At 69.3% G+C, this 56,913-nt stretch carries 49 protein-coding genes and 1 other RNA gene (2 of these 50 running past the window's edge); 28 read left to right on the top strand and 22 right to left on the bottom strand.

Annotated features, from left to right (window positions below; all coding sequences use genetic code 11):
* A protein-coding gene (locus D7Y04_RS39350) for a hypothetical protein (RefSeq protein WP_121762657.1) crosses the window boundary here: on the top strand, positions 1-3,789 show its 3' portion. Its footprint begins 645 nt before the window's first position; 3,789 of the gene's 4,434 nt are visible here — the last part of the coding sequence; its start codon lies beyond the left edge, outside the window; it ends in the stop codon at positions 3,787-3,789.
* 69 nt (positions 3,790-3,858) lie between these two features.
* On the opposite strand, the gene D7Y04_RS39345 is transcribed toward D7Y04_RS39350, so the two are convergent.
* Entirely contained in the window at positions 3,859-6,675 is a 2,817-nt protein-coding gene (locus D7Y04_RS39345; protein ID WP_121762656.1) for a vitamin B12-dependent ribonucleotide reductase, read from the bottom strand.
* A 582-nt stretch (positions 6,676-7,257) separates the two neighbouring features.
* On the opposite strand from D7Y04_RS39345, the gene D7Y04_RS39340 reads away from it, so the two are divergent.
* The gene (locus D7Y04_RS39340) at positions 7,258-7,593 is read left to right on the top strand and encodes a ferredoxin (protein ID WP_120558865.1); all 336 of its coding nucleotides are present in this window, start codon (positions 7,258-7,260) and stop codon (positions 7,591-7,593) included.
* A 53-nt stretch (positions 7,594-7,646) separates the two neighbouring features.
* On the opposite strand, the gene D7Y04_RS39335 is transcribed toward D7Y04_RS39340, so the two are convergent.
* Positions 7,647-8,363, bottom strand: a complete 717-nt coding sequence (locus tag D7Y04_RS39335) for a Bax inhibitor-1/YccA family protein (RefSeq protein WP_121762655.1) — start codon at positions 8,361-8,363, stop codon at positions 7,647-7,649.
* Positions 8,364-8,437: 74 nt separating this feature from the next.
* Positions 8,438-9,895 carry a hypothetical protein gene (locus D7Y04_RS39330; protein ID WP_216669447.1) on the bottom strand — a complete coding sequence of 486 codons (1,458 nt, stop codon included), beginning with the start codon at positions 9,893-9,895 and terminating at the stop codon, positions 8,438-8,440.
* 181 nt (positions 9,896-10,076) lie between these two features.
* On the opposite strand from D7Y04_RS39330, the gene D7Y04_RS39325 reads away from it, so the two are divergent.
* The 5 genes from D7Y04_RS39325 (at position 10,077) to D7Y04_RS39305 (ending at position 14,315) form a co-directional block, all read left to right on the top strand.
* Positions 10,077-10,517: a hypothetical protein gene (locus D7Y04_RS39325; protein ID WP_233601791.1), complete on the top strand. Its 441-nt coding sequence runs from the start codon at positions 10,077-10,079 to the stop codon at positions 10,515-10,517.
* A 279-nt stretch (positions 10,518-10,796) separates the two neighbouring features.
* The gene (locus D7Y04_RS39320; RefSeq protein ID WP_120596795.1) at positions 10,797-11,288 is read left to right on the top strand and encodes a hypothetical protein; all 492 of its coding nucleotides are present in this window, start codon (positions 10,797-10,799) and stop codon (positions 11,286-11,288) included.
* Between the two features lie 40 nt (positions 11,289-11,328).
* The gene (locus D7Y04_RS39315) at positions 11,329-11,940 is read left to right on the top strand and encodes a hypothetical protein (RefSeq protein WP_121762653.1); all 612 of its coding nucleotides are present in this window, start codon (positions 11,329-11,331) and stop codon (positions 11,938-11,940) included.
* A gap of 10 nt (positions 11,941-11,950) precedes the next feature.
* Positions 11,951-13,693 (top strand): hypothetical protein, encoded by a 1,743-nt coding sequence (locus D7Y04_RS39310; RefSeq protein ID WP_121762669.1) that lies wholly within the window; start codon positions 11,951-11,953, stop codon positions 13,691-13,693.
* A 73-nt stretch (positions 13,694-13,766) separates the two neighbouring features.
* Complete coding sequence (locus tag D7Y04_RS39305; RefSeq protein ID WP_120578130.1) at positions 13,767-14,315, top strand: isochorismatase family protein; 549 nt, start codon at positions 13,767-13,769, stop codon at positions 14,313-14,315.
* A gap of 31 nt (positions 14,316-14,346) precedes the next feature.
* Here D7Y04_RS39305 and D7Y04_RS39300 read toward each other — a convergent pair whose 3' ends face one another.
* The 6 genes from D7Y04_RS39300 to D7Y04_RS39275 all read right to left on the bottom strand — a co-directional run bounded on the left by D7Y04_RS39300 (position 14,347) and on the right by D7Y04_RS39275 (position 19,695).
* Positions 14,347-15,219 (bottom strand): metal ABC transporter permease, encoded by an 873-nt coding sequence (locus tag D7Y04_RS39300; protein ID WP_120596781.1) that lies wholly within the window; start codon positions 15,217-15,219, stop codon positions 14,347-14,349.
* Complete coding sequence (locus D7Y04_RS39295) at positions 15,200-16,018, bottom strand: metal ABC transporter ATP-binding protein (RefSeq protein WP_169820902.1); 819 nt, start codon at positions 16,016-16,018, stop codon at positions 15,200-15,202. Before D7Y04_RS39295 ends, D7Y04_RS39300 begins: the two co-directional genes overlap by 20 nt.
* Positions 16,005-16,865 (bottom strand): hypothetical protein, encoded by an 861-nt coding sequence (locus D7Y04_RS39290; RefSeq protein WP_121762652.1) that lies wholly within the window; start codon positions 16,863-16,865, stop codon positions 16,005-16,007. Before D7Y04_RS39290 ends, D7Y04_RS39295 begins: the two co-directional genes overlap by 14 nt.
* A gap of 4 nt (positions 16,866-16,869) precedes the next feature.
* Entirely contained in the window at positions 16,870-17,793 is a 924-nt protein-coding gene (locus tag D7Y04_RS39285; RefSeq protein WP_121762668.1) for a metal ABC transporter substrate-binding protein, read from the bottom strand.
* Positions 17,794-17,815: 22 nt separating this feature from the next.
* Positions 17,816-19,174 (bottom strand): zinc-regulated TonB-dependent outer membrane receptor, encoded by a 1,359-nt coding sequence (locus tag D7Y04_RS39280; RefSeq protein ID WP_121762651.1) that lies wholly within the window; start codon positions 19,172-19,174, stop codon positions 17,816-17,818.
* 101 nt (positions 19,175-19,275) lie between these two features.
* A complete protein-coding gene (locus D7Y04_RS39275) occupies positions 19,276-19,695 on the bottom strand; it encodes a hypothetical protein (protein ID WP_120596778.1) in 420 nt (139 codons plus the stop codon).
* Positions 19,696-19,953: 258 nt separating this feature from the next.
* Here D7Y04_RS39275 and folE point away from each other — a divergent pair, with 258 nt between their 5' ends.
* The 5 genes from folE to D7Y04_RS39250 all read left to right on the top strand — a co-directional run bounded on the left by folE (position 19,954) and on the right by D7Y04_RS39250 (position 25,671).
* Positions 19,954-20,523: a GTP cyclohydrolase I gene (gene folE / locus D7Y04_RS39270; protein ID WP_126935947.1), complete on the top strand. Its 570-nt coding sequence runs from the start codon at positions 19,954-19,956 to the stop codon at positions 20,521-20,523.
* Complete coding sequence (locus D7Y04_RS39265; protein WP_121762649.1) at positions 20,520-21,947, top strand: FAD-binding oxidoreductase; 1,428 nt, start codon at positions 20,520-20,522, stop codon at positions 21,945-21,947. Before folE ends, D7Y04_RS39265 begins: the two co-directional genes overlap by 4 nt.
* A 230-nt stretch (positions 21,948-22,177) precedes the next feature.
* Entirely contained in the window at positions 22,178-22,918 is a 741-nt protein-coding gene (locus D7Y04_RS39260; RefSeq protein WP_120565939.1) for an RNA polymerase sigma factor RpoD/SigA, read from the top strand.
* 147 nt (positions 22,919-23,065) lie between these two features.
* Positions 23,066-23,806 carry a tetratricopeptide repeat protein gene (locus D7Y04_RS39255; RefSeq protein ID WP_121762648.1) on the top strand — a complete coding sequence of 247 codons (741 nt, stop codon included), beginning with the start codon at positions 23,066-23,068 and terminating at the stop codon, positions 23,804-23,806.
* Positions 23,803-25,671, top strand: a complete 1,869-nt coding sequence (locus tag D7Y04_RS39250) for a long-chain fatty acid--CoA ligase (RefSeq protein WP_120595045.1) — start codon at positions 23,803-23,805, stop codon at positions 25,669-25,671. The genes D7Y04_RS39255 and D7Y04_RS39250 overlap by 4 nt, the downstream gene beginning before the upstream one ends.
* A gap of 132 nt (positions 25,672-25,803) precedes the next feature.
* Here the strand turns inward: D7Y04_RS39250 and D7Y04_RS39245 are convergent, their stop codons facing one another.
* Both D7Y04_RS39245 and D7Y04_RS39240 read right to left on the bottom strand, forming a co-directional pair.
* Positions 25,804-26,040, bottom strand: a complete 237-nt coding sequence (locus D7Y04_RS39245) for a twin-arginine translocase TatA/TatE family subunit (RefSeq protein WP_120595044.1) — start codon at positions 26,038-26,040, stop codon at positions 25,804-25,806.
* A 78-nt stretch (positions 26,041-26,118) separates the two neighbouring features.
* Entirely contained in the window at positions 26,119-27,168 is a 1,050-nt protein-coding gene (locus tag D7Y04_RS39240; RefSeq protein WP_120595043.1) for a sensor histidine kinase KdpD, read from the bottom strand.
* Positions 27,169-27,376: 208 nt separating this feature from the next.
* On the opposite strand from D7Y04_RS39240, the gene D7Y04_RS39235 reads away from it, so the two are divergent.
* The 9 genes from D7Y04_RS39235 (at position 27,377) to D7Y04_RS39195 (ending at position 34,404) form a co-directional block, all read left to right on the top strand.
* Entirely contained in the window at positions 27,377-27,751 is a 375-nt protein-coding gene (locus D7Y04_RS39235) for a response regulator (protein ID WP_120576077.1), read from the top strand.
* A 100-nt stretch (positions 27,752-27,851) separates the two neighbouring features.
* Positions 27,852-28,181: an SCP2 sterol-binding domain-containing protein gene (locus D7Y04_RS39230; protein WP_120576076.1), complete on the top strand. Its 330-nt coding sequence runs from the start codon at positions 27,852-27,854 to the stop codon at positions 28,179-28,181.
* 90 nt (positions 28,182-28,271) lie between these two features.
* On the top strand, positions 28,272-29,450 hold the full coding sequence (locus D7Y04_RS39225; protein ID WP_121762647.1) for a CaiB/BaiF CoA-transferase family protein: 1,179 nt from the start codon (positions 28,272-28,274) through the stop codon (positions 29,448-29,450).
* A gap of 147 nt (positions 29,451-29,597) precedes the next feature.
* Complete coding sequence (locus D7Y04_RS39220; protein ID WP_120565947.1) at positions 29,598-29,894, top strand: hypothetical protein; 297 nt, start codon at positions 29,598-29,600, stop codon at positions 29,892-29,894.
* Positions 29,891-30,850, top strand: coding sequence for a ferritin-like domain-containing protein (locus D7Y04_RS39215; protein ID WP_121762646.1), 960 nt, complete (start codon positions 29,891-29,893; stop codon positions 30,848-30,850). Before D7Y04_RS39220 ends, D7Y04_RS39215 begins: the two co-directional genes overlap by 4 nt.
* On the top strand, positions 30,850-31,215 hold the full coding sequence (locus D7Y04_RS39210) for a holo-ACP synthase (protein ID WP_121762645.1): 366 nt from the start codon (positions 30,850-30,852) through the stop codon (positions 31,213-31,215). Before D7Y04_RS39215 ends, D7Y04_RS39210 begins: the two co-directional genes overlap by 1 nt.
* Positions 31,216-31,255: 40 nt before the next feature.
* On the top strand, positions 31,256-31,702 hold the full coding sequence (locus D7Y04_RS39205; RefSeq protein WP_120595039.1) for a thioesterase family protein: 447 nt from the start codon (positions 31,256-31,258) through the stop codon (positions 31,700-31,702).
* Entirely contained in the window at positions 31,699-32,616 is a 918-nt protein-coding gene (locus tag D7Y04_RS39200; RefSeq protein WP_120595038.1) for an alpha/beta fold hydrolase, read from the top strand. Before D7Y04_RS39205 ends, D7Y04_RS39200 begins: the two co-directional genes overlap by 4 nt.
* 36 nt (positions 32,617-32,652) lie before the next feature.
* Positions 32,653-34,404, top strand: a complete 1,752-nt coding sequence (locus D7Y04_RS39195; protein ID WP_121762644.1) for an AMP-binding protein — start codon at positions 32,653-32,655, stop codon at positions 34,402-34,404.
* Between the two features lie 21 nt (positions 34,405-34,425).
* Here D7Y04_RS39195 and D7Y04_RS39190 read toward each other — a convergent pair whose 3' ends face one another.
* Genes D7Y04_RS39190 through D7Y04_RS39175 form a run of 4 tightly spaced genes read right to left on the bottom strand, consistent with a single transcriptional unit; the run spans position 34,426 to position 40,437 of the window.
* The gene (locus tag D7Y04_RS39190) at positions 34,426-35,535 is read right to left on the bottom strand and encodes a hypothetical protein (RefSeq protein ID WP_121762643.1); all 1,110 of its coding nucleotides are present in this window, start codon (positions 35,533-35,535) and stop codon (positions 34,426-34,428) included.
* Positions 35,536-35,587: 52 nt separating this feature from the next.
* Positions 35,588-36,151, bottom strand: coding sequence for a MarR family winged helix-turn-helix transcriptional regulator (locus D7Y04_RS39185; protein ID WP_121762642.1), 564 nt, complete (start codon positions 36,149-36,151; stop codon positions 35,588-35,590).
* Complete coding sequence (locus D7Y04_RS39180; protein WP_121762641.1) at positions 36,151-39,300, bottom strand: efflux RND transporter permease subunit; 3,150 nt, start codon at positions 39,298-39,300, stop codon at positions 36,151-36,153. Before D7Y04_RS39180 ends, D7Y04_RS39185 begins: the two co-directional genes overlap by 1 nt.
* 36 nt (positions 39,301-39,336) lie before the next feature.
* Positions 39,337-40,437: an efflux RND transporter periplasmic adaptor subunit gene (locus D7Y04_RS39175; protein WP_121762640.1), complete on the bottom strand. Its 1,101-nt coding sequence runs from the start codon at positions 40,435-40,437 to the stop codon at positions 39,337-39,339.
* 332 nt (positions 40,438-40,769) lie between these two features.
* Between D7Y04_RS39175 and D7Y04_RS39170 the strand changes: the two genes are divergently transcribed.
* Positions 40,770-41,909: an acyl-CoA dehydrogenase family protein gene (locus tag D7Y04_RS39170; protein WP_121762639.1), complete on the top strand. Its 1,140-nt coding sequence runs from the start codon at positions 40,770-40,772 to the stop codon at positions 41,907-41,909.
* Here the strand turns inward: D7Y04_RS39170 and D7Y04_RS39165 are convergent, their stop codons facing one another.
* Positions 41,910-42,197 carry a hypothetical protein gene (locus D7Y04_RS39165; protein WP_120576063.1) on the bottom strand — a complete coding sequence of 96 codons (288 nt, stop codon included), beginning with the start codon at positions 42,195-42,197 and terminating at the stop codon, positions 41,910-41,912. It abuts the gene before it with no gap.
* Between the two features lie 51 nt (positions 42,198-42,248).
* On the bottom strand, positions 42,249-42,656 hold the full coding sequence (locus tag D7Y04_RS39160; RefSeq protein ID WP_120595031.1) for a hypothetical protein: 408 nt from the start codon (positions 42,654-42,656) through the stop codon (positions 42,249-42,251).
* An 80-nt stretch (positions 42,657-42,736) separates the two neighbouring features.
* Here D7Y04_RS39160 and D7Y04_RS39155 point away from each other — a divergent pair, with 80 nt between their 5' ends.
* Positions 42,737-43,378, top strand: a complete 642-nt coding sequence (locus D7Y04_RS39155) for an RlmE family RNA methyltransferase (protein ID WP_120576061.1) — start codon at positions 42,737-42,739, stop codon at positions 43,376-43,378.
* Positions 43,379-43,429: 51 nt separating this feature from the next.
* The gene (locus tag D7Y04_RS39150; RefSeq protein ID WP_121762638.1) at positions 43,430-49,489 is read left to right on the top strand and encodes an alpha-2-macroglobulin; all 6,060 of its coding nucleotides are present in this window, start codon (positions 43,430-43,432) and stop codon (positions 49,487-49,489) included.
* 45 nt (positions 49,490-49,534) lie between these two features.
* Here D7Y04_RS39150 and D7Y04_RS39145 read toward each other — a convergent pair whose 3' ends face one another.
* On the bottom strand, positions 49,535-50,701 hold the full coding sequence (locus tag D7Y04_RS39145; protein WP_121762637.1) for an EndoU domain-containing protein: 1,167 nt from the start codon (positions 50,699-50,701) through the stop codon (positions 49,535-49,537).
* An 85-nt stretch (positions 50,702-50,786) separates the two neighbouring features.
* Here D7Y04_RS39145 and D7Y04_RS39140 point away from each other — a divergent pair, with 85 nt between their 5' ends.
* Complete coding sequence (locus tag D7Y04_RS39140) at positions 50,787-51,611, top strand: SDR family oxidoreductase (protein ID WP_120595027.1); 825 nt, start codon at positions 50,787-50,789, stop codon at positions 51,609-51,611.
* A gap of 31 nt (positions 51,612-51,642) precedes the next feature.
* Here D7Y04_RS39140 and tyrS read toward each other — a convergent pair whose 3' ends face one another.
* From tyrS to ssrS, 3 genes are all read right to left on the bottom strand, one after another.
* A complete protein-coding gene (tyrS, locus tag D7Y04_RS39135) occupies positions 51,643-52,905 on the bottom strand; it encodes a tyrosine--tRNA ligase (RefSeq protein WP_120595026.1) in 1,263 nt (420 codons plus the stop codon).
* A 104-nt stretch (positions 52,906-53,009) separates the two neighbouring features.
* Positions 53,010-53,642: a 5-formyltetrahydrofolate cyclo-ligase gene (locus D7Y04_RS39130; RefSeq protein ID WP_169825797.1), complete on the bottom strand. Its 633-nt coding sequence runs from the start codon at positions 53,640-53,642 to the stop codon at positions 53,010-53,012.
* 19 nt (positions 53,643-53,661) lie between these two features.
* A non-coding RNA gene (gene ssrS, locus D7Y04_RS39125) (6S RNA) lies at positions 53,662-53,854 on the bottom strand.
* A gap of 236 nt (positions 53,855-54,090) precedes the next feature.
* On the opposite strand from ssrS, the gene D7Y04_RS39120 reads away from it, so the two are divergent.
* From D7Y04_RS39120 to D7Y04_RS45300, 3 genes are all read left to right on the top strand, one after another.
* Positions 54,091-55,011: a hypothetical protein gene (locus D7Y04_RS39120; protein WP_121762636.1), complete on the top strand. Its 921-nt coding sequence runs from the start codon at positions 54,091-54,093 to the stop codon at positions 55,009-55,011.
* Positions 55,008-56,000 carry a serine/threonine-protein kinase gene (locus tag D7Y04_RS39115; protein WP_121762635.1) on the top strand — a complete coding sequence of 331 codons (993 nt, stop codon included), beginning with the start codon at positions 55,008-55,010 and terminating at the stop codon, positions 55,998-56,000. Before D7Y04_RS39120 ends, D7Y04_RS39115 begins: the two co-directional genes overlap by 4 nt.
* Positions 56,001-56,108: 108 nt before the next feature.
* Positions 56,109-56,282 (top strand): hypothetical protein, encoded by a 174-nt coding sequence (locus D7Y04_RS45300; RefSeq protein WP_167548636.1) that lies wholly within the window; start codon positions 56,109-56,111, stop codon positions 56,280-56,282.
* Between the two features lie 59 nt (positions 56,283-56,341).
* Here D7Y04_RS45300 and D7Y04_RS39105 read toward each other — a convergent pair whose 3' ends face one another.
* A protein-coding gene (locus tag D7Y04_RS39105) for a cysteine desulfurase family protein (RefSeq protein WP_121762634.1) crosses the window boundary here: on the bottom strand, positions 56,342-56,913 show its final stretch. It continues 574 nt past the right edge of the window; 572 of the gene's 1,146 nt are visible here — the last part of the coding sequence; its start codon lies beyond the right edge, outside the window — the gene reads right to left on this strand; its stop codon occupies positions 56,342-56,344.

Here is a 56,913-nt window from a genome sequence, read left to right as displayed (position 1 = left end):
GAGGATTCGGAGTCCGACGCGGACATCGCCGACGCGGCCATCATCGGCGAGGAGCTTCCGGACATCGTGATGGGCGAGCCGGTGCGGGCTCCGCCTGTCATTGAGGCGGCTCGGCCCGGTGGGAGTCCTCCGGCCGCGCCGCCGCGATTGGCGGCACAGCCTCCGGGCTTGGTGGCCCGGCAGGGTGCGGCGGGTGGGCTTCCGTCCGCGGCTCCGGGGCTGCCGGCGGCTCCGGGAGTTGCTCCGCCTGGGGCTGCGCCGATGGGCGTTGTGCCTGGAGCGGTTCCGCCGGGTGCGGGAATGCCTCCGCGTGCGGCGCCTCCGCCGGGAGTTCAGCCACCCGGGATGATTGGACGGGGCGGGCCCGTGCCTCCGGCGGCTCGGCCTTCCGCGACGGGAATCCCCGCTGTGCCGAAGACGCCGCCTCCGGGTATGCGTCCCGCCGCTCCTGGAGTGCCGGGGCCGCGACCCGTGGGGCCTCCGGGCGCACCGATGCCACCGGGGATGGTCCGCGCGGGGCCTCCGCCGGGAGCTCCGGGCATGCCGCCGGGAGCGGCGCCTCGGCCTCCGCCGGGCATGCCCGCGCCGGTGATGATGGCTCCAGGTGGCGCGGGGCCTGTTCCTCCGGGGCAGCGTCCTCCGCCCGCGCCTGGGGTTCCCGGTGTCGGGGCTCCTCCGGGTGCGCGCCCGATGGGGCCTCCTGGCGCCATGCCGCCGAATGCCGTGCAGGGACGTCCCGTCCAGCCACCTCCTCCGGGTGCGCCGCCGCGGCAGGGGCCTCCCTCTGGAGTCGTGCCTTCGGTGGCTGCTGGCGCACCAGGTGTCGCCGTGCCTCCTCCTGGTGCTCCGGCGTTCGTTCCGCCGCCTCGTCCAGGTGCTGTCGCCGTACCTCCGGCCGCGATGGCCCAGGGCGCGACGAATGTGCTGTCTCCCGCGACGGCTCACGGGATGTCTGGTCCGGCGAATGGAACCCAAGGCCTGTCTGGGGCAGCGATTGCCGCTCAAGGCAGTGTGCCTGCCATTGCGCCTCAAGGGCTGTCTGGGGAGGCGAGTGTCTCCGTGGGCCTCGCTCCTGCGGGTGCGCGAACGGCCCAGGCTTCGCCAGTTGCGGGGGCTGCGCTGGCAGGGATTCCCCAGGACGTGGCGGGTGCCTCAATTCCTGTCATGGAACGGTCTTCCGGTGGAGCCCAGCCCCCAGCGGCTCGACGTCCTTCCGGAGTGACTCGAACCATCACGGCGGCCGTGGCTCCCGTGGTGGCCTCCGTCGAGGAAGTCCCGGCAGCCAGTGATTCGGTGCCGGACCTCGGAGGTGAGTGGGGCGATGCATTCACTGCTGCCGCTCCCGCGAAGCAGGTGGCTGCGGACGTCGCGGATGCACCGTTGAATGCGAAGGCAGACGCCGCCATCGCCACGCCCGCCCCGAGTTCGTCGTTGTCTGAGCTGGTGCTGGACGCAGAGCTTCTCGCCGACGCCGACGTCACTCCGAGTCCCGAGCTGCTCGACGCCGCACCTATCGCGGCCACTTCCGAGAAGGTGTCTGAGTCCGCGGCGGTCCTGACCGGGGATGATCTCTCCGACGATGACATCCTCGAAGACGTGGACGCCGTGTCCGCGGAGCTGCCCGCCGCGATCGCTGCGGAGGCTGCGGACATCCTCGACGTCGAGGACGTGATTTCCGCCGAGCCACACGAGGCGCTGGTTGCCGAAGCTGCGGACGTGCTCGAAGTCGAAGCGGTGATGGCCGCCGAGCCACAGAAGGCCCAGGCCACCGAAGCCACGGACATCCTCGAAGTCGAAGATGTGATTTCCGCTGAGCCGCGCGCCGCCGAAGCCACGGACGTCCTCGAAGTCGAAGATGTGGTTTCCGCCGCGCCGCACGCCGCCGATGCCACGGACGTTCTCGAAGTCGAAGATGTGGTTTCCGCCGCGCCGCACGCCGCCGATGCCACGGACGTTCTCGAAGTCGAGGACGTGATTGCCGCTGAGCCGCACGCGCCTCAGGCCGCCGAAGCCACGGACGTCCTCGAAGTCGAAGCGGTGATGGCCGCCGAGCCACACGAGGCGCCGGTCGCCGAAGCCACAGGCGTGCTCGAAGTCGAAGCGGTGATTTCCGCCGAGCCACACGAGGCGCCGGCCGCCGAAGCCACAGGCGTGCTCGAAGTCGAAGCGGTGATTTCCGCCGAGCCACACGAGGCGCCGGCCGCCGAAGCCACAGGCGTGCTCGATGTCGAAGCGGTGATTTCCGCCGAGCCCCAAAGGGCCCAGGCCGCCGAAGCCACGGGCGTGCTCGAAGTCGAAGAGGTGGTGTCCGCCGAGCCGCAGGCGCCTCAGGCCACCGAAGCCACGGGCGTGCTCGAAGTCGCAGGCGTGATGGCCGCCGAGCCGCACGAGCCCCAGCCCATTCCCGAGGCAGAACCCGTCTGGGACGCCGCGCCTGACGCAGCCACGGCTGGCGCGAAGGACGCACCCGCGCAGGAATCCCTCGCCACGCCTGCCGCCCCGAAGAATGGCGGACTGTTGGAGGCGACGGAGTTCGCGGCCGTTCCGGAAGCGCCCGTCGCCCTCGAAGCCTCGAAGCCGGAGAGCCTCCCCTCGGAGGCGTCCACCTCCACGGAGCCTTCGCCTGAAGCGAACGTTCCGGAGGCGTTTGTCATTGCCTCTGCCGCGCAGGACGCTGAATCCGACGCGCTCGAGTTCAGCCTGGCGGGAGACTCGCAGAAGCCCTCCGCGTCTTCGGAGGCCGAGTCCTGGCAGGTCGCCGCCGCACCGAAGTCCGACTCCGTGAGCACCGATCCTCCGGCGGAGGCCCCCAGCCCCGCGCCCACCGAGGAGCATCAAGCCGAAGTCCCCCCGGAGTTCGAGGTCGCCCTCGTCTCCCACGCGGAAGTGGCACCCGAACCCGTCGCCACGCCGCCGCCCGCCGAAGAGCCCGTGGCCCTGCCGAAGCCGCGCCTCGTGGCCGCGTCTCCAGCGCCCGTCCGCGACCGGACGCCCATCGCGCTCGATGACCTGCCCACCTCCTCCGAGGAACCCATGCAGCTCGCCTCCACGTGGGAGTTCGTGGGTTGGCAGGGCGGCGGGGAAGGGGAGGGCTCCGTGGGCCACAACCCGGAGACCACCTGGGCGGACCGCGTCGTCGACCTGGACGTCCCCGCCGCCGCGCCCGCTGCGTCCGAGGACGGCGTGGCCCTGGCCTCCGCATGGGAGTTCATGCAGCAGCCGTGGCAGCCGCAGGCCTCCGAGCAGGTCGATCCCGCCCAGGCCCTGCTCGCCGCCGCCAGCGCGTCCACCGACACGCCGACGCACGGTCCCGCCGTCTCCGCGGAACAGGTCCTCTCCGCGCTCGACACGGCGGACTCACAGGGCATGGTCGGCAAGGTGCTGTTGGCCTACAGCGCGGGCCGCTTCCGCCGGGCGTTCCTCCTGGGTGACAGCTTCGGGCTCGCGCGCGTGGGCCGTGCCTGGGGGCCTGGCAGCGATCGTCCGGAGGTCACCGCGCTCAAGGTGGACCTGGACGCGCCGTCCCTCTTCACCTCCGCCCTGAACGGCCCCAGCCCCAGCGTCTTCAGCGCCCCGCAAGTGCCTCAGGACGAGGCCATCTTCTCCGCGCTGTGCGGCGAGTCCGAGTCCCACCTGCTCGTCTTCCCGCTCCACTCGCGCGGCCAGCCCGTGGCCTTCTTCGTCGCGGAGCACGGCCCCTCGCCCCTGGAGGTCGCCATGCTGGAAGAGCTGGGCCGCATCGCGGACAGGGCCGTGGAGATCTGCACCCGCCTCCATCGCTTCCCCTGAAACACGAAGGGCTCCGGAGCTTGAAGCCCCGGAGCCCTATCTCACTTCAGCTCAAGACCGACGCGGCGCTCAGCTGCAGCCCGTCGTCGTGCCGCAGTTCGTGCACTTGTAGCAGGCGCCGCTGCGCACGGTGATGGCGCCGCACTGGTGGCAGGGCGGGGCGTCCGCCTGGTTCAGGTACGTGCTGCGCGAGTTCATCGCGGACAGCTGCAGCGTCCCCACCTGGGCCGGCACCGCCGCCTGCGTCACCGGCTCCGGACGGGCCTCCTCCACCGGCGTCACCTCCACGTCGTCCGCGCGGGGCTCCGTGGGCAGGAACTTCAGCGACAGCCACCGGAAGATGTAGTCGGTGATGGACTTGGCGATGGGGATGGCCGGGTTGCCCGTGAAGCCGCTCGGCTCGTAGCGGGTGTGGCAGAACTTGTCCGCCAGCACCTGCAGCGGCACGCCGTACTGGAGCGCCAACGACACGCTGGTGGCGAAGCTGTCCATCAGGCCGCTCACCACCGAGCCCTCCTTCGCCATCACGACGAAGAGCTCGCCCGGCTTGCCGTCCTCGTACATGCCCACCGTCAGGTAGCCCTCGTGGCCACCGATGGAGAACTTGTGCGTGATGGACTGCCGCTCATCCGGCAGCCGGCGGCGCAGCGCCTTGGGCTCCGGCGTCGCGGCGGGGGCGGGCTCCGCCACCACGCGGCGGGATTCCGGAGCCTTCTCGGGGGCCTTGTCCTGCGACGTGTTGAGCGGCTGCGTGCGCTTGCACCCGTCGCGGTACACCGCCACGGCCTTCAGCCCGCTGCGCCACGCCTCGATGTATGCCTTCTCGATGTCCTCCACCGAAGCGTCATTCGGCAGGTTCACCGTCTTGGAGATGGCGCCGGAGAGGAACGGCTGCGCCGCGGACATCATCTCGATGTGGCCCATCCAGTGGATGCTGCGCTGGCCCTTGGACGGCTTGAACGCGCAGTCGAACACCGGCAGGTGCTCCGGCTTCAGGTGCGGAGCGCCCTCGATGGTGTCGTGCTTGTCCAGGTACGCGATGATGTCCTGCGACTGCGTCTGCGGGTAGCCCAGCTTCTCCAGCGCCAGCGGCACCGTCTGGTTGACGATCTTCAGCATGCCGCCGCCGACCAGCTTCTTGTATTTGATCAGCGCGATGTCCGGCTCGATGCCCGTGGTGTCGCAGTCCATCATGAAGCCGATGGTCCCCGTGGGCGCCAGCACCGTCACCTGGCTGTTGCGGTAGCCGTGCTCCGTTCCGCGCGCCAGCGCGTCGTCCCACGCCTCCTTCTGCGCTGCGTGCAGCTCCGCGCTCACGCCGTCCACGGGCAGCTGGTACGCCGCCTTGCGGTGCTTGCGGATGACGCCGAGCATGGGCTCCGCGTTGTTGCCGTAGCCCGCGAACGCGCCCTGCTTCTCCGCGATGCGCGCGCTCATCGCGTACGCCTCGCCGCACATGAGCGAGGTAATCGCCCCCGCCAGGTTGCGGCCAGCAGAGGAGTCGTAGGGCAGGCCGGACGCCATCAGCAGCGCGCCCAGGTTGGCGTAGCCCAGGCCCAGCGGACGGTAGTCGTGGCTGTTCTTCGCGATGCGCTCGGTGGGGTAGCGGCTGAAGCCGACGATGATCTCCTGCGCCAGCAGCACCACGTTCACCGCGTGCTTGAAGGCGGCCACGTCGAAGCCACCCTCCAGCGTGCGGAAGTGCATCAGGTTCAGCGACGCCAGGTTGCAGGCCGAGTCATCCAGGAACATGTACTCGGAGCAGGGGTTGGACGCGTTGATGCGCGCCGTGCCGGAGCACGTGTGCCACGCGTTCACCGTGGTGTCGTACTGGAGGCCCGGATCGCCGCACAGGTGCGCCGCCTCCGCGATTTCGCGGAACAGCTCACGGGCCTTGTAGGTCTCCATCACCTGGCCGTCGCGCACCGCGCGCGTCTGCCACGGGCCGTCGTTCACCACCGCCTTCATGAAGTCGTCGGTGACGCGCACGGAGTTGTTGGAGTTCTGGAAGTACACCGACCCGTAGGCCTCGCCGTTGAAGGACGGGTCGTAGCCCGCCTCAATCAGCGCCCAGGCCTTCTTCTCCTCGTTCGACTTGCAGCGGATGAACTCGAGGATGTCCGGGTGACCGGCGTTGAGGATGACCATCTTCGCCGCGCGCCGCGTCTTGCCGCCGCTCTTGATGACGCCCGCGAACGCGTCGAAGCCGCGCATGAACGACACCGGGCCGGACGCGGTGCCGCCGCCCGCCAGGAACTCCTTGCTGCCGCGGATGCTGGACAGGTTGGAGCCCGTGCCGCTGCCGTACTTGAAGAGCATGCCCTCCGTACGCGCCAGCCCCAGGATGGACTCCATGTTGTCGTCCACGCTGTTGATGAAGCACGCCGAACACTGCGGGTGCTCCTCCACGCCCACGTTGAACCAGACGGGCGAATTGAACGCCGCCTTCTGGCGCAGGAGCAGGTGCGTCAGCTCCGCGTGGAACGCCTCGCGGTCCACCGCCGACGCGAAGTAGTGCCCGTCCTCGCCCCAGCGGGTGAGGGTGTCCACCACGCGCGCCACCAGCTTGCGCACGCTCGTCTCACGCTCGGGCGTGCCGGGCGTGCCCCGGAAGTACTTCGACGCCACGACGTTCGTCGCCAGCATCGACCAGGAGCGGGGGACCTCGATGTCCTTCTGATCGAAGACGACCTTGCCGTCCTCGCCCTTGATGCTCGCGCTGCGGTGCTCCCACGCCAGCTCGTCCGCCGGATCCACCCCGGGCGTCGTGAAGAAGCGCTCCACGCTCAGCCCCGTGGAGGCCACCGCGGCCTTGCCCTTCGCACGGCCGCCGCGCCGCGGCTCCCTGCCCCCCACCACCGGCTTCCCACTCAGTTCCTTCTCCATGACGCCCGCCTCCAGATTCACTGAGAGTGCTGATGCAAAATTTGCGAAATAGCCAACGCCGCGAGATCCCAGGGGATCCGATGATCACTTCCAGGTACGGGGACGGCAGCGTTGGGATGGTCCGGGATGGGCAGAAGCCAGAGGGGCCACCACTGGAATCCGGGCCCGGGCCTGACTGCCCACCCGCCGGGCGGGCGGATCAATATGATCGCTGGTGGGGTCCGTCAACATCGCCCATTCCCCTATACCTAGTATCAGGCCCTCGCATACACACTGTATTTGGTGTGGGTGCTGGGTGACTGAACAGCTACCTCAAGTTGGATCTAGGAACCCCGCCTGTGACTCGCAACGCCTGTTGTGGCTGGCAATGTATGGCCATGACCATGCGAAATCGGACAGGCGGGGAAGGGCGCCTGTCCAAGCGCTTGTGATCACTGACGGATGTTTGCTGGCAGTCCGTGCGCCGAGCGGAGGGGCGCTCCGGAGGCCCCGCGACATCAGGACCGGGTGGGGTGGGCCTGGACGGTTGCCTGCCGAACGGCGGCGTCGATTTTGACGCCCAGGCGCGTTAGGAGGCGGACCATGCCGCCTCCCTTCGAACGCCACGTCTTTGTCTGCACCAACCGTCGTCCGGACGGCAACCCCAAGGGGTGCTGCGCCACCAAGGGAGGCGAGGAGGTGCGGGCGGCCTTCAAGGAGGAGCTCGACAAGCGCGGGCTCAAGCGCAGCATGCGCGCCAACGCGGCGGGCTGCGTGGACACGTGCGCCTTCGGCGTCTCCGTGGTCGTCTACCCGGAAGGCACCTGGTACGGCGGCGTGAAGGTGGAGGACGTGCCCACCATCGTGGAGGAGCACCTGGTGCAGGGCCGCCCCGTGGAGCGGCTCCTGATGCCCTTCAACAAGAAGGCGGAGCGCTGAAGGCGGTGACCCGCCTCGCGCCCCGCCCTGGGGAACCGCGTTGAATCCTGGAGCTAGTCGCGGCGGTTGCCCAGCAGGCGCAGCAGCGACAGGAACAGGTTGATGAAGTCCAGGTAGAGGGTGAGCGCGCCCACGATGGCCACCGTGGCCGTGCTCTTGAAGCCCGTGCCCGCATGGTACTCGCGCAGCTTCTGCACGTCGTAGGCGGTGAGGCCCGCGAACACGAGCACGCCCGCGCAGGCCGTCACGAACGACACGGCGCTGCTCTTGATGAAGAAGTTCACCACGCTGGCGATGACGATGCCGATGAGCCCCATGAAGAGGAACGTGCCCCAGCCGCTCAGGTCCTTCTTCGTGACGGTGCCGTAGACGGCCATCGCGCCGTAGGTCGCGGCGGTGATGAAGAACACCTGGCCGATGGAGCTGGCCGTGTAGATGAGGAAGATGACCGACATCGTCACGCCGGTGAGCGCCGCGTAGCCCGCGAACATGACCGCGGCCACCGGGCCGGACAGCTTGGGCGCCAGGATGGACAGGCCGAACACCACGCCCAACTGCACCAGGAACAGGGCCATCCGGTTCTGCACCGCCACGCGGAGCAGCGCCTCATTGGCCAGCGTCACCATCGCCATCACGCCGGTGAGCGCCAGGCCCGCGAACATCCAGCCGTGCACGCGCGACATGAACGCGCGCTGCGACTCCTGCACCAGGACGTCGTCCACCACGCCTGCCTGCCCGCCCTGCCAGCCACCTGAAGATTCCCACGCCATGTGTTCCGTTTCCTTTCGGGCCGGGGACCGCTTCAGTCCCGGCCTCTCTTTAACGAGGACCCTTGGAGGACGCCTTAAAGGGCCTTCCAGGCCAGCAAAAGCTTTGAAGCGACTTCCGTCGTGATGAGGGGCAGCACGCCACCGCCACCCACGATGTTGACGATTTCCGACATGGACCCACGGCACACCCCGCCCCACGCGGGCTGCTTCGCGAGCCCAACAGACGCATACGCCGAGTAATCCACGAAGAAGGACGTGGGCAGCACCTGGTTCGTCCCGCAGAGCAGGTGCTCCTCCGGCTGCGTGTCCACCACCTCCTGCACCACGAAGCCGCCGCCCTGCGCATCCGTCGCGGCGCGCTCGCACAGCTGTTCCCAGGTCTTGGACTCGCCGTAGGCGCCCTTCACGCGCTCCTCGTAGGGCACGGTGCCCACGGAGCGGCCCAGGAAGACGGCCTTGCCGCCGTAGTCCCACGAGCGCTTGAGCACGAAGCGCGCGGGCTCCCGGGCCACGCGGGCCACGATGTCGTCCACCTGTGTGCCGTCCGGATCCACGCCGGGGCCGTGGCGGAAGGGGCGCGTCCACGGCACCGACTCGCGCACCGCTTCCAGCTCCTCCGGCGTGAGGCCCGCGCGCTCCGCGAGCGCCGCGTCCGTCACTGCCTGCGACAGGAGCGCGAACGTCGCCTTCACCTCCACCTGCGAGGCGGGCGGGTTCAAGAACACGGCCTTCTTTCCCGGGACGACGGAGAGGAAGTCCTCCACCCAGGGGGCGGGGTTCTGCTCCAGTCGGCGCACGAAGAGGTGGCGGTAGACCAGGTCGTACTTCTTGCCGTTCACCGTGAAGGCGTCGTCGCCGGACACGTCCTCCGGATGCACCACGTCCGCGTCCGCGCCGAACTCGCGGAAGCGCTCGCACAGCCAGCGCAGCTCCGTGATCTGCGCGTCGTTCTTGCGGCAGAGCAGCGCCACCGTGTCGGGCATCTGGCCGTTGCGCTCGGCCGCGTAGCCGTCCAGCAGCGCGCGGTAGAGCGCCAGCGCGTTGTTGCCGTTGAGCGTGAGCAGCGACGCGAGCGCCTTCTCCGGATAGCGCACGTGCCGCGCCACCACTTCGATGAAGGTGCGCGCCGCGATGTCCGAATAGCCCTGCATGGCCGGGATGGTGGCGTTCACCTCCAGCGCCCAGGGCCGGCCTCCGGACACGAAGTAGTCCACGCGCGTGGTGGCGAGCTTGCGGCTCGCCTCCCAGGTGCCTTGCGCCAGGGTGCGCTCCAGCGGCGACAGCGCGCCCAGCAGCAGCTCCGCGTCCGGGCCGCCGAGGATGCCGCGCGCCATCTTCATCGTGGCGGAGGCCAGCTTCGCGGACAGGAGCGAGCGGCGTTTGATCTCCTCGGCGTCCAGGATGACTGGCGTGGCGGTGATGGGGATGGGCTGGGTGCTGCCATCCTGCTTCGTCACCGCGAGGCCGCGCTGGTAGGCGGTCTTCGCCAGCTCCGGTCCGAAATAGTGTGCCTGCCTGCGCAGGACATCCATGAGCTCGTGCACGGCGCGGAACCTACGACCCCAGGGGCTCGTGGGTCCACAACCCGCGGGTCCCGTCGCGGTTCCCGGTGTCCGCCACCTCGCCCTCCGGCCCGGGCCAGGGCATCCCGGCTTGCACCGGGCAGGGAGGTCGCTTAAAAACAACTGAGTTGCTTTTCGAGACCGAGTCGACGTGAGCCGCCTCCGACGCCACCTCAGCACGAGTCGCTCCCTGCCGCGCCTGTTGGCGCTGCCGTGGGTGCTCGTGTGCGTGCTGGTGTATGTGGGCAGCGTGCTCCACTTCGCGCTCGTGCAGCACACCACGTGCCTGGAGCACGGGGACGTGATGCACGTGAGCGACGCGTCGTCCCACGGCGGCCCGTTGGAGGAGGAGCTCTCCTTCGACGACGCGCGTGTGGCCCGGGCGCCGGTGTCGAAGGCCACGCCCCACGGTGGTGAGGCTCACTGCCACCACGCCTTCCTCCGCCGTGAGGCACCGCCTCCGGCCGAGTCCGCGCCCGTCATGGCCGCGGTCTCCACGCGCTCCAGCCCCGCGCTGGCGGTGTTCCGCTTCCACGCGGCACCCGTCGCGCTGTTGAGGCTCGCGCCCAAGTCGTCGCCGCCGCGCGCTTAAGTCTCCGCCGCCGTAGCCCGCCGTCCTGGCCCCCCGTGTCTTCATGGGCCGGGGTGTGCCGTGGCCGCCGGAGTCCAGGGCGTGCGCGTTCCCGTTCGCTGAACGGATCCGCCGCATGCGCATGGAACCTCCGGCCATGTGCACGGGCGCGCGCTTCGTGCCGCGGTCCCTCCTTCCAGTCCCGTCCGGTCCTTCGCGTTCGCGCCTCTTGAGGCGCGGTGCGCGTGCGGCCCGTGCGGCTGGAGTTCCCGCAGTCCATCCCGTGTCCCTGGAGTCCCCATCATGAAGAACCTTCTGTCCGCCCTGCTGCTGTCCACCGCCCTCCTCGCCGCCGGTTGCGGTGGTGATGAAGAGGAAGCCCACGTCGACGAGGAGGGCTGCGAGCACCTGCAGGAAGGCCCCGCCGCCGCCGTCACCGCCGCCGTCAGCGGCACGGGCCCGGCCGTGAGCAATGACCACAAGCGCTACGACATCGCGCTGGTGGACATCGCTGGCGGCAAGGGCGGCGCGGTGTCCTTCGCCGTCTCCGAGGCCACCGACTACGTCCTCTACATGAGCGCCCCGGTCCCGGTGACGGTCACCAACAGCAGTGGCGCGGCCGTGGAGTTCGAGGAGAGCGCCACCAGCTCCTCGCTCTGCACGGACATCAAGGGCCGCCACGTCGTGCCGCTCACCGTGGGCACGCACACGCTCACCTTCGGGCCTTCGACGCTGTCCTCGGTGTCGCTCGTCATCGAGGAGTCGGGCGAGCACGACCACGCCCACGACTGACCCCCGGTTCCTCTCTTTCCAATGAAGCCCGAGGCGCCCCATGTCCAAGGTCTCTTCTGGAAGTGCCGGTTCCCTGCTTCCCTGCGACGTGCGCCGCGACGGCGACCGTTTGTTCGACGTGGCCATGTGGTGCCTGGGCCAGGACGTGCGTTGCCCGGACGGCAACGTGCTGCTCCGGCGCGGGCTGGTACGCGAAGCGCGTCCGCTGGGCGTGGAGGGACAGAGCGCGTACCAGGGGCAGCTCTTGGACGGGGGGCGCCTCACGCTGTGGGGCTTCGGCGCGCTGTGCGAGTCGTGCGGCGCCGCCATCTTCGTGCCGCGTGATGGCTTCGTTCCCCGGTGGGTGGACGAAGCGCGCGGCACGGCCTTCCGGGTGGAGGACGTGGGCGTCCGGCGCGACGCGACCACAGGGCTGGAGCGCAGGGCGGCGCGGGCGGGACTCGCGCGGCTGGCGGACTGGCTCGCGGAGTACGAGGCGTGGGTGGCCCGCGACGTGGGCCTGGCCTGGCGGCGCGAGTGCCTGGCGGCGCGGCGCAAGGCGTCTCCCATCCCCGCCGAAGAGTTGTCGACCGCCTGGAGGCGGCTGGCCGCGCGAGTGCGCGCGACCGATGCCTCCGTGCAACACCATGCCGCTCCGATGTCCGGAGCGTGAGGAGGACACCATGCTGGCACGTCTGTTCCGAGCCGATGCCCCGTCGGTCCACTCCCACGTCGCGTGGGAGGACCTGCCGGACGAAGCCCTTCCCACGCCGCCGCTCCAGGACGGATTGGGAGACACACACCTCCAGGTGACGACGCAGGTCCCCCTGGCGCAGGCGTACTTCAATCAGGGCCTGCGCCTGCTGCATCTGGGCTGGGCGCTGGAGGCCCGGCGCGCCTTCGCGGAGGCCGCGCGACAGGATCCATCCCTCGCCATGGCGTGGTGGGGGCTCGCGCTCGCCCGGGGCGTGGGGCAGCGCTTCGCCGCGGACCGCGCGGAGGCCATCCGCAAGGCGCTGACATTGGCGGAGGGCACCACCGACATGGAGCAGCGGCTGGTCGTCGCGGCCAGCCTCCTCGCGGACAAGGGCCCCGCCAATGGCAGGCATGCCTTCGTGCGGGAGATGGAGTGCCTCATCGACCGCTTCCCCCAGGAGCCCGAGCCGCGCCTGCTGCTCGCGGGCTTCCTCTTGGACGGGTACGAATCCGACGGGCGCCCCGGGCAGGGACAGCCGTACGCACAGCTGATCCTGCGCGACCTGTTGCGCACGCACCCGCACCACGCGGGAGTGCACGTGGCCTGGGTGCAGGCATGGCTGCCCAGCGCCCGGCCGGAGACGGCGTTGGAGAGCGCGGAGTTGCTTCCGTCGCTCGTGCCCGCGGGAAGCCCCGCGCTGCTCGCCGCCGGACGCCTGCTGCTGCGCATGGGCAAGGCGGTGGAGGCGAACCGCATCCTGGAGTCAGCGGTGACGGCGGATGACGCGTACCTCGCGCGCGAGTCGCTGCCCCTCGACGTGGCGCCGAGCGCGGACACCGCCCTGCGCCTGCTCAGCGAAGGCTGCGTGGAAGTGGGGCAGTACCGGGGAGCGCAGTCCTGGGCGCGCAAGCTGCGGCAGCGCGTGGAGGCTTCAGGAGGCCAGCCGCAGGCGGTGCTCTTCGCCGCTACCACGCTCGTTGCCGCGCACCTGCGCTTCGGCTTCAGCCGGGCGGCGGCGGAGGTCCCCATGGAGCTGGGAGACGCCGCCACCATCGCGGAGGAGGGACTGCGTGACGCCGTGCGCCTGTACGCGAAGGGCGTCTGTGCCCTGGAGACGGGACGGCTGGGCGACGTGGAGCGCGCGTGCGGCACCCTGGATGCGCTGGTGCTCACCTTGTCCGAGGCGCCGCGCTCCGAGGGCCGTGCCCTGTGTGCTCGCGACGTGGCGCGCACGGTGGAGGTCGCCGCGCAGGAGCTGCGAGGCACGCTGGATGCGCGCCGGGGAGACTCCGGCCGTGCGGAGGCCGCGCTCACTCGGGCACTGCGCCTGGAGCGCCGACTGCGTCCCGTGGGCCCCGCGCTCTTCTGCCGGCCGCCCCGTGAGACGCTGGCCCGCGTACGCCTGCGCTCCGGCCGCGAGGAGAAGGCCCTGGAGCTGGCGTTGGAACGGGCAGGGGAGCGGCCCGGCTGTGGCCACTGCATGCTCCTGGTCGCGGAGGCCCACGTCGCCTGCGAGTGCATGTCCGAAGCGGCGCACGACTTCGCCGTGGTGTTGGACCTGTGGCGCGACGCGGATCCGCACCTGCCGGGACTGCAACGCGCACGGGGCTTCGCGGCCCGGGGCCACCGCGGACGCACGGCGCTCCGTCGGGTGCCAGACGTGGCCTCGGTGGACACCGCGCCCGTCCCTCGGGGGGGAGGAGCGCCCTGGACCGTTCACGGAGCCTGAGCCCGCACGCCGCCGCGCTTGACGCAGGCGCGGCGTTCGCGTCACTAGGGGTCATCCTCCAAGGAGCCGCCCCATGCCGTCGTTCCGCCTGAAGCCCGAGCAGGCCGCGCTGCTCGTCGTCGACATCCAGGAGCGCCTGTGCGCCGCGATGGACCGCGACGCCCTGGACCGCATGCTCGCGCGCACGGGCGCCGCGGTGGAGGGCGCGCGGGCCCTGGGCCTGCCCGTCATCGTCACGGAGCAGTACCCGCAGGGGCTGGGCCGCACGCACTCGCTGCTCAAGCTGCGCCTGGGTGAGTTCAAGCCGCTGGAGAAGATGGAGTTCTCCGCCGCCACGCCGGACGTCCTCTCCGTGCTGGGTGACCGCAAGCAGGTGCTCATCACCGGCATGGAGACGCATATCTGCGTCTTCCAGACGGCGCGCGACCTGGCGGAAAGCGGCCGGGAGCCGTGCCTGCTCGCGGACGCGGTGCTGTCGCGCTCGGAGGAGGACCGCCGCGTGGGACTGGAGCTGTGCCGCGACGCGGGCGCGCGCATCCTCACCGTGGAGTCGGCCCTGTTCGACATGCTGGGCCGCGCGGGCACGCCCGAGTTCAAGAAGGTGTCCGCCGCCGTCCGCTGAAGCAGTGACGACGGCGGCCCACCGCTTACGCTTACGCCCTGCTCTTGAAGGGCTCGCGCACCAGGCGCACGAGCATCATCAGCAGCACCAGCACCCCGGACAGGACGGTCTGCGAACCGCCCACCGGGAAGTCGTAGAAGTACGCGAACAGGTATCCGCCCGCGCCCGCGATGCCGCCCAGCACGGTCGCCGTGAAGAACGTCCACGGCAGCCGCAGGTCCAGCACCAGCGCGGCGATGGCCGACAGCGTGGAGAACGCGAAGACGGGCAGGGCGCCCAGGGCCCGCGCGCACACGCCCACCATGATGCCGATGGACACCATCAACACCGTGTCCAGCAGCTTCACCGGCAGCCCCTGCACGGTGGCGCCAATGCGGTCGAAGCTCACGAAGGCGATGCCTCGGAACCACCACAGGTGCAGCACCATCAGCACCCCGCCGGCCACCGCCACTGCCTGGAGTTGATCCGGCGTCACCAGCACCGCGGTGCCGAAGAGGATGCCCTGGATGTCGTGCGCCTCCTGCGCGATGCGGTCACCCACGAGGATGGCCGCGCCGCCCGCGAAGGCGAACGCGCACCCCAGCAGACTCTCCCGTGACAGCCGCAGCCGCGCGGGTTCAATCATCAGGAGCAGCGTGGCCGCGACGGACAGCACCACCGCGCCAACCAATGGGTCCACGTGCACGCCCAGGTGGATCTCCGCGAAGAAGGCCAGGGCCACGCCCAGGCCCGCGGTGTTCGTCACCGCCGCGCTGACGAACACCATGCGCCGCAGCACCACGTAGACGCTGAGGAAGCCCAGCACGCACCCGGCGATGAGCGCGCAGAGGATGGGGTCTCGGAACAGCTCCCAGCCCATCTGGAACTGTTCCCACTTCGAGGGCTCAAGCAGGGTTGTTTCCACGGTGGGGTCCCTGGGGCGCGGTGTGGCAGTAGTCGTCGCCGTACTGGCGGCGGAAGGCGGGATGGCAGAACACGGTGCGCGCATCGCCCATGACGAAGCAGCGGTGCTCGCGGTCCACGAAGAGGATGACGTCGGCGTGCTCGGCGGCGACGGACAGGTCGTGGCTCACCACCACCACGCCCAGTCCGCGGTCATGCGCGAGCGCGCACAGCCGCAGCATCGTCTGCTTCTCCGCCACCGCGTCCATCGCGGCGGTGGGCTCGTCCAGCAGCACCACGTCCGCCTCGGTGGCGATGACTCGCGCCAGCAGCGCGCGCTGCTTCTCGCCGCCGGACAGGTCGCGGAAGGGCCGCTTCGCGATGCCGCGCGCGCCCGCCGTGTCGAGCGCCGCTTCCACCTTCTGCCGGTCCGTCTTGTTGGGGAAGGGCCGGAGGAAGTTCCACCCGGACAGCCGTCCCCACCCGGTCAGCTCCCGCGTGTGCACGGGCAACAGCGAGTCGATGGCGGACATCTGCGGCACGTACGCGCTGCGGATGTGCGGCGCGCCCAGGGCGATGCGACCGGACACCGGAGGAATCAGCCCCAGCAGCGTCTTGAACCAGGTGCTCTTGCCAGAGCCGTTGCGGCCCACCACCGCCACGAACTGGTGGCGGCGCACCACCAGGTCCATGGGCGGCAGGATGTCCTTGCCCCCGTAGCCGATGACGAGCTGCTCGCACTTCAGCAGCGGCTCGCCCGGCTCCGGCACCGCGGCGCGATGGCCCCGGTCCAGCTCCGTCTCGTGATCACCGTGAGCCACGGTTCACCTCCGCGGTGGGGCTCAGCGCCGCCACCTTCTCCAAAAGCGCGGTGCGCACCGCCGCGTTCGCGGGCGCGTCCAGGTCCACCACTCCGTCCGCTCCCACCGTCGCGGCGGACCAGTCCACCGCGTCGAAGAGGGCCGGCGTCAGCTCCAGCTTCAGGCCCAACGCCACACGCGGCTCATTCTCACGGTCAGACGACACGTCCAGAGCGCCGGTGAGCACCGCGACCGGCGTGGCCTCCGCGCCCGTCACCGTCGCGGTGAAGCGGAAGGGCAGGGCGCCCGCGAAGCGCGCAGGCACGCGGCCATCGCGCACGCTGCCCGTCATCCGCAGACCCGTGATGGCCCAGCGTCCGCGGGACAGCGTCGTCTTGCCCAGCTCGCAGGCGGGCTTGCACGTGAGGTCGCGGGTCGCGGGCGCCAGCAGGTCCAGCTCCGCGTCCACCGGCAGGTTGGCCACGGTGACGGTGGTGCTGCCTCCGCCGCCCAGCTCCGCCTGGATGTCCTCGTAGTCCACGAGCGCCCCGGAGTCGCTGTGGCAGTGCCCGTTGTGGCACAGCGAGTAGCCCGGCGGCGGCGAGGACGGGTCGAACGCCGTGCTGCCACCGCCTCCGGAGCTGGCAATCAGGTCGATGCTGCCCAGGCTCAGCGTGCCGGTGTCCATGCGCAGCTGGAAGTCAGACGCGAGCGCCTGGTAGCCATCACCCGCGTTGCGGCCGGACACCGGCGTGTACGCGGCCTGGACGGAGGGCTCCAGCACCGCGAATCCCTCGCCCGCGTCGAACGCGCACCCGGACAGCAGTGCGAAGGGAAGCAACCACGCCTTGGAAGGGAAGCGCTTCATGGCGTCATTCCCCCTTCCCGGCGAGGCCCTGCTCCAGGCGGCCCACCATCAACTCCAGGCGCTGCACGTACGTCTGACCGGAACGGAAGTCGGTGCCGCCGGGCAGCGTGACGAGCGCGGCGGGAATCTTCGACGCCACGAGCTTCGCGATGTTGTCCGGGTAGTAGTCCTCCTTGAGGACCAGCTTCACCTTGTTGGCCTTGCCCTGCGCCAGCACCTGCGCGACGTGGGACGGGTTCGGCGGGATGCCCGGCTTGGGCTCCAGGAAGGCGATGGTCTTGAAGCCCAGCCAGTCCTGCAGGTACGCCGTCGTGCGGTGGTACGCGATGACGGGCACGCCCTTGAAGCCCGCGAGCCGCTTCTCCCAGCCCGTCTGCGCCGCCTGCAGCTCCTGCGTGAACTTCGCGAGGTTGGCCTTGTAGGTGGCGGCGTTCTTCTCATCCAGCTGCGACATGCGAGCTTCGATGGCGGCCGCCACCTTGAGGGCCTGCCGCGGATCATAGAGGTAGTGCGGATTGCCGCCGGGGTGCACGTCGCCCTGGCTGCGGTCCACCTGTCCGGCGGGGATCTCCTGGAGGCTCACGAACCGCGACGCGTCCAGGTAGCCCGCGTTGCCCGTCAGGATGCGGTTGTTGCGCGCGCCCATCTGGAGCGTGGGCAGCCAGCCGATCTCCAGGTCCAGGCCCGCGGCGATGAGCAGGTCCGCGCGGTTGAGCGCGAGCGCCAGGTTCGGCTTGGCGTCCACGAAGTGCGGATCCTGCGTGGGCAGCGCGAGCGTGGTGACGTCCACCTTGTCCCCGCCCACGGTCTTGGCCAGCGCGGCCAGGTCCGGGAGGGTGGCGACGACCTTCAAATCCGCGCGAGCGGGAACGGCGGTGAGGCTGACGACGGCGGCGCACAGGGCCGCGAACAGGCGAAGGGAACGCATGGAAGGGCTCCGGAAGAAGAGGTCAGAACGCATGGGCACCGTGGGCGCCGGTCACGACTTCAAGGGCGAGGAAGGCCGAGTAGTCCGGCGACTCGCGCCAGCCCACGCGGTCCGTGGCGGCCTGCAGGCGCAGGCGGGAGAACTCGGTGGGCCAGAACGTCACCGACGCGGTGATGCGCTGGCGGTCGGAAATCCATTCGGGGTCGAGCGGATCATTCGCCACCCGGCCCTCCAGCGTCTTCGCGGCCGAGCCGAACTCGTAGCGCACGCCCGTGGCCCAGCGGTTGGAGAAGCGCCACACCGTCTGCGCGTAGCCGCCCCAGTCGGACAGCACGTCCTCCGGCACCTGCCTGCGGCGGTAGAGCACCTCCGCCTGGAACACCAGCTGCTGCGAGCTCTGCGACGTGATGGGCCGGAACTTCAGGTACACGTCCGTGCCGTAGATGCTGGTGTAGTTGCGGTAGCCCGTGGGGTTGGGGCCCGTGGCGACGGACAGGCCCCACAAGAGCGACAGGTCGTCCGACAGCGGGAAGAACTGCTTCACCGCGCCGGTGAGCTGGAAGTCCAGCGGTGACAGCACGCGCTCGGCGGCGGCGCCGAAAAAGCTGCGCGCGGTGGCTTCGCCCGTGGCGTCGGTGGCGCTGCCAATCACTTCCACGTACCAGGGCAGCGGCGTGAGCCAGGAGCCCTCCACGCCCAGACCGCGGTTGCCCTCCGCGCCGAAGTAGCGGCTCATGATGAAGGGCTGATCCACGAAGTCCCACGCGTGCGGGTGCGTGGCGTTGATGCGGCCGAAGCGGGTGAGGAACTGGCCCGCGCGCACCTGGAGGTTGAGGGGCAGGTCCAGCGTGGTGACGTACGCCTCTTCAATCTCCACGCCGAACTGGCTGAAGACGAGGTTGCTGTCGAAGCGGAAGTACGGGTCCACCACGGAGCCGATGGACAGCTCCAGCTGCTGGAGGTTGAAGCCGTTCTTCGTCGGGTCGTGCGCGCCGCCCTGGAGGGGCTCCTTGTTGGAGAAGGCCGCCAGGGCCATGTCCAGGATGAAGCTCAGGTTGAGGAAGTTGGTGCCGCTGGAGATGGCGTTGGGCAGCTTGAGCGGTGTCACGCCGGAGTCGTTCGTCGCGGTGGGTGACACCGGGGACGTGTCGCCGGATGGACGCGCGCGCGTGCTCGTGTCCGTGCCCAGCGCCTTTTCAATCTCCTCCATCTCCTCCGGGCTCAGCGCCGGAGTGTCCTCGGCGGGCGCAGGGGACTCGGCAGGTGGGGGTGACTCGGTGGAGGGCGGTGGTGCTTGCTGGGCCCACGCCGCGCTCGCGGACAGCTGCGCTGCGAGCACGACGGCGAGGGCGCGGGGATGCCTGCGCGGAAGGAATGACACGGATGTTTGCTCCTCGGAACCGGCCGGCCGAGGAGCATGCGCATGCGCACCCCGCGACGACCGTCGACCTGATGACCTGCTTCACGACACGACACGCGGAACTACGCGTGCGTCGGAGGCGAGGCCTTGGGCGCGGTGTCGAGGACGGCGAGCGGCGCGAAGGAACGAGGCGGCGCGGTGGCCGGGTGGTTGCTCTCCACGCACGCCGAAGCGGAAGCGACGCCCGAGCCCTGGAGGGCCTCCACCTGAGGGGCGGCTGTGAGCAGCGGGCACGTGTCGTGGTTGAGGGCCGTCGCGTCCGCCACGGCGGGCGGGACGGAGGCGACGACGGGGGCGCGCTCGGAGAAGCGGGACAGCGCGGGGTTCGCGCGCCGCGCGTCCTCTTCGAACGTCTGGTGCTGCGGACAGAACCGGTGCGCGTGCTGCTCCACGTGCAGCGCCAGACCCAGCGGCTGGGCACCCCAGAGCGCGACGAGCAGCATCGCGGTGAGGCGGGCAAGGGTGTGGGCGCGCGAGAGCATCTGAGGGTTCCCGGCTGGCTTACTGTCGGCCCCCGGGAGTGTCAAGGCAGCCTGGGTACACCGCCGAAACACGACGACAAGGGAACGTTGTTTTCATTCCGGACGTCCCTCCTGGTCGCATCGGTTAGGTTGGGCGCGCCAGCGTCACGCCCCACCGCGCCAGGAGTTCCGCCGCCCGTGCCTCCCTCCCGTTCTCGTCGCCGCGCCCCCGCCGCCAAGGCCCCGGCCCCTCGCGCCGTGCGCCCCGACCCCGCCGGCATGGCCCGGGCCGTCCGTGACTTCCTCACCGCCGCGGGGCTCGACCTTCAGGACGTGAACCTGTTGGACACACCCACGCGCGTGGCCGACGTGTGGGCGAACGGCTTCCTCGACGGCTACGGCCGCACGCCCGAAGAGGCGCTCGGGAAGACGTACCCCGCGCCCGCGGACTCCTCCGGCGAACTGGTGGTCGTGACGGACCTGCGCTTCCACTCCATGTGCCCGCACCACCTGCTGCCTTTTACCGGCCGCGCGCACGTGGCCTACGTGCCGGGTTCGCGCGTGGTGGGCTTCGGGCGCATCGGCGCGCTGGTGGATGTCTTCGCGCACCGGCTCATCCTCCAGGAGGACCTGGCCCGGCAGGTGGCGCGCTCGCTCGCCCGCGTGCTCGACAGTCCCGCCACCGCCTGCATCCTGGAGGCGGAGCAGGCGTGTCTGCGGCTGAGGGCCGACCATCAGCGTGACGCCGTCACCCACGCGGAAGCCTATGAAGGACGCCTGCGCCGCGATGGCCCCCTGCGCCGCGAGCTATGGGCCCGCCTGGGGGCTCGCACGGGAGCGGGCCGATGAACCCCGCCTCCCAGACCTTCGAGCGGGTGGCGCCCGAGCGTGTGGCGAAGGTGCTGGAGGCCCTGACAACCGTGCTGTCCCAGGGACAGGTGAAGCGCGACGATTCCACGCTCGACGCCTACGCGCGCGACGAGTCGGACAGCGGCGTGTACCGGCCCGACGCCGTCCTGCTGCCGGAGACCACCGCGCAGGTGTCCGCCATCTTCAAGGCGTGCCAGACGCACGGCGTGCCCTTCACCCCCTGTGGCGCGCGCAGCGGCAAGAGCGGCGGCTCGCTGCCCCTGAAGGGCGGCATGGCGGTCAGCCTGGAGCGCATGAACCGCATCCGCTCCATCTCCAAGGAGGACCTCACCGCGGTGGTGGAGCCCGGCGTGGTGACCGGCGACCTGATGAAGGCCGTGGAGGCGCAAGGGCTCTTCTATCCGCCGGATCCGAACTCCTGGGAGTTCTGCACGCTGGGCGGCAACGTGGCGGAGAACGCCGGCGGCCCGCGCGCCCTGAAGTACGGCGTCACGCGCGACTACGTCATCGGCCTGGAATGGGTGATGCCGGACGGCGAGGTGCTGCGCGTGGGCCGGCGCACCATCAAGGGCGTGGCCGGCTATGACCTGGTGGGGCTCTTCGTGGGCTCCGAGGGCACGCTCGGCGTGGCCACCGAAATCACGGTGCAGCTGATTCCACTGCCCCGGCAGGTGATGACCGCGCTGGTGGTGTTCCCGTCCGTGCTGGACGCGGCGCGAGGCGTCTCCGCGGTGCTCGCCGCCGGCATCCTGCCGCGCTGCCTGGAGCTCATCGACGAGGTCGCCGTCCAGGCCATCGTGCATCGGGGCAGCTTCCAGTTCCCCCCGGACGCGGGCGCCGCCCTCATCGCCGAGGTCGACGGCAACACTCCCGAAGGCGTGTTCGCGGAGCTCCAACTGTTGGGGGACATCTGCACTCAGCACGGGGCCACGCAGACCCTGGTGGCCCAGGACGAAAGTCAGCGCGAAAAGCTGTGGGCGGCGCGGCGGATGATTTCCCCGGCACTGCGCGCGCTCAAGCCAGCCAAGATTTCCGAGGACATCGTGGTACCCCGCTCGAAAATTCCCGAGATCATCGAGCGGCTGAAGAAGATGGGCGCGGAGCTGGGGCTCACCGTGGCCACGTATGGCCATGCGGGCGACGGCAACCTGCACGCCAACATCCTGTACGAAGGTCCCAGCCAGCGCCCCCTCGTGGACGAGGCGCTGCGTCGCATGCTGGTGCTCACCGTGGAGCTGGGGGGCACCATCACCGGTGAGCACGGCGTGGGGCACGCGAAGCGGGAATATCTGGCGCTGGAGCAATCGCCCGCGCTGTTGGAACTGCAGCGCCGCCTGAAGGACTTTTTCGATCCATCAGGTCTGCTCAATCCCGAGAAAATCTTCCCCGCGCTCAAGCGTTGAAGACTTCGTGACCGGAAACGTGGGTGCTGTCCCACCCGACACGTCACGCGCTTCCAAGGGCCCGGAAGTGCGAGTGCGTGACGGGCTTTTGACAAGGGTGAGAGGGCGAATCGCTCTTCTTGGAAGGAATGAGAAACCCTTTCCGCCGTTGCGCGTCCTAGTGACAGGTGGACGCGGTTCGTCGGGGGATTCATCGCGTCCGGCAGTTTCGAACGGAAGGACGGGAAATCATGGCCAACTCGACGAAGTTCGCGGCAGAGGGCCTTTCGCATTACCTGCGTCACCTGGGCGGCCACCAGCAGCTCACGCGTGAACAGGAGTACGAACTGGCTCGCCAGGCCCGCAAGGGTGACGAGAGCGCCCGACAGACGCTCGCCAGCTCCAACCTCGCTTTCGTGGTCGCCGTGGCGAAGAAGTTCGCCAACCGCGGGGCCCGCCTGGACGACCTCATCCAGGAAGGCAACGTCGGCCTCATGAAGGCCATCGAGCACTTCGACCCGAAGAAGAACGTGCGCTTCGCCACCTATGCCGTGTGGTGGATCCGCGCCTACATCACCCGCTATCTGAAGGACAACCGCAGCCAGGTGCGCGGCGGTGAGGCGGAGCGCGGCAGCATGGTGGACTTCTCGCTGGACGCCACCATCGACGAGGAGGGCGAGACGACCTTCCTCGACCGGCTGGAGGATGGCGGTCCCTCCCCGCAGGAGACGTTCCTCTCCCGCGAGCAGGACACCGAAATCCAGGATGCCCTGTCCAAGGTGCGCAAGCGCATTGGCGACCTGGGCTGGGACATCCTCCAGGAGCGCCTCACGCAGGACAAGCCGCTGACGCTGGAGGAGCTGGGCCAGCGCTGGGGCGTGTCGCGCGAGCGCGTGCGCCAGGTGGAGCTGAAGACGAAGAACTTCCTGGAGCGCTACCTCATCGCCTTCAACGAGAACGAGGAGCACACCGCCACGGCCGACGCGGCCTGAATCGGAAGCGCGAAAGGCAGCATCTGTTGCATCGATGACGGGACCTGGCGGGGTGTTCGCACCTTGCCGGTCCCGTCTTCTTTTTTGCCGCGCTGCGTCTGGCACGTTCGGTTGATGGTAGGCGAGCGTGCGTGCTAAGGCTTTTCGATGCGCTTGAAATTGCTTGCCCTTTGGGTGCTTTGGGCCATCCCGGCAAACGCCGCGGATCCCGCGCTGCTCGACCAACTCGACGCGTTGTACGCGAAGCGCAGTGACGCGGAGTCCGTGAAGGCGCTGGACAAGGACGTGTCCGAGGCGCTGAAGGCCGCGCCGGACGACTTCGACCTGGCGTGGCGCAAGGCGCGCATCCTCCAGTGGCAGGCGGACGGCGCCACGGAGAAGAAGCTCAAGATGGTCCTGGGCAAGCAGACCTGGGAGGCCGGGGACAAGGCCTCCAAGCTCCAGCCCACGCGCGTGGAGGGCTACTACTTCGCCGCCTGCGGCATCGGTTCCTACTCGCAGGCCGTGGGCATCATGAAGGCGCTGGGCGACGGTCTGGAGGGCAAGTTCAACGAGCGCCTGGACACCGCGCTGAAGATCGACGCCACGTACGAGTACGGCGGTCCCTGGCTGGTGAAGGGGCGATATTTCTATGAGCTGCCCTGGCCGAAGCGGGACCTGGGCAAGTCCGCCGAGTACTACCAGAAGGCCATCGCCAAGTTTCCGCAGTCGCTGCGCGCGCACTACTACCTTGCCGAGACGCTGTTGAAGGACGGCAAGGCGAAGGAAGCGAGCGCGGCCGTCGAGAAGGTCAAGCAGGGAAGCACCGCGTACAACCCCGCTGAGGGGCAGCGCGTGCAGCAGTGGGCCAAGAAGGTGGATGCCGACATCCAGGAGGAGCTCAAGTGAGGGCAGAGAGTCAGGTCACGACGGCTCCCGCAGCGGGCGGGACGCAGGAGCAGAACCTCGTCCAGTTGCTCGTTCAGCGGGCACAGAACGCCTCCAAGGTGGGCGTGACGCACAAGAAGGACGGACGCTGGCAGGACGTCACGTTCGCGCAGGTGCTGGAGGACGTGAAGGCGCAGGCGGCGGGCCTCATCGCCCAGGGCGTTCAGCCCGGGGACCGGGTCGGCATCTTCGCCAACACCAGCTTGCAGTGGATCATCGCGGACCTGGCCATCAGCGCGGCCCAGGCCATCACGGTGCCCATCTATGGCTCCAACACGCCGGATGAGTGCCGCTACGTCCTGAACCACTCGGAGACGAAGCTGCTGCTCGTCGACAACGACGAGAAGGACGCCAAGCAGGCGGGCCGCCTGTCCCGCGTCCGCTCCAAGCTGGGGGACATCCCCTCGCTGCAGAAGATCGTCGTCTTCGAGGGCCCCATCTCCGGCGACAAGGAGATCTCGCTCGCGGACATGGTGGCCTCTGGCAAGGGCATCCCCCAGGCCGCCGAGTCCGCGTTCACCGAGCGCGTGTCTCAGGTGAAGTTGGACGAGACCAACATGCTCGTCTACACCTCCGGCACCACGGGCGACCCGAAGGGCGTCATCCTCACCCACGGCAACTGGGCCTATGAAGCGAAGGCCACCCAGGCCATGGGCATGATGAAGCCGGAGGACTCCGTCATGCTCTTCCTGCCCCTGGCGCACGTGTTCGCCCAGGTGGTGAAGGCCGCGTGGCTGTCCATGGGCTTCCGGCTGATCATCGCGGAGTCGGTGGACAAGCTGCTCGCGAACCTGGCGGAGACGCGCCCCACGGTGCTGCCGTCCGTGCCGCGCGTGTTCGAGAAGGTCTACAACAACGTCGTGGCCAACGGCTCGGCGGCGCCCGGCGTGAAGGGCAAGCTCTTCAAGTGGGCCTTCGGCTTGTTCGACGAGTACTCCGAGGCCAAGGGCCAGGGGCGCGAGTACGACACGCTGATGTTCAGCCTGGCGAAGAAGCTCGTGTTCTCCAAGGTGCGCAAGACGCTCGACGAGAAGCTGGGCGGCAACATGCGCATCTTCATCTCCGGCGGCGCGCCGCTGTCCCGGAAGATCGCCTACTTCTTCGACCTGCTCGACCTCAAGGTGCTGGAGGGCTACGGCCTCACGGAGACGAGCGCTCCGTGCAACGCCAACCGGGTGGAGAAGATCAAGATCGGCACCGTGGGCCCGCCGGTGCCGGGCACGGAAATCAAGATCGCCGCGGACGGTGAGATTCTCGTGCGTGGCCCCTGCGTGATGAAGGGCTACTACAAGAACCCCGCCGCCACCGCGGAGGTGCTGGATCCGGACGGCTGGTTCCACACCGGTGACATCGGCGAGGTGGACTCCGACAGCTACCTGCGCATCACCGACCGCAAGAAGGACATCATCGTCACCGCGGGCGGCAAGAACGTGGCGCCTCAGAACATCGAGAACACGCTCAAGACCTTCCCGCTCATCAGCCAGGCCATGGTGTACGGCGACAAGCGGCCGTTCCTGGTGGCGTTGATCACCGTGTCCGAGGACCCGGCGCGCAAGCTGCTGGAGGACAAGGGCATCGCGGTGGGCACCTACGCGCAGAACTCCCAGCGGCCGGAGATCAAGACGGCCGTCGAGGAGATCATCAAGAAGGTGAACGCGGAGATTCCTCCGTACTCCAGCATCAAGAAGATCGCCGTCATGGACGCGGACTTCACGCAGGAGTCCGGTGAGCTCACGCCCACCCTCAAGGTGAAGCGCAAGGTCGCCAGCCAGAAGTACATCAAGACCATCGACGCCATGTACGAAGGCGCGAAGGTCATGGACTGACGCACCAAAGCCCGACGCCCGTCCGAGGCCGCTTTCGAGCGGTCACGGTACGGGCGTCACGGGTGAACGTTCAGCGATGTCTTTTGCCGTCAGGGGCGGGGCCTTCCCGGGCCCACCCGGACGGAACCGCAATCAGGCGTGGTGGCTGGGCGACTTGGCGGCGACGTCCTTGTCCACGGTGGTGGACGCGGACAGCGTGCCGGTCTTCTTGTCGCCAGCTTCGTCCTTCTCCTCGTCGCTGGAGAAGCCGCGCTTGAAGTTGCGGAGCGCGCTGCCCAGGGACGAGCCGAGCTGCGGCAACCGCGAGCCGCCAAACAGCAGCAGCAGCGCCGCGAAAATCAGAAGAATCTCAGGAAGCTTCAATCCCATGGCTTCGCTCCTCACGAAATGCGCGAGGGAGCATACCGGTGGGAGGTGGGTCGCGCTAGCAACTCCGCCGGCCAGGGCTCACGCCTGCCAGCCCGCTGGATGCCCGAGTTCCGCTGGAAGCGATAAGGGCAACGTGAGGAAGAGCGTGGTGCCGCCCTCGTCCGCCTGGGCGCCCACCTGGCCGCCGTGGGCCTCCACCTCCTGCCGGGCCAGGAAGACGCGCAGCGGATCCTCCAGCTTGCGCTCGCGGAAGGCGCGCTCCTCGCACTGGAAGACAGCGGTGATGTCCTCTTCTGGAACGGCCGCGCCGTCGCGGCGCACCTCCACCCGCACCTGGTGACCCAGGCGCTCGGCGCGCACGTGGAGCGCCTCGCCCGGCTGCGCGCGCGCCAGCAGGTGGTGCACGAAGGCCTCCACCGCGTGCTGGATGCGGCCCGCGTCCACCGTCACGTCGGGCAGGTCCGGCAGCGTGTCCAGCACCAGCCCCACGTTGGCGGCGGACGCCGCGGCCCGCGTGCGCTCCACCGCGGCATCCAGGATGGGCAGGAGCGCCTGGCGCTCGCGCTCACACGCCAGCGCGCCCAGGTCCGCGCGGCTGGAGTCGAAGAAGTCCTGGGCGAAGGAGAGCGCCCGGTCCGCGTTGCGCAGGATGGTCTCCAGCCCGCGCTGCGCCTTGGGCTCCAGCGGGATGCGCCCGTTGAGCAGCAGCGCCGCGTACGAGCGGATGTTGGCCAGCGACCCGCGCAGGTCGTGCGACGCGAGCGACAGGAAGCGCACGCGGTCCTGCACACGCTCGCCTGACGGTGAATCCTGGGGCACCTGGGGTGAACCCCGCTCTGAATTCCAGGGCACCGGCAGCGCCCAGACCAGCCGTCCGCCGTCCTCCAGCGGCTCTTCGCCCACCAGGACGGTGCGGTCCTGGCGCTCCCACAGGTTGCGCTCGCCGTCCTTGCGGCTGAAGCCCACGGCGGCCATCAGCCCGTCGATGCCCGTGACGGCCGGCAGGGGAGGCAGGGCCTCCAAGCCCAGGTAGTCCAGGAGCAGGGGACCGAGCAGGCGGGGTGTCCCTTGACGGGGCAACAGCGCGAGCCCCGGTGCGGTTTCGTTGCCTCCAGCCGTTTCCCCCATCCACGTCACGCAGACCTCCCCTGGCCGAGCTTCGAATCACCGGAAGGGTGGGCAGTGACTGTCGGTTTTGCAACGGGCTCCCGCTCCGTCCGCGGGACCCTTGATTTCTTGCACCCGGGGGGCCAGTGATGGTGGAAGATCGACCTCCGAAAGCGGTATCGAGGAGACACCTCTGACCTCGCTCAACGCACAGCATGCTGAAGCACCCGTGGTGCTCGTCGTGGACGATGATCCCGACATCCTGGAGGCCCTCTCCGAGATCCTGGAGGCCGAAGGCTTCGAGATCCGCCGTGCCCGCAACGGCAAGGAGGCCCTGGAGCGCCTGGAGCCGGATCCTCCGCACCTCATCCTCCTGGACCTGATGATGCCGGTGATGGACGGCTGGGAGTTCGCCCAGCGCATGCGCCAGAAGCCTGCCTTCGCGGGCATCCCCATCATCGTCCTCAGCGCGGACCGCAACGTCGGCAGCAAGGCGAAGGACATTGGCGCGATGGGCCATCTGGCCAAGCCCTTCGAGCTCAACGACCTGCTGTCGATGGTGCGACAGTCCCTCAGCCCCTCGGCGGACACCTCTCGCGTCTGAGCACGCCTCCGTGGCCGTGCTTGACCGGGGCGGTGGGGCACCACTACGGTCCGCGCAGGGCTGATTCACCAATCAACGCTGAAAACGTAAGGAGCGAGTCATGGCGACCGCGAAGGACATCATCGAGGGGCAGATTCCCGAGAAGCTTCAGGCGAAGCCGGAGCTGGCGAAGGACATCAACGCCATCATCCACTTCGACGTCTCCGGCGACGGTGGCGGCAAGTGGACGCTGGACACCACCAAGACGGAGGGCTGGGTGTCCGAGGGTCTCAACGGCGCGTCGAAGATGACCGTCACGGTCAGCAACGACGACTTCGTGAAGATCCGCGAGGGCAAGCTGAACCCGCAGATGGCCGCCATGCAGGGCAAGCTCAAGTTCAAGCCGATGGACATGGGCCTCGCCATGAAGCTGGCGAAGCTGCTGTCCTGAGCCTCTGAGTCTCGTGTCGTACCGACGGCGCGTCACCCTGATGGGGACGCGCCGTCTGCATGTCTCCATCTCCCCCTGGAGCCCCCTTACATGTCTGAGCCGTCTTCCCCCCTCGCAGGCCTGCGGGTGTTGGACCTGTCGCGCCTGTTGCCCGGCCCGTACGCGACGCTGGTGCTCGCGGACCTGGGCGCCACCGTCGACACGGTGGAGGACCCGGACGTGGGGGACGCCACCCGCCACATGCCGCCGCACCGCGACGGAGAGGGCGCGCTCTACTACGGGCTGCACCGCAACAAGCGCTCGCTCACGCTGAACCTCAAGACGCCCGAGGGCCGTGACGCGCTCCTGCGCCTGGTGTCCCACTACGACGTGCTGGTGGAGAGCTTCCGCCCTGGCGTGATGGACAAGCTGGGCGTGGGCGAGGCGGTGCTGCGTCAGAAGAACCCGCGGCTCATCTACTGCGCCATCTCCGGCTACGGCCAGACGGGGCCGGACCGGCTCAAGGCGGGGCACGACCTCAACTACGTGGCCCGCGCGGGCCTGTTGGGCTACGGCGGCGAAGCCGGTGGCGCGCCCGCGTTCCCGGGCGTGCAGATGGCGGACATCGGCGGGGGAAGCCTCTTCGCGCTGGTGGGCATCCTGGCCGCGCTGCACGAGCGCGAGCGCACTGGCGTGGGCCGCCTCGTGGACGTGTCCATGACGGACGGCGCGCTGGCGTTCCTCCACCTGCACCTGGCCTCGCGCCTGTTCATGGGGACGGAGGGCTCACCGCTCCAGCGCGGAAGCGAGGCGCTCAACGGCGGCTTCCCCAGCTATGGCCTGTACCGGACCGCGGACGACCGCTGGCTCGCGGTGGGCGCGCTGGAGCCCAAGTTCTTCGGCGCGCTCTGCGCGAAGCTGGGCCGCCCGGAGCTGTTGGACGACGCGTACTCCGGCGGCGAAGCCGGCGCGCGCGTGAAGGCGGAGCTCACCCGCGTCTTCGCGAGCCAGCCCCTGGCGCACTGGCGCGAGCAGCTCTCCGGCGCGGAGTTCTGCGTGGAGCCGGTGGCGGAAGGGGACGAGGTGCTCGCGGATCCGCAGCTGCGCGCGCGCGGCCTCTTCGTGGAGACGGATGATGCGCAGCGCGGCATTCGCGTTACGCACCTGCTCACGCCGCTGCGCATGGGCGACGTCGCACTGCGTCCACCGCCCACGCTCGGACAGCACTCGCGCGTCATCCTGGAAGACGCAGGTTTCACTGCCGAAGAAATCTCGCGCCTGATTGCATGAATGACGCGTGAAACGAACCCAAGAGGGCGGGTTCGTACGCGGATCCAAAGTGACCCGTTGATGATTGACAGGTCTGGAGCCACAGTTAGTCTTTCCTGTTTTTAGACTGGGAAATCGACTTTCAAGCCCTGAGAAGGAAGGTCCCCCGTGCCCGACGCACAGGAGCTCGAGTCATATATCCGACGAAAATTCGCGGAAAACGTGGGTCTCACGGAAGGAGAGTTGTTTTCCGAAGACCTCACACTCGCGGCGTTGATTACACGCTCCGAGCGCATGACCAACAGCGTCGACTTGATGGAAGCCTTTGCCCGCACCTCCAACGGGTTGCGCAAGGATTATGGACTGAGGGTTCGCCTGCCGGCACTGTCCTTGGATACAACCGTGTCCAAGGTCCTGGCGGTCTTCATGGGTGAAGTCACGAACCCAGAGCGGAAGTCGGCATGAGCGTCCTCGCGCGCGGCCTGGAGCACGAAGAAGCGACCGTCGCCCCCCCCAAGGTCCTCTCGCCCGAAAGCCGCCCGGCCATCCAGGCGGAGCTGTACGAAGCCCTCACCCAGCGGGGGCAGTCCCTGGTGGACATCACCTGGGAGCAGCAGCGGCTGCACGAATCGCGGCGCTGGAGCGTGGTGGAGCTGCTCTCCCACGTGGACTTCGCGCACGTGGGTGAAGCCGACCGGCACCTGGTGTGGAACGCGGGGCGGGCGGAGCTGACGACGAAGCCGGGCGCGGACCGGCTGGAGCGGCTGGCGGATCAGGAGTGCCGCCGGTGGCAGGAGAAGAACCCCACCGTCGCCTCCATCATGCAGGCGTGCGGCACGTGGAGCCGCTACTGGAACGAGGAGGAGGCGCACCACGAGACGGCGTTCAACCGCCTGTCCTCGGTGCTGGGGTTGGAGGCCATCTCCGACGCCACCTTCATCGAGTTCCGCAAGGTCTTCCCCGACGACGACATGCTGCGCACGCTCACGCTGCTGTCCATCTCCGAGGTGGTGGCGGCGGTGGACTACGGCCAGTGCTCGCAGATGGTCCAGGACCCGGGCCTGCGCGCACTGTTCAAGCAGGTGGCGGCGGACGAAGTGCAGCACATGAATTACTTCATCGCCTTCGCCAAGGCGCTGGTGGACAGCGGCGCGTACAAGGCGAAGGAGGCGTTCGCGGTGGCGCACCTCTTCCTTCGCGACGGCGGCGAGGTGCACGGCAGCAAGCGCGAGCGCGTGGAGAGCCGCGATACCCACGTCAACTGGTGGGATCGGCTGGAGCACCGCGAGGGCTTCTACGCCCCGGACGCGCTGCGCAAGAAGGAGCAGCTCATCTTCCACGCCCTCAAGCGCATCACCGGCATCACGGTGGCGTCGCGAGAGGAGCTGGAGGACACCTGGATGGACCTCGTCGGGTGTTGATGGGCCTGGGCCACGACCTCCAGGCCATCTCGGAGCTGGAGGCCGCACGGGCCCTGCGGGAGCCGGACGTCTTCTTCACCGCCGCGGAGCTCGCCCACTTCGAGCGCGCGGCGGATCCGGTGCAGAGTCTGGCGGCGGGCTTCAGCGCGAAGGAGGCCCTCTTCAAGGCGCTGCCTGCGGTCGCCGGTTGGTTCTGGACGGACGCCGAGCTCGTCCACGACGCCCGGCACGCGCCGCGCTTCCAGTTTCACGGCACGCTCGCGGAGCACCTGTCGCGCGAGGGCCTGCAGGTCTCTGTATCGCTGTCGCATAGCGGAGGGTTCGTCTCGACGGTGGTCATCGTGACGCGCGCTCCGTCCCCCTGAAGTCGCTGTCATCCCCCTGGCAGCCGAAGGACATCCCCCCGTGCACTTCGAAGAGTCGTCACTCACGCTGCGCGTGCGTCCCAATGACCTGGACATCCTGGGGCACGTGAACAACGCCACCACGCTGGAGTACCTGGAGGCCGGCCGCTGGGCCTGGCTGGAGCGGCAGGGGCTGACGCGCGGGGGGCCGGTGGTGGCGGTGGTGTCGCGGGTGGAGGTGGACTACCGCCGGGAGATTCCCCCGGGCGACGTGGTGGTGCACACGGAGCTGGAGTCGCCCGCGGCGGACGAGCTGGAGCCGGACAGCATCAACTACCGCGCGCGGTTCCGTCAGCGCGTGTTCCTGACGGTGGGTGGGCCGGTGGCGGTGGAGGCGCTGGTGAGCGTGGCCTTCCTGGACGCGCGGGCCCGGTCGCTCGCGTCGCTGCAGCAGTTCCTGGACGCCGCGCGCGCCCCGGTGGCCCCTGTCGAGGATCCGCGCCCATGAGCACGAACGCGAAGCCGGAGCTCGCGTCGCTGGAGTTCTGGGTGCCCACGTCCCAGGAGCACGCGCTGCACGTCGTGGAGGCGCGCCTGTCCGGGACGCCGGACTCCGCGCCCGGCATCCTCTTCGTGCCGGGGCTGTTCTCAGACGGCCGCTTCTTCCTGGGCGGGCAGGGGGATGGGTTCGCGCGCACGTTCGTGGATGCGGGCTGTGTGTCGTACGTCGCGTCCCTGCGCGGGCATGGCAAGAGCCGCTGGCCCGCGAAGCGCGCGTACGACTGGAGCTTCGACACGTACGTGCGCCACGACATCCCGGACCTGGTGCGGGCCGTGCGCGCGCGTCACACCGGGCCGCTGTTCATCCTGGCCCACAGCATGGCGGGCTACGCGGTGCTGGCGGCGCTGGGGGTGGACCCCTCGCTCCAGGCGTCGCTGTCCGGCGTGTGCACGCTGTCCTCGGCGGTGAACGACTACAGCGACGGCGGGTTCAAGAAGCGCTTCCAGCTGGGCTTCTCGTCCACGGTGGCGGGGATGTTGGGACGCTTCCCGGCGAAGGCGCTGAAGCAGGGGCCCTGGGACGAACCGGCGGGCGTGATGCGGCAGTTCACGGACTGGGCGCCCACGGGCGCGTTCCGGAGCACGGATGGCGCGACGGACTACTGGAGCGCGCTGGGCAACGTGACGCTGCCGGTGTTCGCGGGTGTGGGCGCGGCGGACGTGTTCCATGCGTCACCGCAGCGCGCGCAGAAGCTGGTGGCCCACCTGGGCAGTGCCCGCAAGGATCTGTTCGTCCTGGGGCGCGCGCAGGGGCTGAGCTGGGACGCGGGCCACTTCGACGTGGTGCGCGGAGAGCGCGCCCGCGCGGAGGTGCTGCCTCGCGTGCTCGCGTGGATGCGCCAGGTGGCGCCCTCGCACTGAAGGATTGAAGGACCCGGAGGAGGGGAGGCTTTTCACATGCTCGACATCATCCAGCGGCTGGAGTCGGCGGATCCGCGACGCGGCCTGTTTCTCTACGACGACTTCATCGGGCCGCCGGAGTTCGTGCCCTACCGGGAGTTCGCCTCCCGGGTGGCCGGGGCGGCGGAGCACTTCCGCGCGCGCGGCGTGGCGCCGGGCACGCGCGTGGTGCTGCCCTTCGAAACCTCCTCGTCCGTCATCTTCGCCTTCCTGGGGCTGATGGAGCTGGGCGCGGTGCCCCTGTCCGTGAAGCCGTACATCCTGAGCACGCCGAAGGGGCCCTACCGGGACTTCCTCGCGCGCATCCGCGAGCGCTATGGCGCGCTGCTGGTGCTGGACGTGCCCAGCATTGCTGGACTGGAGCTGCCCCTGGAGCGCCTGCCGCCGCCGCCCACGGGCGCGAAGCGTCCCGGCGTGAAGCTGCGGGAGGTGGCGCCCGGGGAGCTGGCGTTCGTGCAGTTCTCGTCGGGGTCCACGTCGTTCCCCAAGGGCGTGCCCATCACCCAGGAGAACCTGGCCGCGAACCTGCGGATGATCATCCGGCACGACAGCCGCACGTCCGAGGACCGGGTGACGAGCTGGCTGCCGCTCTACCACGACATGGGGCTCATCGGCGGGCTGCTCACCTGCATCACGGTGGGCAATGATCTGCTGTTGGCCCAGCCCGCGTCGTTCCTGATGGACCCCATGGGCTGGCTGGAGCTCATCTCCTCCGAGAAGGTGATGGGCTCCGTCATCCCCAACTTCGCCATCGACTACGCGCTGAAGTCGCTCAAGTCGGCGGACGCGGATGACCTGAAGCGGTTGGACCTGTCGCGCGTGCAGAGCATCTATCTGGGCAGCGAGCCCATCAACATCCCCAACCTGGAGCAGTTCCTGGACATCCTCGCCCCGTGCGGTCTGCGGCGCGACGTGTTCATGCCCTGCTACGGCATGGCGGAGACAGTGCTGATGGTCGCGAGCGTGCCGCCGCGCCAGACGGTGCGCGTCATCACCGCGCCCAACGGCCAGCCCGCCATCTCCGTGGGCCGGCCGCTGTCGGAGTTCGAGGTGCGGCTGCGCGCGGAGGACGGCCAGCTGTGCGGCGAGGGCGAGCTGGGCGAAATCGAGCTGCGCGGCGGCAGCCTGGCGCCGTCGTACTTCCTGGACGACCGGCCCCTGCGCGGCGACGACGGCTTCTACGCCACGGGAGACCTGGGCTTCCAGAAGGAGGGCGAGCTCTTCATCACCGGGCGGATCAACGACCGCATCAAGGTGAACGGGCAGAGCTTCTTCTCCGCGGACTTCGAGCAGGCCGTGGAGCGGCTGGGCTTCATCCGTCCGGGCCGCACCGCCGTCATCCAGGTGAAGGGCCGTCTCGTGGTGCTGGCGGAGGTGAACCACCCGGCCGCGTTGGAGCGCCTGGAGGACAGCCGCAAGCAGGTCTGCCAGTCGGTGCTGGAGACGGTGGGCGTGACGCTCCCGAAAGAGGACGTCCTCTTCATCCGCTACGGCCAGCTCCAGAAGACGAGCAGCGGCAAGCTCCAGCGCCGCGCCATCACGGAGGCCTACGAGCAGGGCCGCATCCGCACCGTGACGCCCATGGAGCTGCGCGCGGACCTGCTCCAGATGCGCGCGCAGCGGCTCGTGCTGGGCTCGGTGATGGTCGCGCGGCAGCGGGGCCGCCGGTGGATGGCCTCCGGGAAGGCGGCGCTCTCAGCGGGACTCCTGCGGTTCAAGCCAGGAGGCCAGCGTCAGGACGGGCCCTGAGGCTCGGTCGAGCCTCGGGCCTCAACGGGCCTTCGCGGAGGCCCACAGGTCCCAGCCGCGCGCCGCGTGGCACGCGTCGCCCACCAGGTCCAGGGCGAGCTGGGGCTGCGTCTTGGTCAGCGCCTCCGTGTCGCGGAAGGCGCCCGTGGCCTCCAGCCTCAGCGTCGCGTGCTCCAGCGCGGCCTTCGCCTCCGCTACCGCCACCGCCTGCGCGGGCGTGGGCTTCCAGCCCGCCTCGTCCCGGTAGCGCCCCAGCGCCTCCAGGAAGTGGCCGTAGAACTTCACCATCTGCACCAGCACCGGGACGCGGTACGCGGGCGCGGCGGTGAGCGCGGCCTCGTACTGCCGCGCCTCCGAACCCAGCCGGTACACCAGCACATCCACCTGCGCGTCCAGCTTCGGGCCCCACGCCTTGCGCACGGCGGGGAAGCGCGCCCAGCCCGCGACGGCCTGGAAGAAGTGGAGCCCGCCGCACGGGTGCGCGTAGATGCCCTGCTTGTTCTTGGGCACCTGGGGAAGGCCCGCCTTCATGCCCCGCATCAGCTCCGCGTTCGCGGACTCCAGCGTGGCGAGCGCGGTGTCCATCACCGCGTCCATCCGCACCGGCTCTCCCGCGCCGTTGACGAACGAGCCCCCGGGCTCCAGCACATGTGACAGCGCATCCAGTGCCCACGCTCCGTCCGGCGACGCGGCGAGCGCGGGGCGGAAGTCGTGCTGGAGCGACGCCACCAGCTCCCTCAGCGTCACCTTGCCCCACGCAGTGGGGAACGCATGCGAGCGCGGGTATCCCGCGAGCAGGAAGGTCTTCACCTGGAGCGCAGGGTGGGGCTCCACGGGCGTGCCGTCCGGGGTGAAGGCATCGAAGAAGTAGCGGGCCGTGCCTCCCGCGTCGGGGACGTCGCGGCGCAGGAACCCCGCGACGATGGCGTCCGAGGCCGCGCGGCCGTCCCGTGCATGGAAGGCCTTCCCGTCCAGGTCCATGCCGTGCGCGAGCGCCCAGGGTCTGGATGGATCCGCCCCGTGCGTGCGGCACTGCGCGTGGAGCACCGCGGACGCGGAAGGGGCGGCGGGTGAGGGCGGGGGAGCGGCGCTCAGGCCAAGCCCGAGCAGGGCCACGAAGGAGGGGAGCATGGGCGCGGGCAGTGTCGCAGCCCGCGCCCATCCACGCACCTGGGTACCCTCTTCAGCGCGGCGGTGCGGCGGCCTTCATGCGGGCGAGCATCCGCTCGATGATGCCGAACAGCGCCTCGCGATCATCCTCGGGAAGCAGGCCCATCAACCGCCGGATGCCCGCGTCCGTCATCAGCTGGATGACCTTGTAGATTTCACATCCCCGGTCGGTGAGCTTGGCGGTGACGGCGCGGCGGTCCTCCGCGTCCCGGCCGCGCTCCACCATGCCCATGTCCTCCAGGCGGTCCACCACTCCGGTGATGGTCTTCTTGGTGATGCCGATGCGCTGCGCCAGCACGCCCACCTGGATGGGGCCGTCCATGCCCAGCCACCCAAGCGCGTGCACCTGGGTGGGGGTCAGCCGCATGTCGTCGCAGAGGCTCGCCAGCGGATCCCTCAGGGAGCGGAAGTGGGCCAGCTCCCGGATGAGCCCCATGAAGCGGCGTGAGTCCGGCGTGGACTGGTCCCCATCCTGGAGCAGGCGCTCCATCACGGCCTTCTCGTCAGCGGCCTCGTCCTTCCCCTCGGAGCGCACTTCGGACTCCGAGGGGGAGGTGATGGAGGTGGGTCGGCGCATCAGGCAGTCTCCACCCGGGCCGCGGCCGCGGCGGCCTCCCGCTCACGGTCCTGGTTGGACGGACCGTGTGCCGGGCCGGAGCCACCCGCGAAGCCCTTGTCGCTGCCCTTGTTGCGCTTGAAGCGCGCGGCCAGCTGATCCAGCAGCGAGTACACCACCGGCACCACGCCCAGCGTGAGGAACGTGGAGGTGATGAGGCCGCCGATGATGGTGATGGCCATGGGCGCGCGCGTCTCCGCGCCGTCGCCCTTCGCGATGGCCACCGGGATCATGCCGGCGATCATCGCGATGGTCGTCATCAGAATCGGGCGCAGACGCACCGGAGCGGCCTCGAGGAGCGCCTCGTGTGCCGTGCGGCCCTTCTCACGGACCTGCAGTGTGAAGTCCACCAGGAGGATGCCGTTCTTCACCACCAGGCCCATGAGCATGATGACGCCGATGAGGGCGAACATGGACATGTACTGGCCGGTGATCAGCAGGCCGCCAATGGCTCCGATGAAGGCGAAGGGCAGTGACAGCATGATCGTGAACGGGTGGATGAGGCTTTCGAACTGCGCCGCGAGGATCATGTAGATGAGGATGATGCCCAGGAGCAGCGCGGTGCCGAACGCGGCCACGGACTTGCCCAGCTCCTTCGCGTTGCCTTCCAGCTCGCCCACGACGCTCTTGGGCAGCTGCGTGGCGGCGTAGCCCTGCATGTAGGTGATGGCGTCGGAGAGCGCGTAGCCCTCCTTCAGGTTCGCCAGCATGGTGATCTGCCGCCGCTGCGACTGACGGTCGATCTGCACCGGGCCCTCGGCGGGGACGATGCGGCCCAGGTTGCGCAGCTCCACCAGCTGCCCGTTGGGGGCACGCACGGCCAGCTGGCCGAGCGCGTCCGCGGAGGCCAGCGTCTCCGGCGGCAGGCGCAGCTTCACCTCGTACGTCTCACCGCCCTCGCGGTAGTCCAGCACCTTGTCCTGGCCCAGGTAGGAGCGCAGCGTGGCGCCCAGGGACGCGGCCGGCACGCCGAGCGTGGCCGCGCGGTCGCGGTCCACCTGCACGTCGTACTGCGGCTTGCCGGAGCGGTACGTCATGTCCACGTCGGTGAGGCCCGTGTTCTTGAGCATCTCCAGGCGCATCTTCTCCGCGGACGCGGTCAGCTCCTTCCAGTTGTCGCCGCGCAGGTTGAACTGCACCTGCTGGCTGCGCGAACCGGCACCCGCCACCGCGGCCACGTCCTGCACGGCCACGGTGACACCCGGGGGCGCCTTGATGGTCTGGCGCAGGTAGGCCTTGAGCTCGCTCTGCTTGAAGGCGCGGTCGCCCACCGGCTTCAGGTTGATGAGCACCTCGCCCTTGTGGACCTCCTCCTGCACGCCGCCACCGGCGGTGGTGAACGTGGAGTCGATGCCCGGCAGCGACCGCACCTGGGCCGCGAAGGTGTCCAGCTGCGTCTGGGTCTGGTGGATGGTGGACCCGATGGGCAGCTCCACCGTCAGCTTGATGTTGCCGTTGTCCTGCTCCGGAATGAACGTGAACTTGAGGAAGCGGGCCATGCCGAAGGTCGCGAAGAGCACCACCACCGCGACGACCATCGTCAGGGCGCGCTGCCGGAGGATGCCACCCAGAATCTTCCGGTAGCCGTTCTCCATGCCCACCAGCACCTTCTCCACCGCGGCGGAGATGCCCGTCGGGTGCCCGTGCTCACGCAGCAGGCGCGAGGAGAGCATCGGCGTGAGCGTCATGGACACCACGTAGGAGATGAGCGTGGCCACCGCCACCGTGACGCCGAACTGGTAGAAGAACTTGCCAATCATGCCGTCCATGAAGGCCACCGGGATGAACACCGCCACGATGGCCAGCGTCACCGCGAGCACCGCGAGGGCAATCTGTCCGGCGCCCTCCAGCGCGGCCTGCATGGGCGAGGCGCCCTCTTCCATGTGACGGACGATGTTCTCGATGACCACGATGGCGTCGTCGATGAGCAGACCGATGGACAGGGTCAGCGCGAGCATCGTGATCATGTTGAAGGTGAAGCCCAGCGCCGCCATCACCGCGAACGTACCGACCACGGACACCGGCAGCGCGACGGCCGCCACGATGGTGGAGCGCAGGTTGCGCAGGAACACCAACACGATGAGGACGGCGAGCACGCCGCCCAGGATGAGGTCCTCCTGCACGGCATGGATGGACGAGCGGATGAACCGCGCGTTGTCCGTCACCGTCTCCACCTGGATGCCCGCGGGCAGCGTCTTGTTGATGTCCGCCAGCGACTCCTGCACCAGGTCCGCCACCTGCACGGTGTTGGAGCCGGACTGCTTGCGCACCACCATCGCCACCGCGCTGCGATCGCCGCTCTTCGCGCCAGAGCGCTGCTCGGCGGGACCGTCCACCACCTCCGCGATGTCTCGCACGCGCACCGGCGCGCCGCCCGAGCTGGTGATGATGATGTTGCGGATGTCCTCCACGCTCTTCGCTTCGGACGTCAGGCGCACCACGCGCTCACGGCCGCTGTCCATGCTGCGGCCGCCGGGAACGTCCAGGCTCTGGGCCTTGAGCGCCTGGCTGACGTCGCTGATGGCCAGACCGAAGCCGCGCAGGCGGTTCGGATCCACCACCAGCTGGATCTCCCGCTCACGGCCACCGACGATGTCGATGCTGCCCACGCCCTGGTTGCGCTGGAGCGCCGGCTTCACGATGTCGTCCGCGATGCGCGTCAGCTCCTCCACCGGGAGGGCGCCCGCGAGCGCCAGCGTGATGATGGGGGCGGCGCCGATGTCGAACTTCTCGACGACGGGCGTCTCCACCTCATCCGGCAGCTTGCTCAGCGTGGCCTGGACGCGGTCGCGCACGTCCTGCGCCGCGATGTCCACCTTGGTGGACAGTTTGAACTGCACGACGATCTGCGAAACGCTCTCCAGGTTGATGGACTTGAGCACGTCCACGCCGTTGAGCGTGTTGAGCGCCTCCTCCAACGGGTCGGAGACGTTCTTCTCCATCGTCTCCGGGTCCGCGCCCGGGAGGACGGTCGTCACGGTGACGACGGGGAAGTCGACGTCGGGGAACTGATCCACGCCGATCTTCGGATAGGCGAACAGGCCGAACACCACCACCGCCAGCATCAGCATGGCGGTGAAGATGGGCCGTGAAATGAAGGTCTTGAGCATTCAGATACCCAGGGAAGAAGAGGGGAGGAGGGACCGCTACTGCGCGACGCGCACGGCGGTCCCCTCCTTGACGTCCAGCGAAGCGTCGGCGAGCACGCGCTCTTCCGCCGTCAGGCCCTGCAGCACCTTCACGTAGCCGGGCAGCACGCGCTGCACGCGCACGTCGCGCTTGCGCACGGTGCCGTCCTGCACCACCCACACGAAGCCGTCCTGGCCCTTGCTGCTGACGGCCTGCGCCGGCAGGAACAGGCCGTTGCCCGCGTCACCCGCGGCCTTGGAGAAGTCCATCTCCACCAGCGCGCCGGGGCGCAGCGGGTGGTCCGTCTTGCCCGTCACGTCCGCCAGCACCTCCACGGTGCGGCTCTGCGCGTCGATGACGGCGCCCACGTTGGCCACCTTCGCCTCGAAGCGCATGCCGCTGGGGTTGACGGTGCCCGGCGTCACGATGCCCGGCGTCACGTTGTCGATGACGGACTCCGGCACCATCATCCGGATCTCCAGCCCGTCCGCGTCCACGATGGAGAACACCGGGGTGGAGGGCGTCATCGCCACCGAGTCACCCACGTTCTTCGTGCGCGCGGTGATGACGCCGTTGAAGGGCGCCACGATGCTGTGGTCGCGCAGGTTCTCCACCGCCAGCCGGTACGCCGCGCCGGCCTGGGCCGCCTGGGCCGCCGCCTGCTTCTGGCCAATCTCCGCCTGCTCCAGCGCGTTGGCCGCGACGCCGCCGGACTCGGCGACCTTGCGCATGCGCTCCAGGTTGCTGGAGGCCAGCTGCAGCCCGGCCTCCGCCATGTCCCTGGCCGCCTTCGCCTGGTCCACCGCGATGGAGACGTTGGACGTGTCCAGCTGCGCCAGCACGTCGCCCTTCTTCACCTTGTCGCCCACCCGGACGTTCACCTTCGCGAGCGTGCCCGTCGCCTGGGGACCCAGCACGGCCTCCTGCTTGGAGCGGACCTGGCCCGTCACGCGCGTCACGTTCTGCTCCAGCTCCGTGGCCGGGGTGATGGCCTTGACGCCCAGTGCGTTGGAGCCTTCCTGCTGAGTCGGAAGCTGCGCCTTCTCCGCGCCCGCCTTCGAGCACCCCGCCGTCGAAACCGCCACGGCAACCACGGCAGCCAAGATTCGCTGATTCACGCGTCCGAACTCCTGCCGGGTCGCCGGCGGGACACCCGCCCTGGCACCTGCTCCGGCTAATTCTTTGTGGGCTAGAAATTACCGACGCTCGATTATCTGTCAAGAGGATACTCCGGAGTGCGGACTATCCACTCCCCAGTCATCCTGCGGGGTTGGCTGCCTACCCCCCAAGCCTTCAGACTTCTTCACAACACTGGCGCCGGCGCGCTGCGTCACCAGGAAGGCGGGCGTCAGGCGGGGTGGGGACGCGGGGCGTTGCTTGTGGCTGACGTCGGGCGCCTGTTATTGACTCGCGAATCAACCCGCAGCGGGACAACCCCCAAGGACTCGCGATGCTCAATCCGTTCACCGAGGAGCACGAGGCGTTTCGCAGGTCGGTGCGCGCCTTCGTGGAGAAGGAGATGGCGCCCTACGGTCTGGAGTGGGACCGGGCGGGCATCTTCCCGCGCGAGCTGTTCAAGAAGTGCGGCGAGCTGGGCTTCCTGGGCATCAACCACGACCCGAAGTTCGGCGGCAGCGGGCTGGACTACTGGTACGTGACGGCGTTCGCGGAGGAGCTGTCGCGCAGCCGCAACGCGGGCGTGAACATGGCGCTGCTGGTGCAGAGCCAGATGGCCACGCCCATCATCAGCGAGATTGGAACCGACGAGCAGAAGCGCGAGTTCCTGGAGCCCGCGCTCAAGGGCGACCGCATCGCGGCGCTGGGCGTGAGCGAGCCGGGGTGCGGTTCCGACGTGGCGAGCATCAAGACGACGGCGCGCCGGGACGGCGACGACTACGTCATCAACGGCTCCAAGATGTGGATCACCAACGGCACGCGCGCGGACTTCATCACGCTGGCGGTGCGCACCGGTGAGGAGGGCTACGGCGGCATCTCGCTGGTGACGTTCCCCACGGATGTGAAGGGGTTCAGCATCTCCAAGAAGCTGGACAAGATTGGCAACCTGTCCTCGGACACCGCCATCCTCTACTTCGAGGACTGCCGCATCCCCGCGCGCTACGTGCTGGGCGAGGAGAACGCGGGCTTCTACCACATCATGACCAACTTCCAGGGCGAGCGCCTGGTGGGGGCCATCACCACGGTGGGAGGCATGGACCGGATGCTGGAGGACGCCCTCCAGTACGGCAACGAGCGCGAGGCGTTCGGCCGGCCCCTCATCAAGTTCCAGGTGTGGCGCCACAAGTTCGTGGAGCACCTGACGGCGGTGGAGGCGGCGCGGCGGCTCAACTACTACGCGGTGGACCTCTACGACCGGAAGGAGAACCCGGTGAAGGAGATCTCCATGGCGAAGCTGTTCGCCGGAGACCTGGCCCAGCGCGTGGCCTACGACTGCCAGCAGTTCTTCGGCGGCATGGGCTACATCGAGGAGACGCCCATCGCGCGGATGTGGCGCGACGTGCGGCTCATCACCATCGGCGGCGGCACCTCCGAGGTGATGAAGGAGATCATCTCCAAGCTGTACGGCTTCTAGCTACTTCCTGCCGAAGAGGGCCTCCGCGGCGCTGACCATCGCGTCGCGTGAGGCCTTCTGGTGCAGGCCGCCTTCGCCCAGCTGGAAGAGCTCGCAGAAGTTGGCCTCGTCCTTGTCGCGGGGCGCTTCCGCGAAGGGCTCCTTGCAGGCCTTGGCCACGGACTCGTCGAAGTGCCGGCAGTTGCGGCACGAGCGCAGGTCCTCTTCACAGCCGGGACACGTGTCGCGCCGGCCGACCTGATTCGCGATGATGTCGAGTGCGTGTCCGCAGTGCGCGCAGCCGGGCATGGCGGTCCTCCCCGTCAGACGGTAACGGCCGCATCCTGCCAGAGTCTGTGTCTACCGCTGGACGCTGGTCGCGAACGCCGGGGTGGGCAGGGAGGAGGCTTCCTGGGGCCGGCGCAGCTCGCCGGTGGCGTCCAGGAGCTGGTCGTCCAGCCGCTTGAGGAGGAAGAGGACGTAGGCGGACAGGCCGGACAGGACGGCGGCCATGATGCCCAGCAGCATGCCGCGCTGCCAGCGGTGGGCCTGCTCCATCACCCCCCGCCGTTCCTTGAAGGTCTTCAGCTGGGCGTCCACGGAGGTGCCGTCCAGCTTCTGGGCGAAGTCGGAGGCCTGGGCGCTGCCCCGGGCCATCAGCCAGCGCCCTTCGGCCTGCAGGGCCTCGGCACGTGCGTAGCAGAACGCTGCCCCACCCGCGAAGAGCAGGGAGATGCACAAGGCCGCTGTCACGCTCCGGGTGCCCATGCCACCAACCCTCCGGCAAATCCGTGGGCGCGGCCAGCCGACAGGCCGCGACTGCTCCGGCTTTCCGAAGACAGTAGCGGATGCTAGGGACGGCTTCTGACATGGGCAAGCCCTACCGTCCTAAAGACCACTATTTCCAGAAAGCCAAGCAAGAGGGACTGCGAGCGCGTTCCGCGTTCAAGGTCGATGAGATCCTCAAGCGCTTCCCCGGGTCCGTGAAGAAGGGCGCGGCGGTGCTGGATCTGGGCGCCGCGCCGGGCGGGTTCCTCCAGATATTGGCGGACGCGGTGGGGATGCACGGGCGCGTCATCGGCGTGGACATCTCGGCCATCCGTCCCTTCTCCCAGAAGTGGGTGACGACGGCGGTGCTGGACGTGCTCGCGGACGACTTCGACGCGAAGCTGGCCGCGCTGTACGACGGCCCCTACGACGCGGTCATCTCCGACATGGCGCCCAAGACGTCCGGCATCAAGGGCACGGACGAGGCGCGCAGCCTGCGGCTCGCGGGCAAGGCGCTGGAGGTGGCCGCCACGCGCGGCCGGCCCGGCGGCACCTTCGTGGCCAAGGTCTTCATGGGGGGCGACTTCGAGGCCTTCCGTGACGAGGTGCGGCAGCACTTCGAAGAGGTGAAGATCGTCCGTCCGGAGGCCACGCGCGGCGCCAGCATGGAGGTCTACGTGGTGGGTCTGAGGCGCCGGGCCCCGGCGCCCGCGGCATCCTGAAACAGAGAAGGGAACGCCAGGGACACGGGCGGCGTCTAGAGTGCCGCCCCTATGTCTTCTCCACCACGCTCGCGTGCTTCCGTCGTCGTATTGTGCCTGCTGTCCCTGGCGCTGTCCTCCGTGTCCGTGGCGGCCCCCGCGAAGGCGCCCCCGACGTGGAAGGCCATCGACGCGCTCGTCGAGGACGACAAGGTCGAGTCCGCCGCGCAGGGAGCCGAGGCCCGGCTCGCCGCGGCGAAGGCCCAGGGCGACGCGGACGAGTGGACGCGCGCGCTGATCCGCACGGTGCAGCTGCGCACGCGGTTGCATGGCTATGAGACGACGGTGCGCTTCCTGCGTGAACAGCCCTGGCCGGAGGGGCTGCGGCAGCAGGCCACGCTCCACCTGTTCTACGCGGCGGTGCTCGCGAACTACCAGCAGTCGTACAGCTACGAGATTGGCCAGCGTGAGCAGGTGGTGTCCACCGGGCCGGTGGACCTGAAGGCGTGGACGAAGGATCAGATTTCAACGGAGATCCAGCGCACGTACGCCGCCGTCTGGGAGTCGCGGCAGAAGTTCGGCACCGAGCCCGTGAAGGTGCTGTCCGAGTACATCCAGCCCAACACGTACCCGGAGGGCATCCGCTCCACGGTGCGCGACGCGGTGACGTACCTGTGGGTGGGCTCTCTGGCCGACACGGGCCTGTGGCGGCCGGAGCAGGAGCAGGGCGTGTACCGGCTGGACCTGGGCGCGCTCCTGGACAGCACGCCGAAGGTGGAGCTGAAGGACCCTTCCGTGCACCCTCTGATGAAGGGGGTGGCGGTGCTGGGGGACCTGGAGGCGTGGCACCTGGCGGCGGGCCGGCGTGAGGCGGCGCTGGAGGCGCGGCTGCGGCGCTACGAGGTGCTGTCGGCGTCGTTCACCGAAGCCGCGGACAAGCGGCGCATCCGGGAGCACCTGGCCGCGCACCTGAAGGGCTTCCGGGACGTGCCGTGGTGGTCCAAGGGCCAGCACCAGCTCGCGGGGATGGAGGAGCAGGCGGGCCGCGCCATCACCGCGCATGCCCTGGCGAAGACGGGCGCGGAGGCGTGGCCGAAGTCGGTGGGCGGCGTGCAGTGCGCGGCGCTGATGGCGACGCTGGAGGCGCCGGAGCTGTACGCGACCGGGATGCAGGTGGACGGGCCGGGCAAGCGGTCCATCCTGGTGGGCCACCGCAACGTGGGCACGTTGTACCTCCGGGCGTACGCGGTGGATGTGGAGGCACGGCTGGCGAAGCCCGGCGAGGACCTGTCGCTGTACCCCTCCACCGAGGAGCGGCTCCGCATGGTGGCGTCGCGCAAGCCGGACGCAGTGTGGAGCATGGCGCTGCCGCCCACGCCGGACTTCCAGCGGCACCAGACGTTCGTGACCCCGCCGGCGCTCAAGGCGGGCGCGTACATCATCGCCATGTCCACGCGCGAGGACTTCGCGAAGAAGAACAACCGCATCCTCGCCCTGCCGATGTCCGTGTCGCCCTGGGCCGCGACGGTGCGCAAGGCGAACCCCCACCAGGCGGAGGTCCACGTGGTGGACGGCGCCACGGGGGCGCCCGCTGCGAACGTGGAGGTGCGGTTGGTGAAGTCGGACTACAGCACCCGCCGCTTCAACATCGTCAGCCGCCGCACCGACGCGAACGGCGACCTGCTGCTCACGGGCAAGAACGCCGACCGCTACGAGGACATGGAACTGCTGCTGGGCCGGGGCAAGGGCGTGATGGTGCTCCCGGGCTCGGTGTACCTGTCCCCCCTCTACGAGTCGACCCCGCAGGACCATACGCTCATCTACACGGATCGCGCCGTCTACCGGCCCCAGCAGAAGCTGCTGTGGAAGGTGGTGGCCTACCGCCCGGAGGAGGAGTCGAAGCGCTACCGCGTGCTGCCGGAGTCGGCGATCACGGTGACGCTCGTCGACCCCAACGGCCAGGAGGTGGCCAGGCGCGAGGCTCGCACCAACTTGTTTGGATCGGTGGCGGGCGAGTTCGACATTCCCTCCGGGCGGCCCCTGGGCCAGTGGACGGTGCGCACGCGCCCCAACGGCTACGCGAGCGTGCGCGTGGAGGAGTACAAGCGGCCCACCTTCGAGGTGACGCTGAAGGACGCGCCGGAAGCGATGCGGCTCAACCGGCGCGCGACGTTCAAGGGCGAGGCCCGCTACTACTTCGGTCTCCCGGTGACGCGCGGCGCGGTGAAGTGGCGCGTGTCGCGCGAGCCGGTGCTGCCGCGCTGGTGGTTCTGGGAGCGCATCCCGGCCACCACGGAGCTGGTGGCCTCCGGGACGGCGACGGTGGGCGAGGACGGCGGCTTCACCGTGGCGTTCACCCCGGAAGCGGACGAGCGGCTCGCGAAGGCGCAGGGCATGTCGTGGCGCTACCGCGTGGAGGCGGACCTGACGGACGAGGGCGGTGAGACGCGCTCCGCGAGCCGGTCCTTCCGCCTGGGCTTCGTGTCGGTGGAGGGGCGCGTGGACTCCGATGTGGGCTTCGTCCGCGAGGACTTCCCGTCGGAAGTGCGGCTCGTGCGCTCGAACCTGGATGGCGCGCCGCAGGCCGGACCGGGCCGCTGGCGGCTCATCGCCTTGAAGGCTCCGAGCCGTCCGCTGATGCCGTCGGAGGTTCCGGTGGACAGGCCCAAGCCCCTGGACGCGGACACGCAGTCGGCCAGGGAGGTATCACCCACGCCGGGTGACGCGCAGAAGGGACGCTGGGACACGGCCTACGACGTGGGGCAGACGCTGCAACGCTGGGACGACGGCGCGGAGGTGGCGCAGGCGGCCGTGACGCATGGCGCGGATGGTGTCGCCACGGTGAAGCTGCCGGCGCTGCGCGCGGGGACGTACCGCCTGCGCTACGAGACGACGGATGCGTTCGGCCAGAAGGCCACCGCGCAACGGGACTTCGTGGTGGCGGGGGCCCACGCCCCGGCGGGGTTGCCCGCGGTGCTGGCGGCGGAGCGCCCTTCCGTGCGCGTGGGCGAAGTGGCGCGGCTGATGGTGGCCTCCGGCTTCGAGGGCCAGCCGCTGGTGATGGACGTGTACCAGGGGCGCCAGCGCGTCGAGCACCGCCAGCTGACGGCGGGGCAGGGGCGCGCGGTGGTGGAGCTTCCGGTGACGGAGGCCCTGCGCGGCGGCTTCACGGTGGTGCTCTCGATGGTGCGCGACTGGCAGACGCTGAGCTTCCAGCAGACGGTGGCCGTGCCCTTCGATGACAAGGAGCTCAGCCTGGAGTTCGCCACGTTCCGCGACACGCTGCGGCCCGGCGCGAAGGAGACCTTCCGCGTGACGGTGAAGGGTCCGAAGGGTGCGAAGCTGGAGGCGGGGGCCGCGGAGCTGCTCGCGTACATGTACGATCAGTCGCTGAACGTCTTCGGACCGCACACGCCGCCGCAGGTGGCGCAGCTGTATCCGCAGCAGACCGTCTACGTGGACTTCCGTGCGTCGGGTGGCGTCTTCGGCGCGGACTGGCTCTTCGATGAGCTCGTCCGGGAGGGACCCTCCGCGCCGGATCTCAGTGACGACACGCTGAAGTTCGGCGACGGCTACGGGCTGGGCGGTCCGGGTTACCGCAACTACTACGGCGGCCACCGCATGCGCGCCATGAGGCCCGGGGGCGTCCAGCGGGAATCGGACGGTGCACCGCCTCCGCCTCCGCCGCCTTCGCCCGCGCCGTCCGCCGCGGAATCCGCGCCGAAGACCGGCCGGGTGCTGGAGCAGAAGCGGCGCGAAATCATCCAGATCATCAAGGGGGAGCCGGGCCCCCCGGAACCGGGGGAAGGGTCGGAGGAGCCGCTGCGCTCCAACTTCGCGGAGACGGCGTTCTGGATCCCGCAGCTGCTCACCGGGCCGGACGGGTCGGCGGTGCTGGAGTTCACGGTGCCGGACTCGGTGACGGCGTGGGACGTCTGGGTTCACGCGCTCACGCGGGACCTGCGCGGTGGCTCCACTCAGCGCGCCACTCGCAGCGTGAAGGAGCTGATGGTGCGCCCGTACCTGCCGCGCTTCCTGCGCGAAGGCGACCGCGCGGAGCTGGAGGTCGTGGTGAACAACGCGGGGACCCAGACGCAGCAGGGTCAGCTCACGTTCGACATCGTGGATCCGGACACGCAGAAGAGCCTGCTCGCGGAGTTCGGCGTGAAGACGACGTCGCAGGCCTTCACGGTGGCGGCGGGGAAGGGCACGAACCTGCGCTTCCCCATCACCACGCCCGCGCGGGTGGGGCCGGTGGCCTTCCGCGTGGTCGCGAAGACGGGCGCGTTCAGCGACGGCGAGCTGCGGCCCCTGCCGGTGCTGCCCGGCCGCATGCACCTGTCGCAGTCGCGCTTCGCCATGCTGAACGACAAGGACCGCCGGACGCTGACGTTCGATGACCTGAAGAAGTCGGACGACCCCACGCGGGTGAACGAGCAGCTCGTCGTGACGGTGGACGCGCAGCTCTTCTACTCCGTGCTCCAGGCGCTGCCGTACCTGGTGGACTACCCCTATGAGTGCACGGAGCAGACGCTCAACCGCTTCGTGTCCACGGGCATCGTCTCCAGCCTCTTCAACAAGTATCCGTCGGTGGCGAAGGTGGCCAAGGACCTGAGCGAGCGGAGCACGCGCTTCGAGACCTTCGACGACGTGGATCCGAACCGGAAGATGACGCTGGAGGAGACGCCCTGGCTCAACGAGGCGAAGGGCGGCGCGGAGTCCGACCAGGCGCTCCTGCGCGTGTTGGATCCGAAGGTGGCCCAGGCCCAGCGCGTGTCCTCGCAGGCGAAGCTGCGCAAGGCGCAGAACGCGGACGGTGGCTTCCCCTGGTGGCCGGGCGGCCCGTCGTCGCCGTACATGACGCTCTACATCCTGCACGGCCTGTCGCGCGCCATGGAGCACGGGGTGGAGGTGTCGCCCACCATGACGGAGCCCGCGTGGGGCTACCTGGCGAAGCACTTCCGGGAGGACTACGCGAACCGCCTGATGAAGAAGGACCTGGGCTGGGAGTTCCTCACGTTCCTCAACTTCGTGGCGTCCGCGTATCCGGACGCGCGCTACACGGGCGAGGCGCTCACCGCGGCCGAGCGGCAGCGCATGCTCGAGTTCTCCTTCAAGCACTGGAAGCAGCACTCGCCGTACCTCAAGGGGTACCTGGCCCTCACGCTGAACCGGGCGAAGCGCACGAAGGACGCGCAGAAGGTCTGGGACAGCGTGATGGACTCCGCGAAGACGACGCAGGACCTGGGCACGTACTGGCAGCCGGAGGACCGCGGCTGGCTCTGGTACAACGACTCCACGGAGACGCATGCCTTCGCGCTGCGCACGCTGTCGGAGCTGCGCCCGAAGGACCCCCGGCGCGCGGGCATGGTGCAGTGGCTGCTCCTGGACAAGAAGGTGAACCACTGGAAGTCCACGCGCGCCACGGCGGAAGCGCTCTACGCGCTCGTCAACTACATGGAGGCGGAGGGCTCGCTGGCCGCGCGCGAGGAGCTGAAGGTGACGGTGGGCTCCCAGGCGGTGACCATGAGCTTCTCGCCGGACGTGTACACGGGGAAGAAGAACCAGATTGTCGTCCCCGGTCCGGAGGTGAACGCGACCACGGCGACCACGGTGGTGGAGAAGACGACGCCGGGCTTCGCCATCGCGTCCGCCACGTGGCACTTCTCCACGGAGCAGCTGCCCAAGGAGGAGCGCGGTGACTTCTTCCAGGTGTCGCGCCGCTACTTCGTGCGCATCCGCGAAGGCAACCAGACGCTGCTGCGCCCGATGGCGGACGGCGCGAGGCTGCGGCCCGGTGACGAGGTGGAGGTGCAGCTGTCGCTGCGCACGAAGCACGCGGCGGAGTACGTGCACCTGAGGGACCCGCGCGCCGCGGGCCTGGAGCCGGAGAACGCGCAGTCCCGCCACAAGTGGGACCTGGGCATCGTCTGGTACGAGGAGACCCGTGACTCGGGGACGAACTTCTTCTTCGAGGCGCTGCCAGCCGGTGAGTACAACTTCAAGTACCGGCTGCGCGCGAACATGGCGGGCACCTTCCGCGTGGGCCCGGCGACGGTGCAGTCCATGTACGCGCCGGAGTTCACCGCGTACTCCACGGGCACGGTGCTCACCGTGGACAAGGCGCAGTAGGCCTCAGCGGGGCAGGGGACCGGCGCTCTTCGTGGCGCCGGTCCGCTACTCCGAGCAGGTGGCGGCTTCGTCGGTGGGGTGCAGCGTGGCGATGCCGTAGGTGCCGTTGCGCGTGCCGCACCAGATGCGCCAGTTGCCGCCGCCCACGTCCGGCGCCGAGTACACGCCGCCCTCCTTCTTCGCCCCGCCGCGCGCACAGCAGCGCGCGAACGCCCGGGTTCCGATGGCGGCGATGGAGACCGCGTCCTGCGACGTGGAGAAGCCACCCGTGCGCTTCACGCCGCAGGACCACGGGGACAGGCCCTTGAAGCGGATGAAGTACTGCTCGCCGCGCACTGCTTCTTCGCCCCTGGCCGGGCCCTGGTAGCAGACCTTCCCTTCCGCCTCGAGCTGCGCGTAGCGGGGCAGGAAGTGGAGGCCGCCAATCGGGCCGCGCTGCCAGTCGTCCCCGCAGAAGACGTGCGTGAACGCGTTGCGCGGGCCAGTGCTCACCCACAGGCTCGTGAGCCATTCGATGTTCGCCTGCCGCGAGCCCGGACGGCCCGCCGCGGACAGGGCGCGCTGCACCCGCGCGTCGTCGTAGTGCTTGGCGAAGAAGCGCTGCACGTCTCCGGCGCTCACGCTCGCATCGGGACGCGCGGGGCACAGGTCCAGCACCTCACGGTCCGTCGCGGACAGCGCAGGGGCCTTGGCGAAGAGGGGCGGTTGATCACACGTGCTCGCGCACGCCGCCGCGTCGCCCGGAGCCGCCGCACGGCCCGCGGGTGCGCGCACCGCCACGGTGACTTCTTCCTCGTCGTCCGGCTCCGCCGCGGGAGCACCCGCACCGGCTCCGCTCCCGATGGGCCTCGCCTCCGCGAGGGACACTCCTCCTCCTCGCGACGCCTGCTGCTGGCGCGTGTTCTCATGGTCCGCGCGCACGAGCGCGTCCGTGTCCGGAGCCTTCTGGACGGCATCCGTGGGCGTGCCATCGCAGAGCACCCAACCCTCCGCCTTGGGACCCTGGAGCTTGCACCACGCGCGCTCAGGGCCGCCCTTCTTCATGAGCGGATAGGACACGCCCGGCTGCACGGAGAAGACGACCTTGGAGGACTCGGGCTGGTCCACCGCGTCCACGGCCTCTTCAGTGACGAAGACGCCGCTCCCCGCGAAGGCGATGGGGGCGGTGGAGAGTGCCAGGAAGAAGCAGGCGAGCGACCCGGAGAGGCGCATGGTGGCCGGACTCTAACAGGGGTGCCCGAAGCCCGCTGTTCCCCGGTTGCGCGCGGCGCCGCACCGCGAAATAAACGCGCCTGATATGAAACCGATGAATTTCCGAGGCCGCTGGGTGCTCATTACCGGCGCGTCGTCCGGCCTGGGGTTGGAGATGGCCCGCCTGCTCGCGAAGGAGCACGGCGCCCACATCATCGCCGTCGCCCGCCGCGAGGACAGGCTCACCGCGCTCAAGGCGGAGCTGGAGTCCGCGCACGGCGTGCAGGTGCTGCCCCTGTCCGCGGACCTCACAAAGCCCGGCGACGCCGCGCGCGTCTTCGAGACCGCCACGTCCGGCCGCACCGTCGACGGCGTCATCCTCAACGCGGGAGTCACCTACTTCGGCCACGCGCTGGAGCAGCAGCCCGAGTCCTTCGACGCGATGCTCGCCACCAACATCACCAGCGTGGTGCGCATGTCGCAGCTCTTCGGCGCGCACTTCGCGAAGCAGAGCGGGGGCGGGGCGCTGATGCTCGTCGCCAGCACGGCGGGCTTCGCGCCGCTGCCGTACCAGACGGCCTACGCGGCCACGAAGTCGTTCGTCATCAGCTATGGACGCGGCCTGGCCTACGAACTGCGCAAGGCGGGCGTGTCCGTCACCGTCTTCGCGCCCGGCGGCATCGCCACGGAGATGCTGTCGGTGTCCGGCCTGGACCGGAAGTTCAAGGCGGGCGACGTGGGCATCATGTCCGCGGAGGCCTGCGCGCGCACCGCCGTGGAGGCGTTCGTGCACCGCCGCGAGCTCTCCGTGCCCGGCGTCCTCAACCGCTTCCTCGCGACGATGATGAAGCTGCTGCCCCACGGCTTCATGATGGGGCGCTCGGCCGCGCTGTACGAAGGCGCGTTGCCGAAGGAGCCGCCCGCGCCCTGAAACAGGCCCGGGCGGACTCCGTCGCGGCGACTCAGGCCAGCTTCACCCGCGTGACCTTCAGCTTGCCCACCTGCACGGTGTACTCGCCGGCCCCCAGCTCCGCCTTGGGGTCGGTGACCTTCTCACCGTTCACCTTCACGCCGCCCTGGCCCATCATCTTGCGAGCCTCGGTGGCGGAGGCGACGAACTTCGTCTCCGGCAGCAGCTTCGTGACGAGCATCTTCTCCGCGCCCGCGAGCGACACCTCCACGAGCGGCAGGTCCTCCGTGGACAGCTCCTTCTTGGCGAAGCGCTTCTCGAAGTCCTCCGCCGCCTTGCGGCCGGCCTCCTCACCCTGGAAGCGCGCGGCCATCTCCTGCGCGAAGGCGACCTTCGCGGCCTTGGGGTGCGCCGCGCCGGACTTCGTCTGCTCCTCCAGCTCCAGCACCTGCTTGAGCGGCATGGCGGAGAGGAGCTTGTAGTACCGCCACATCAGGTCGTCCGTGATGCTCATCAACTTGCCGAAGATGCTGTCCGCCGGCTCGTCGATGCCCACGTAGTTGTCCAGGCTCTTGGACATCTTGGAGCCGGTGATGACGCCGTCCACCAGCTTCGCGTCCAGGCCCTCCAGGATGGGGCCGGTCATGATGACCTGCGGCTCCAGGCCCTCTTCCTTCATCAGCTGCCGGCCGACGAGCAGGTTGAAGAGCTGATCCGTCGCGCCCAGCTCCACGTCCGCCTTCAGCGCCACGGAGTCGTAGCCCTGCAGCAGCGGGTAGAGGAACTCGTGGATGGCGATGGAGGTGTTCTCCCGGTAGCGCTTCTTGAAGTCGTCGCGCTCCAGCATGCGCTGCACGGAGTAGCGCGCCGCCAGGCGGATCATCCCCTCGGTGCCCAGCGCGTCGAGCCACTCCGAGTTGAACTTCACTACCGTCTTGTCCGGGTCCAGGACCTTGAAGACCTGCTGCTTGTACGTCTCCGAGTTGACCTTCACCTGCTCGCGGGTGAGCGGAGGCCGGGCCGCGTTCTTGCCGGACGGGTCCCCGATGAGGGCGGTGAAGTCACCGATGAGGAACACCACCGTGTGGCCGAACTCCTGGAAGCGCCGCATGCGCGTGAGCAGCAGCGTGTGGCCCAGGTGCAGGTCGGGACGGCTGGGGTCGAAGCCGGCCTTGATGATGAGCGGCTTGCCCTTGTCATAGGAGCGCTGGAGCTTCTTCTTCAGGTCCTCCGGCACGTGCAAATCCACGGTGCCGCGAGTGACTTCTTCGAACTGCTCTTCGGGGGTCGCCTTGCGCAGTGCGTCCGTGTTCATGGCGCCGCGGACACTAGCCCAAAAAAGACGACGGGCAGGGCGGGACTTCCATGTCCGCCCCACCCGTGGATGTCCGACCGCCTGTTACGCGGCTCAGGTGCCGCTCAGGTGTCCAGGAAGTCGAAGCTGCGGCACAGGCCGCGCATCGTCTGGCTCTCCGTGACGATCTGGTCCATGTCCACGTCGTCAATCGTCGTGGGCAGCACCTGGACGATCTGGTCGTTGAAGGCCAGACCCACCCGGCGGCTGCGCGTACTGGCCGCCTTGAGGGTGGCGTCGTAGTAGCCGCCACCGCGCCCCAGCCGCTTGCCGTCCGGGCTGAAGCCCAGTCCGGGCACCACGAACAGGTCGATCTGATCCACCGCGATCAGGTCCGAGGAGTTCGTGGGCTCCCGGACGCCCAGGCGTCCCGGCTCCAACTCGCTCTCCGACTTGATGGCCCGGAAGGCCAGGATTCGCCCGTGCACGTGGGACAGCGGGTAGCAGACGATCTTCTCGTCCTGCAACGCCGCGATGAGGATGTCCCGGGTAGGCACCTCGCCCCGGATGGGGGCGTAGAGCGCTACCGTCCGTGCATTCTGATAATAGGGCGATGCCAGGAATCGAGACTGGACCTTGAGGCCACGCTCGTCGATGAGGTCATTGGTCATCGCCTTGCGGCGCGCCGTCAGTTCCTCACGAAGCGTTACCTTCTTCTCCGCCGCCGCCGCCACCGTATCCGCCGCCGTCTCGCTCACCGCCGCCGCTCCAAAGAAAGAGTCCCCCGCCGAGCCGTGTGTCCAGCGTCCATTGAACCCTTAGAAGCCAGGTGGGGACCGAAATCATGTCACCGCAGGCTTCCCTCATCCCCGGTGAAGGGGGAGGGCTTGCACATGGCGACCGAAACGGACCCCGGAATGGACGTATCGGTTCGAATTTCTGCTGGGCATCACGCACCCCGCAGGGAACAGACCTTTACTGCTCAAATCTCGCTACAAGTCCTTAGAATCACTGGGAAAATCCCAGGGCGTTCTGGGAAAATGATAAGGACGGAGAAGCGTGCGGTCAAGCCGTCCTCGCGCGTTTACAAGCCGCCCCGTGGACTTCTATGATGCCCGGGTCCCCGACATGTCGCTCCCGACCCCAACATTGGCTCTCGCGGCGGTAGCCTGCCTCACCTCCGGATTCGCCTGGGCGGGTCCGCAGATGAACAGTACCTACCAGTCAGATGCCTTCGGCCCCATCGAGTTGCGCTCGGACGGGGAACACCTCGTCGGCACGGCGCCGGCCGGGGGGCCCTGCCAACGCCCGGTTGCCGAGCAGATTCTGACGGGCGACTTCCAGGGCAACGTCTTCCTGGGCGAGCTCACGCTCTGTCAGACGGGGGACACCTGCACCCCGTCCCGCAGCTTCCCGGTGATGCTCGTCTACAACGTGGAGGAGCGGGCGCTGGGTGGCGTGGTGAAGCTGGAGGACAGCTGCGAGTCCCCGGCCCTGCCCAAGAGCCGGATGTTGGTGTTCCGGGCGACGGAGCAGGGGGCCGCGCTGACGCCGACTCCGGCAACGGCGCAGGCACCCGAGCAGCGCCAGGCGCAAGCTCCCGTGCCGCCCCCGCCGTCCGGTGGGGCCGCGCAGGTGGCGGCGCAGCGCCGGTTGGAGCCGCTGGACGTGGCGGCCACCTTGAAGCAGGGCCAGTCGCTGCTGGCGCAGAACCCCATCGCGGCGTCGCAGCAGTTCCAGTTGGTGCTGGCCCAGGAGAAGGAGAAGAACAACGCCTGGGCGCTGACGGGCATGGGCGTGTCGCACTACCTGCGCAAGCAGCAGCCGGAGGCGCTCAAGTACCTGGAGCAGGCGCGCAACGTGGGCAGCGGCGCGGCCAAGGCGGAGGCCTTCTTCTGGACCGCGTGCGTGAAGCGGGCGGCGCAGGAGTCGGGGTTCGCCCAGGTCGCGTTTCGCCGCGCGCTGGCGGAGGGCTGGTCCGCGCCGGAGGGCAACGCGCTGGTGGAGCGCGAGCTCCAGCTGTTCGCCAATGAAGGCGCGGTGTACGAGGCACAGGTGAAGCAGGCCCGCAGTCGCAAGCGGGTCCAGGGTCGTGATCCGCAAGGAGCTGGCAGCGCCAGCCCGTGAACGCGCCGACTCCCGTGTCGAAGCCCATCCGCGTCTTCGGCAACTACGAAATCCAATCGCTGCTGGGCAAGGGCGGCATGGCCGAGGTGTACCGCGCGCGCGTGCGCTCCGGTCCCTATGAAGGCTGGACGGTCGCGCTCAAGCGGCTGTTGCCCGCGCTCACCCGCGACCCGGCGTCGGTGGACCTCTTCCGCCGTGAGGCGCAGCTGTCGCGCCAGCTGGACCATCCGAACATCGTGAAGGTGCTGGACGCCGGGATGCTGGACGACGTGTCCTTCCTGGTGATGGACCTGGTGGACGGGCGCGACCTGGGCCACATCCTGCGCCGGTGCAAGGCGCGCGGGATTCCGCTCCCCGTCGACTTCGCGGTGTACCTGGCGAAGGTGCTGATGGAGGCGCTCGCGTACGCGCACACCGCCACCGGTCCGGACGGCAAGCCGCTGGGCATCGTCCACTGCGACGTGTCCCCGTCCAACCTGTTCATCTCCCGCGTGGGGGAGATCAAGCTGGGCGACTTCGGCGTGTCGCGCGTGCTGGTGGACGGCAAGCTCCAGGGCGGCGAGGTGCTGGGCAAGCCGTACTACCTGTCCCCGGAGTCGCTGCAGGGCGCCGTCACGCCGGAGGCGGACCTGTGGGCCGCGAGCGTGGTGCTCTACGAGCTGCTCACGCTGGGCCGGCCCTTCGTGGGCACGACGCCGGAAGAGGTCTTCGCGGGCATCCTGTCGCGCAAGTACCGGCCCCTGCGCTCGGTGCGTCCGGACATCCCGCAGGCGCTGGATGACGTGCTGGCGCGCGCGTTCGCGGAAAACCCCGAGGACCGCTTCTCGTCCGCGGAGGAGTACGCGAAGGCGCTGTCGCCGCACTTCGACGAGAACGTGGGGACGCCGCTGGCCATCGCGGCGGTGGTGCGCGGCCTGTTCGGCACCACGGACGAAATGCCCGCGTACCGGGGCTCGCCGTCCAACGGCCCCTCCGAAGACAACGGGTAGCCGGGCGGGCAGGGCCCTGTCGAGCGGGCTCCCAGCCGATAGAGCCCGCTGCGGTGCCTGCTCCGGATGATGACCTTTCCTCCCGCGAACATGCACCGGGAGGAATCCATGGCGACCGAGCGAAAGCAGCAGCAGCCCGAGCAGAACGAGCCCACCCGGGAGACAAGGCGGGGCGACGAGCGGCTTCCGCCCAAGCCCGACGAGGCCAAGGAGGGCATCCCCGGATACGGCCAGCCGGATCCAGAGGTCCGCGAGAAGAACCTGCCGGACCAGAAGTGGTGATGCGCTCCGAGGATTGATCGCGTGGCCGTCAGTGCTCGCGACCCCGTGCGGTGCGGGCCTCAGCCTTCGAGGGCGCGCACCCGGGGTACATGCGTGCACAGCGCGTCCACGACGCGAGAGACCTCCGCGCTGGTGGTGCCGGGGCCCAGGCTGAAGCGCAGGCTGCCGCGCGCCTCGGTAGGGGAGAGGCCCATGGCGCGCAGCACGTGGGACGGGGACAGCGTGCCGGACGCGCAGGCCGCTCCCGACGAGACGCGGATGTCCTCCAGGTCCAGCGCCATCAACAGCGCTTCGCCCTCCACGCCGTCGAAGCGCAGGTTGCTGGTGTTGGGCACCCGGGGCGCGCCAGTTCCATTCACCGTCACTCCAGGCAGTCGCTGGAGCACCTGTTGCTCGAAGGTGTCTCGCAGGGCCGCTACCTTCGCGGCGGTGTGGGCCTGCTCCGCGGCGGCCAGCTCCAGGGCCAGAGCCAGGGCCTCGGCGTAGGGAACGTTCTGCGTGCCTCCGCGTCGGCCTCCCTCCTGGTGCCCGGGCGTCAGCGCTCGCACGTCCACGCCCTTGCGCACCACGAGCACGCCCACGCCCTGGGGACCACCGAACTTGTGCGCGGAGAGGGAGAGCAGATCCGCGT

This window comes from Corallococcus sp. AB038B (assembly GCF_003668955.1).
Classification (GTDB): Bacteria; Myxococcota; Myxococcia; order Myxococcales; family Myxococcaceae; genus Corallococcus; species Corallococcus exiguus.
The sequence above is the reverse complement of the archived record's forward strand: the minus strand, read 5'-3'. Positions and strand labels throughout refer to the sequence as shown.

Coding starts and splice junctions, on each gene's coding strand:
- D7Y04_RS39305 (WP_120578130.1), top strand. CDS start 13,767: ATGCCGTCGTTCCGCCTGAAGCCCGAGCAGGCCGCGCTGCTCGTCGTC.
- D7Y04_RS39240 (WP_120595043.1), bottom strand. CDS start 27,168: ATGGGGGAAACGGCTGGAGGCAACGAAACCGCACCGGGGCTCGCGCTG.
- D7Y04_RS39265 (WP_121762649.1), top strand. CDS start 20,520: ATGAACCCCGCCTCCCAGACCTTCGAGCGGGTGGCGCCCGAGCGTGTG.
- D7Y04_RS39170 (WP_121762639.1), top strand. CDS start 40,770: ATGCTCAATCCGTTCACCGAGGAGCACGAGGCGTTTCGCAGGTCGGTG.
- D7Y04_RS39345 (WP_121762656.1), bottom strand. CDS start 6,675: ATGGAGAAGGAACTGAGTGGGAAGCCGGTGGTGGGGGGCAGGGAGCCG.
- D7Y04_RS39260 (WP_120565939.1), top strand. CDS start 22,178: ATGGCCAACTCGACGAAGTTCGCGGCAGAGGGCCTTTCGCATTACCTG.
- D7Y04_RS39290 (WP_121762652.1), bottom strand. CDS start 16,865: ATGAAGCGCTTCCCTTCCAAGGCGTGGTTGCTTCCCTTCGCACTGCTG.
- D7Y04_RS39330 (WP_216669447.1), bottom strand. CDS start 9,895: ATGGATGTCCTGCGCAGGCAGGCACACTATTTCGGACCGGAGCTGGCG.
- D7Y04_RS39215 (WP_121762646.1), top strand. CDS start 29,891: ATGAGCGTCCTCGCGCGCGGCCTGGAGCACGAAGAAGCGACCGTCGCC.
- D7Y04_RS39150 (WP_121762638.1), top strand. CDS start 43,430: ATGTCTTCTCCACCACGCTCGCGTGCTTCCGTCGTCGTATTGTGCCTG.
- D7Y04_RS39255 (WP_121762648.1), top strand. CDS start 23,066: ATGCGCTTGAAATTGCTTGCCCTTTGGGTGCTTTGGGCCATCCCGGCA.
- D7Y04_RS39310 (WP_121762669.1), top strand. CDS start 11,951: ATGCTGGCACGTCTGTTCCGAGCCGATGCCCCGTCGGTCCACTCCCAC.
- D7Y04_RS39120 (WP_121762636.1), top strand. CDS start 54,091: ATGAACAGTACCTACCAGTCAGATGCCTTCGGCCCCATCGAGTTGCGC.
- tyrS (WP_120595026.1), bottom strand. CDS start 52,905: ATGAACACGGACGCACTGCGCAAGGCGACCCCCGAAGAGCAGTTCGAA.
- D7Y04_RS39210 (WP_121762645.1), top strand. CDS start 30,850: ATGGGCCTGGGCCACGACCTCCAGGCCATCTCGGAGCTGGAGGCCGCA.
- D7Y04_RS39315 (WP_121762653.1), top strand. CDS start 11,329: ATGTCCAAGGTCTCTTCTGGAAGTGCCGGTTCCCTGCTTCCCTGCGAC.
- D7Y04_RS39275 (WP_120596778.1), bottom strand. CDS start 19,695: ATGCTCTCGCGCGCCCACACCCTTGCCCGCCTCACCGCGATGCTGCTC.
- folE (WP_126935947.1), top strand. CDS start 19,954: ATGGCCCGGGCCGTCCGTGACTTCCTCACCGCCGCGGGGCTCGACCTT.
- D7Y04_RS39195 (WP_121762644.1), top strand. CDS start 32,653: ATGCTCGACATCATCCAGCGGCTGGAGTCGGCGGATCCGCGACGCGGC.
- D7Y04_RS39245 (WP_120595044.1), bottom strand. CDS start 26,040: ATGGGATTGAAGCTTCCTGAGATTCTTCTGATTTTCGCGGCGCTGCTG.
- D7Y04_RS39285 (WP_121762668.1), bottom strand. CDS start 17,793: ATGCGTTCCCTTCGCCTGTTCGCGGCCCTGTGCGCCGCCGTCGTCAGC.
- D7Y04_RS45300 (WP_167548636.1), top strand. CDS start 56,109: ATGGCGACCGAGCGAAAGCAGCAGCAGCCCGAGCAGAACGAGCCCACC.
- D7Y04_RS39190 (WP_121762643.1), bottom strand. CDS start 35,535: ATGCTCCCCTCCTTCGTGGCCCTGCTCGGGCTTGGCCTGAGCGCCGCT.
- D7Y04_RS39225 (WP_121762647.1), top strand. CDS start 28,272: ATGTCTGAGCCGTCTTCCCCCCTCGCAGGCCTGCGGGTGTTGGACCTG.
- D7Y04_RS39140 (WP_120595027.1), top strand. CDS start 50,787: ATGAAACCGATGAATTTCCGAGGCCGCTGGGTGCTCATTACCGGCGCG.
- D7Y04_RS39340 (WP_120558865.1), top strand. CDS start 7,258: ATGCCGCCTCCCTTCGAACGCCACGTCTTTGTCTGCACCAACCGTCGT.
- D7Y04_RS39165 (WP_120576063.1), bottom strand. CDS start 42,197: ATGCCCGGCTGCGCGCACTGCGGACACGCACTCGACATCATCGCGAAT.
- D7Y04_RS39180 (WP_121762641.1), bottom strand. CDS start 39,300: ATGCTCAAGACCTTCATTTCACGGCCCATCTTCACCGCCATGCTGATG.
- D7Y04_RS39185 (WP_121762642.1), bottom strand. CDS start 36,151: ATGCGCCGACCCACCTCCATCACCTCCCCCTCGGAGTCCGAAGTGCGC.
- D7Y04_RS39335 (WP_121762655.1), bottom strand. CDS start 8,363: ATGGCGTGGGAATCTTCAGGTGGCTGGCAGGGCGGGCAGGCAGGCGTG.
- D7Y04_RS39145 (WP_121762637.1), bottom strand. CDS start 50,701: ATGCGCCTCTCCGGGTCGCTCGCCTGCTTCTTCCTGGCACTCTCCACC.
- D7Y04_RS39160 (WP_120595031.1), bottom strand. CDS start 42,656: ATGGGCACCCGGAGCGTGACAGCGGCCTTGTGCATCTCCCTGCTCTTC.
- D7Y04_RS39155 (WP_120576061.1), top strand. CDS start 42,737: ATGCTAGGGACGGCTTCTGACATGGGCAAGCCCTACCGTCCTAAAGAC.
- D7Y04_RS39200 (WP_120595038.1), top strand. CDS start 31,699: ATGAGCACGAACGCGAAGCCGGAGCTCGCGTCGCTGGAGTTCTGGGTG.
- D7Y04_RS39230 (WP_120576076.1), top strand. CDS start 27,852: ATGGCGACCGCGAAGGACATCATCGAGGGGCAGATTCCCGAGAAGCTT.